The organism is Bacillus sp. BR3(2024) (assembly GCF_039134555.1).
Classification (GTDB): Bacteria; Bacillota; Bacilli; order Bacillales; family Bacillaceae_G; genus Bacillus_A; species Bacillus_A cereus.
On record NZ_CP152438.1, the window covers coordinates 57,672 to 115,342 of the forward strand.

Sequence of the window (57,671 nt, forward strand, 5' to 3'; positions counted from 1 at the left end):
GATGAGAATTATCTAAAAAATCATATTGTTCATTCATTTGTTATTGTAGGATATGAGCCCGAAGAAGACTGTTTAATTATTACCGATCCATATTTTATGGTTAAAAATGCACAACTTTCAACAGAACTTTTTCATAAGGGTTATCAAAAAGTAAGTACTTTAAAAGTTACTGAAGATGAGATCACAGACATACAATCGATTACAACCGATTTGTCAAATTGGATAAAACATATAAAAGATGAAAAACATATTTTTTCACAAATGCACCTTTTTGCTACGCAACTAATAAGTAAGTTTGATTTGAATAAAGAGACCGATGGATATTTAGACTTTAATGATGTTCCGTTATTCTCACATTTGGGTCAAGTTGTAGATGGCCGAGTAAAGTTTTCAAAAATGCTTTCGTTTCTTGGTGAGTATTATCACTCGGAATTCCAAACTATCGCTGAATCTATGAAGGCAGCAGCTGCCAATTGGGGAGTAATTCGTGGATCATTGATAAAAATGCACTTAACAAAATCAGTAACTAAAGAAGGAATAGTAAATATTTCAGATAAAATTCACCATGCTGCAGAATACGAGCAAAATTTAGCTGAACAAATAATAACATTTCTTATTTCTGTTATAGAAGGTAATACAAAGAATGTAATCATAGATTCTTCTCCATCGATAGAAGAGACTACTAATTATGTAAAACCGCTCGATAATATGGAAAGAAAGCTAGTTGAAATATGGAAAGAAGTTATAGGTAATCCTTGTATTGGTGTGGAAGATAATTTTTTTGCACTTGGTGGTCATTCCCTTCATGCTACTGTAATCAACGCTAAAATATGGAAAGAATTTAATGTGCAATTATCATTAGCAAATCTTTTTGAGTATCCAACAATAAGAACTTTAAGTCATTTTATTAAAAATTCAAAAGAAAATAGGTTGCAAGAGATAGAAATAGTACCGGAATCTGAGGTATACCCGGTTTCATCGACTCAAAAAAGAATGATGTTATTACAAGAGATGGATGGGGTACAGATGACATACAATGTACCAAGTTGTTTTATTCTTAAAGGAACGGTGGACCGGAAAAGGATAGAATTGGTCTTTGAAAAGCTTATTAAACGCCATGAAATACTCAGAACACAGTTTGAGTGGCAGGGGGATCAATTAGTACAAAGAGTATTAGAACAGGTAACATTTGAGCTAGAAATGATAAAGGGAGATTATAAAGAATGGTTGCAACCATTTAATCTTTCTAAGGTTCCGTTAATGCGGGCTGGACTAAAGGAGCTAAAAGATAATAGTTATTTACTTGTAATTGACCTTCATCACATCATAACAGATGGCGTGTCTTTAAGTATCCTTATGCATGATTTTAAGGCCCTATATGCTGGGGAAACATTGCCGGAAAATCGTTTGCAATATAAAGATTATGCTGTGTGGGAACAAAAATTATTATCTTCTAAAGAATTTGATATCCATAAGAAATACTGGGAGGAATTATTCTCAGGGGATATACCAGTTCTTGAATTACCATACGATCGAGGTCGACCACCAGTAAAGAGTTTTGAGGGTGAACAATACAATTTCCAAGTAAACAAGGAAATTACTCAAAAAATAAAAAAAATAGCACTAGAAACTGATACGACACCTTTTATGTTACTTATGGCTACTTTCACTATTTTTCTGTACAAGCATGGAGAACAAAAGGATGTCATTATAGGATCACCAGTTGCAGGTAGACCGCATGCTGATTTATTACCTCTAATGGGGCTGTTTGTAAATACAATTGCATTACGTTATCAAATAAATCCAGATCAATCTTTTATTAATCACTTGAAAAAAGTGAAAAACGATACGTTAGAAGCTTTCGAACATCAGATGTATCCATTTGATCAGTTAGTGGAAAAATTAGATCTTTCTAGAGACTTAAGCCGAAGTGCTTTATTTGATGTCATGTTTGTATTACAAAATTCGGATGAAAAACATACAGTTGTGGATGGATTAGAAATTAGCACGGAAACAAACACAGATACACTAACAAGTAAGTTTGATTTAACTCTTATTGCTGAAGAAAATAAAGATATATATGAATTCACTTTTGAATATGCTACATCTTTATTTGATAAATCAACAATAGTAGAATTTGGACGGCGATTTAACCTTCTATTAGAAGAAATAACAACTCATCCTAATGTTAGTCTAAAAGATATTCAAATGTTAACAAGTGAGGAAAAAGAACTTGTTTTATCTGCGACTCAGGAGAAAGAAAAAATAAAAATAGAGACCGATTTTAATTGGGATATTGGTTAATTGATTTCCCAGGTCTCAGAAGGAGTAATTACATGGATAATCATGAAAAAATACGTCAATACATTAAAAAAAATCTTATTATTTTTAATGCAGAGGAAACTATTGTTGCTAATGATGACAACATATTTGAAAAAGGTTATGTAAATTCGCTCTTTGCTATGCAAATGTTAAATTTCATAGAAACGGAGTTTGATATAGTAGTAGATAATGATGAACTTGATATTATTAACTTTTCTACTATTAATAATATGGTTGATCTAATTAACAAAAAGAAGAATGGGAATTTCACAGTATGAGTAATGCAGAAGAGATTCTGGGAGTAGTTGATGAGTTTGCGGAAAAGAAGCTTCGGCCTCGAGCAAGTGAGTTTGAAAGTAATGAAGAGCTTCCCTATGATGTGATACAAGAACTCTCAAGGTATGGTGTATTGGGTGCAACGATACCAAAAGAATATGGGGGACTTTCTCTTGATTCTTTAGATTATGGTCGTCTTACTGAAATCATTGGTAAAGCCTGTAATTCGGTTCGTGAATTACTTACAGTTCATGTATCTTTAGTAGGGGAGTCAATTAAAAGGTGGGGGACTGAAGAGCAAAAGAGAAAATGGTTACCTGAGATGGCAACGGGGAACCTATTATTTTCATTTGCCCTAACTGAGCCAGAGGTTGGTTCTGATGCAAAAGCCGTTGGAACTTCCTATAAACAAGTTGATGATCATTTTATTCTTAATGGGCACAAAAAATGGATTTCTTTTGCAGACATTGCAGATTGCTTTTTGGTTTTTGCGTCCAGTGAAGGAAAAGTTAGTGCCTTTATTGTTGAACGGTCAATGACGGGTGTTTCTACAAATAAAATGAGTAAACTGTTAGCAAGTAATTCTTCGCATATAGCTGAGATTCATTTGCAAGATGTAAAGGTACCAGCTGAAAATTTGTTAGGACCAATTGGGGGTGGATGGAGTTATGTAGTTAACACAGCTCTTGATCATGGTAGATATAGTATTGCATGGGCAGGAGTAGCCATTGCTCAAGAAGCACTAGAAGCAATGGTAGCTTATTCAAGAAGAAGAAAACAAGGAAATAAATATATATGTGAATATGAAGCAATTCAAACAATTTTAGCAGAAGCAAGTGTAAATATAAAAGCAGCTCGTTCGTTATGCCAAGAGGCTGGGAAAAAGCGTCAGGATAGACATACTGATGCTGTAATTGAAACAACCATTGCAAAATATTTTGCCTCAAAGATGGCTATGAAGGTAGCCACAGACGCTGTCCAAGTGTTTGGTGGAAACGGATTTTCTAGAGAATATCCTGTTGAGCGTTTATTTAGAGAAGCAAAGGTTTTAGAAATTATTGAAGGTACCTCGCAGGTACTTCAGCCAATTATTGCGCAGCATGCACTTCACACTTGTTCTCAAAAGGGAGGACTTTTAAGAATATGATTTATGAATTGGTAAAAGAAAAGGATGAATTCAAACAAATATCTCCACTTCTCGTTGATTATAAGAACCATCCAATACTTAATGGTATAGCTCATGGTTACAATAAGGGACATATTTATGTGGATAATCCTAATAACCCTAGATGTGCACTTGTATGGGCAGAACAAGAAATTTTTTATTTATTAGGTGATCCTACAAGTAATTTTGTTTCAAGTCTACCAACTTTTATTAAAGAAGTAATTGCACCTGAGGCTCAGCAGATAGGGGATGACTTTTTTCAGGTTGAATTATTACCCGAATCAAAATGGAAACAGGTTGTCGAGGAACAATTGCAAATGTTTATTCCTAAACCTTACACTCGAGTAACATTTACTTTTGATCCGGAGTCTTATAATAAGTTATCTAAACCTAATATGCCTGATGAGGTAACGGTGGAACGTATTACAATCGACATGCTATCAGATAAAAAGTTCGCAATGGTACGGGATGATATTGTTGATTTTTGGGAGTCAACTCAGGATTTCATCCGAAATGGATTTGGTTATGTAGTAATGGTACATGAACAAGTTGTAACTAGTTGCTTATCGGTTTTTGCAACAGATACTGATGTGGAAATTGGAATTAATACTTATGATTTATTCCAGCGAGGTAAAGGGTATGCTTGGTTGGCTGCAAGAGCATTCTTAGATGACTGTTTAAAACAAGGAAGAACACCACATTGGAAGACAGAGGATTTTCGTATTCCATCTATTAAACTAGCGGGAAAAGTTGGATTCACAAATCTTCAAACCTATACAGCTTATGTGTTTCCTTATAACGAATTAGATAATTTCGTTTTTACCGCGTACCATCAATTAAGATACTATTCAAATTTTAATAAAGCTAGTGAGTTTGTACAAAAAGCTCGTACTATAGGAGATTTAAATGCATGGCATCACTTTTTACTTTCATGTGGTTATTCATTAATTGATAGAATCGATCTTTCGTTAAAGCATATGAATCTGGCACTAGATCTAGGATGGAATGATGTATCAGATATTCGCTATGTAGTTGATTTAGTGAATTTAAGAAAAACTGAAGAGGGACGAGCTTTATTAGATAGAGTTGAAGATAGCTTAAGATGAAAATAAGGGAGATAAAAAGATGAATATTGTATTTATGTTTCCTGGCGTAGGATCCCATTATTCTGGAATGGGTAAGTACCTTTATGAAAACTTCCCTGTAGCACGTGAGATATTTGAAGAAGCAAGTGACACTCTAAAAATAGACATGGCTTCCCTTTGTATGGAGAAGATATACAAAGCTGACCTTGAAAAGTTACAAAATTCACAGACTGCTTTAGTAACAACTAGCATGGCAGCTTTTCGAGTTTTTGAACAGGAAATAGGCAATAAACCAGAGGCAATGATTGGATATTCTTTGGGAGAATATACAGCTCTATGTGCTTCTGGAGCAATTGCATTTTCAGATACCTTAAAATTAGTACAAGAACGTAGTACGATTTTGAGTAGCTATGCATTGACTATAGATGGAACTATGGCATGGGTTAACAATCTTGCTCCAGAAATTGTTGAAGGTATTTGTTCAGAATTGTTAACCAAGGGACAGGAAGTATATATATCGGCTTATGACACTCCAAATAAAACATCAATTTCTGGTACAAACTCTGCGGTTCAGTTAGCTTGTGAAATGGTAGTAGAGCATGGGGGAATTGCAATCCCCCTTAAATTAAGTGGGCCATTTCATTCTCCTATGATGCAACCTGCTGCTGAAAAATATAAGAGTGTACTAGAAAATATAGATATGAAACAGCCATTAGTACCTGTCATAGCGAATCATGATAGTTCAATGTATAAAGGTGTGGAAAATATAAGAGAAAACCTTTACTTACAATTAATAAAGCCTGTGAAATGGTTGGACATGATTCACTATCTAATGAATCAAGGGTCTATGAAAGCTATTGAAATGGGACCAAAGGAAGTCTTGAAGTATCTTCTGCAAGCTATTAACCCTGCTATATCGACATGTAATTATGAAAGGGAGAAAGATATCCTAAATACAAAAAATTCTTTTACATTACAAGAATCTGATTATGAAGAAGTTATATCAGGGTGTTTAACTGTAGTTGTAAGTACAAAAAATTATAATACAGATTTAAGTGATTATCAGAAAAAGGTAGTACTCCCATTTCAAAAGGTCCAAAGTCAATTGGAAGAAAAAATTAATTCGGGGTATTCAGTGGAGAAAAGTGATGTAGAAGAAGCAATCCAAATGATGAAAACAGCACTTACTGAAAAACAGATTAAAGAGAGAGAACAAAAACGTTACCTACAAAGAGTTCTTCAATGTAAAAGTTTTTAGATATAAATTATAAATATATTAAGGGAGCGATGATGGATAAATGTTCAAGAAAATTGGTATTGTAGGTGCTGGAACAATGGGGATCGGCATGGCAGTAGATTTAGTGCTGCATGGTCTAGAAACGGTATTAATTGATGTTACAGAAGAGCAGTTAGAAATAGCGGAAGAGAAAATATTAGAGACAGTTCGCTTTGCTCCTCTAATTAATAAAGCATTTCCTAGAATGCATAAGGAAGAAGTACTTTCGTTAATAAGTAGCACTACTAATCTTGATGAAGTGGCTGAATGTGATTATATAGTAGAAAATGTTCCGGAAAACTGGCAAATTAAAGAGCCGATCTATAGAAGATTAGATGAGATATGTAAAAAGGATACAATTTTTGGAGTCAATACGTCTTGTATCTCAATAACAAAAGTAGGAGGAGTAACAAAGCGTCCAGATAAAATAATAGGAATGCATTTTATGAATCCGGTATATATGAAACCATCTATAGAAGTTATTAGAGGGTATTTAACTTCAGATGAAACGGTCGAAAAAGCTCAATCTTTCCTCAAACAATTAGATAAAGATGCAATTGTTGTTAATGATCAGACTGGTTTTGTTTCTAACCGTATCTCCCACTTATTCATGAATGAATCAGCTTGGGTTGTAATGGATGGTGTAGCAACACCTAAACAGGTAGATGATATATTTAAAAAATGCTTTGGACACACAATGGGTCCATTAGAAACAGCAGATTTAATTGGGTTAGATACAGTATTACATTCATTAAATGTACTTTATGAGGAATATCAAGATCCAAAGTTTAGATGTTGTCCATTACTTAAAAAGATGGTGGATGCAGGTGAATGTGGTAGAAAGAGTGGTAAAGGTTTTTACGCTTATTAAAATTAAAAATTACAAATAGGGGTGTATAAAATGCAAGATAAAAATTTAGAACAAATTATTCATATGTATATTCAAGATCATGTAGGTATTGAATTTAATGATGATACTGAGATTTTTGAAGAAGGATTAGTTAATTCTTTATTTGCAATCCAATTGATGACTTTTCTTGAAAAAGAATTTGCCATAAAGGTAACTATGGATGACTTAGATATGGATAACTATAAGTCTGTAAATTCTATTGGTAATTTTATAAGAAATAAGCAAATGGTTCGGTAATGGACATGAAACAATACTTAGAGCCATCTCAATATAAAATGTATCAGAATTTTTCGGATTTTGTTTGTGAAAATATAGAACCTCACGCTAATAGTTGGGAGATTGAACAGGGCATTCCATCAGACATAATAAAGACTTGTGCTAAAAATGGTTATTTAGGTGGAACACTTCCAGCGGAGTATGGTGGATTAGAGTGGGATTATGTAACGTATGGGTTATTTACTGAAGCGATAGCAAGAGGTAGTGTCTCTCTTTCGGGATTATTTAATGTCCATACGATGGTAACAGAAACGATTTTAAAATGGGGAACAGAAAATCAAAAAAATCAGTGGTTACCATTACTTGCATCTGGTAATCAAATAGCTGCATTAGCTCTTACTGAACCTGGAGCAGGATCAGATTTAAATATGATTAAAACGAACTTCGATCAACACGGGGATAAATTAATACTTAATGGAGTGAAGAAGTGGATCACTTTTGGTGCAGCTGCTGATGTGTTTTTGGTATTTGGAAAACTAAATGGTGAACAACCAATTGCCTGTTTAGTACCAAAAGATAGTGTGGGTGTAAATGTTACTCATATAAGAGACATGCTTGGATTTAAAGCTGCATATTTGGCAGAAATTGAATTCAATAATGTAGAAATACCTTTAGAAAATATCATTGGTAGACCAGGATTTGCTTTTACTTACCTTGCACCGTATGCTTTAGAATTTGGACGTATTTCAATTGCCTTTGCTGCTCTTGGTGTATTACGTACTTGTTTAGAAATCTGTGGGAATCATGTATTACATAGAAGCGCATTTGGTAACTCTCTAATTGATCATGGCATGATTTCACATATGGTTACGGATATGGGAGTAGATTTAGAAGCTTCTATACTCCTTAGTTTAGAAGCTTGTAAGGCCAAAAATGAACATCGAGCTGATGCTACTGAAAAGATTATGATTGCAAAATATTTTGCATCGCGCTCAGGTACAAGGCATTCAACGAATGCTGTACAGATTATGGGAGCACTTGGTTGTAATGATAATTATTCAATATCAAGGTGCTTTAGAGATTCTAAAACAATGGAGATCGTTGAGGGGAGTAATCAGATTCATCAGTTATTACTTGGTAAGGGATTTGCTAAAAAAGCGAAACGTGCCATTGAAAAAATACCTGTAACTAAAGGAGTGATACAACCCGGATGAGTACATGTATACAAAAGCTGTTTGAAGAACAAGTAGTCCGTACGCCAGATGAGGTTGCTGTTATCTTTAAAAAAGAAACATTAACCTATAAGGAATTAAATGAAAAAAGTAACCAATTAGCTCGTCTTTTACGTGAAGGTGGAGTTGGTCCAGATACAGTTGTAGGTATTATGGTAGAGCGATCTATCGAAATGGTTGTCGGAATTTTCGGGATATTGAAAGCGGGCGGAGCATATCTTCCGCTTTCCCCGAATCATCCATCATCACGATTACAATTCATTATAGAAGATAGCGGTGCTAAATTAATACTTACGCAAAAGCAAATTCTACATCGTTTTCAAGATAGTTTGAAAGCTGATATGTTGGCTTTAGATTCGATTTCCTATGAAGGAAAGGGTGAAAATCTAGAGTGTATTAACAAACCCTCGGATCTTGTGTACGTAATATACACTTCCGGTTCAACCGGGAAACCTAAGGGTGTTATGATTGAGCATTCGGCCTTAATAAATCGAATTGAGTGGATGCAAGAGGCTTATCCAATTAGTTCAAAGGATACTATATTACAAAAGACCCCTTATACATTTGATGTATCCGTATGGGAGATGTTCTGGTGGGCCATAGTTGGAGCCAAAGTATGTATTCTTGCGCCGGGGATGGAGAAGTTTCCACAGGCTATTATTGAGACAACTGAAAGTAATGACGTGACAATTATGCATTTTGTACCATCTATGTTAAGTGCATTTTTACACTATCTTGATGTGACAGGTGAAACTAACCGAATAAAATCGTTGAAACAAGTATTTGTTAGTGGTGAGGCACTACTGTCTCAACATGTAAACCGTTTTAACAAGCTGCTAAATTTCTCTAATGGTACACTTCTTACTAATCTGTACGGGCCTACTGAAGCAACCATTGATGTGACTGCTTATGATTGTCCGACACATGAGATTACAGAAGGGAGCGTTCCAATAGGGCGACCAATTAAGAATATTGAGATGTTTGTTGTTGATAAATATGGTAATAAACTTCCGGAAGGCCATATAGGAGAATTATGTATCTCAGGTATAGGATTAGCACGTGGATATGTAAATAGGCCGCAATTAACGGCAGAAAAGTTTGTACAATATTCCCTTGATACCCGTATATATAAAACCGGTGACTTAGCTTTAATAAGATCGGATGGGAATATTGAGTTTCATGGAAGAATTGATTTTCAAGTTAAAGTTAATGGGCTTCGTATTGAGTTAGGGGAAATAGAATCGTGTTTGATGTCTTGTGAAGGAGTTTTACAATGTGCGGTAATTGTAAGACAAGAATCTGAGATGGTAGTTAAGTTAATAGCTTTCTATGAGTCAGAAAATGATATTGAGTTAGAGAGGTTAAAAAAATATCTACGCTTATTTTTACCAGATTATATGATACCTAACAGTTTTGTACGTGTAAATGAAATGCCATTAACGGATAGCGGAAAGATAGATAGAAAAGCACTTGCCTTATTAGGTTCCGATAAATATTCACACCATACCACACTTGTAGGAGGTTCTGTTAATGAGGAAAGCAGTAAAGATTCATAAAGAAGATATTGAAGATGTAATCGCCCTTACACCAGTGCAGGAAGGTATTCTTTATCATTATTTGAAAGAACCCGAAGGAAAGCTATATCATGAAGAACTTCGACTTTGTTTAACTGGAAAAATTAATATTCCAAAGTTTGAAGAGGCGTGGAATTATGTAACGCGGGAAAATGAAATGCTGCGTACAATTTTTCGATGGGAAAAAGTTAAACAACCTGTACAACTTATACTAAAAGAGCATACTCCGAACATTATATATAGTGATGGTAAAGTCTCTAATGATACAGAGAGCTTTGATTTACAAACAGTTCCCTTTTCTATCGAACTGTGCCACTTGAACGAAGGCGAATATGAAATGGTTTTACGTCATCATCATATTTTGTTTGATGGTTGGAGTAATAGTATTATTTTACAAGAGTTTATTAAGGTATATCGAGAGTTAATAAAGGGAGATGTACCATCATCTAAAAATAAAAAGAAATTTAAAGAATATATACTATGGCAACAAAAACAAGATAAATCAAAACAAAAGCTTTTTTGGGAACAATATTTAAATGAATTGACTGAACAAATAAATTTATCCAATAAAAATTCTAATCAACTAAAAAAAGCAAAAACATATGTAAAAGAGATAGATAAAGAGCGAAGTGATAGATTTCGAAGTTTTGCAAGTAATCAAGGTGTAACATTGGCTACATTATTCTATACAGCCTGGGGTCTATTACTACAAAGGTACAAAAATTCAGAGGACGTAATATTCGGTACAACAGTATCCGGGCGTTCAATTCCAATGCACGGTCTGAGTGACATGGTAGGTTTATTTATAAATACACCACCACTTCGTGTAAGTACTGATGGGAGAATGACTGTTTCAGATCTTTTACAAAGAATTCAAAGTGATGTCCAAAGAAGAACTGAATATGAAACGACTCCAATTGTTGATTTAAACGTGTCATTTGACACTATTATGGTAGTTGAGAATTATCCTCTTGATATAGAAAAGCTGAAAGAAATTGATGAAAGTGTAAGAATTTCAGGTTATGAAGTAAATGAAATGACCAACTATGATTTAACCGTCTCAATAGAGTGTTTCGATTCTATTAAACTTGCAATGATGTGGCCTGAAGATGTATTTGATGAATCCATTATTACCAGTATAACTAACCATTTTATACAGCTATTAGATTCAATGCTTTTAGATGAAGGACAACCAATACAAACTCTTAAAATGTTAGATGAGGCAGAAGAAAAGTTTTTGCTTCAAGGTGGTCAAAATCAAAGTGCTACATTCCCACACACAACACTTCATCAATTAATTGAGATGCAAGCTGAAAAGCATCCCGAGAGAGTAGCACTTACATTTGAGAATAGTGAGATGACTTATGGAGAGTTGAATGAGCGTGCGGATAAAGTGGCATTTGCTCTTCTAAAAGAAGGTGTAACTTTAGATTCTCCAGTAGCTGTAATGTTGGATTACTCATTTAATATGATTATCTCTCTACTTGGTATTTTAAAAGCAGGTGGGGCTTATGTTCCAATCGATCCTGATTATCCGCAGGAACGAATTGATTTTATTCTTCAAGATAGTGGTTCAAATGTAATAATAACCTCAAATTTATTTGAGGATAAAGTTAAATTTGATAGCACAATACTTTTTATTGAAGAACTTAATAAGACACCGATGCAAGATTTCGAGAGAGTAGATGTTGCTCCAAATAATTTAGCATATGTCATTTATACTTCTGGAACAACAGGACGTCCTAAAGGGGTTATGATTGAACATAGTAATGTAATACAACTTGTCATGCATCAACCAAATAGTTTTAAATTCTCTAGTAATGATGTGTGGTTACTATTTCATTCTTTCTGTTTTGATATGTCAGTTTGGGAGATATTTGGATCACTTACTTATGGTGGACGTCTTGTCCTTGCAACAAAAGAAACAATCCGTGATACGTATAAACTTGCTCAGTTGATTGCAGATGAGGGAGTAACGGTATTGAATCAAACTCCATCTGCATTCTATGTTTTTCAACAAGTAGTTGAAGAGATGCCTAAACTTGCTTTTAAAATTAGGTTAATTACATTTGGAGGGGAAATGTTGAAGCCAGGTTTACTGCAAAGTTGGTTTAAGCGTTCACCTAATACGGTCATAGTAAATATGTATGGAATAACTGAGACGACAGTACATGTTACTTATAAGGAAATTGGAGAAAAAGAAATGCACAGTAATCTTAGTGCTATAGGTGTGCCTCTTCCTACGTATTCGTGCTATGTATTTGACAAACATATGAATCCTACACCTAAGGGAATGCAAGGGGAACTTTATGTTGGAGGACATGGAGTTGCGCGGGGATATCTAAAGCGTCCTGAACTAAACAGTGAACGTTTTATACAGAATCCTTATAATCCAAGTGAAAGATTATATAGATCAGGAGATTTAGTTCGTATTCTTGAAAATGGTGAGATGGAGTATATAGGTCGTAGTGATCATCAAGTGAAGATACGTGGTTATCGAATCGAAACAGGAGAAATAGAACATCATTTACAACAGCATGCGGATGTGAAGGAAGCGGTAGTTTTATCTATTGCTTTTGGAGAGGAGCAAGAACTGTGTGCTTATATACTAACTGATCAAGATATATCTCCAAATGAATTACGTTATTATCTTACTGACAAAATACCTTCGTATATGATACCTATGTATTTTGTGCTTTTAAGTGAAATGCCATTAACTACGAATGGAAAAGTTAATCGTCGTGCTTTACCTAAGCCTACTAAGTTAGTACAACCAAATGATTTGCTAGATGAGCTTGAAACAACAGTAGCTGATGTTTGGAAGGAAGTTTTGGGGTTAGAAAAAGTAGGATTGTATGATAATTTCTTTGATGTTGGAGGGAACTCCTTAAAAATGGTTCGATTGTTCTCTCGTTTACGAAGCAAGTTTGAAAAAGAACTTACAATGCCTATGTTATTCCGATACCCAACGGTTCATGATCAAGCTTCCTACTTTAGAAGTGATAATGATATGGACCGCCAACCTGAAGAAGTTAAGAAAGAAAATCTTTTATCTATGAATAAAAATGATGTAGCAGTGGTTGGTATGGCGGTTCGTATGCCAGGCGCTTCTAATCTTAAGCAATTCTGGTCAAATTTAGAACAAGGGATAGAATCCATTCGAACATTTACAGATGAAGAGCTTAGTGAGATGGGCATACCAAAAGAAGTGATTCAAAAGCCTAATTATATAAAATCTAAAGGGTATTTAGAAGATGTAGATGCATTTGATAATGAATTTTTTGATTACAGTCTAAAAGAAGCTGAAATGATGGATCCACAACTGCGTATACTTCATGAATGCGCATGGGAAGCACTAGAACAAGCAGGTGAGGTTAATTCTTCTCATATGAATACAGGAGTTTATGTTGGAGGATCACCAAATTTCCACTGGCTTCGTTCTATTGCTAGTGAATCTTCTAATACATTAGAAGATTTCCAAGCAATGTTGTTAAACGAAAAAGATTTCTTTGCTACTCGATTGGCTTATAAATTAAATCTAAAAGGACCAGCGATTACAGTACAAACAGCTTGTTCTACTTCCTTAGTTGCTATTCAAAACGCATGGGCAGATCTTATTGATGGACGATGCGATATAGCCTTGGCCGGGGGAGTAAGTATAACTTATCCAACAAAAACAGGATATTTATATGAAGATGGTATGATTTTCTCACCAGATGGACATTGTCGAGCTTTTGATAAGGATGCTCAAGGAACAGTAGGTGGAAATGGTGCTGGTATTGTAGTACTGAAAAGGTTAGAGGACGCTCTTCGAGATGGGAATTTAATACATGGAGTTATTAAAGGAGCTGCAGTAAACAATGATGGGTCCAATAAGGCTGGATTTACAGCGCCAGGGGTGGATGGACAAGCTGCTGTTATAAAATCAGCTCATGAAATAGCTGGTGTTAAGCCTGAAGAAATCTCATATATAGAAACTCATGGTACTGGTACGCAACTAGGTGATCCTATAGAAGTAGAAGCATTGAAGTTAGCTTTTGGTAAGCAAGAACCAGGTAGAGTTTTAATTGGATCAGTGAAGACGAACATTGGACATTTAGATGCTGCAGCAGGAGTTGGAGGATTTATAAAGACGGTCTTAGCTTTGAAAAACAAGAAAATTCCGCCAAGCCTTCATTATAATAACCCAAATCCTAGCATTGATTTTGGGAAAAATCCGTTTCGAGTAAATACGGAACTTATCCCATGGAAAGAAGAGGTAAGAAGAGCGGGTGTTAGTTCGTTTGGGATGGGTGGAACTAATGCACATATAGTGTTAGAGTCTGTTCCTGACAATGCTAAGAATTTTGAAAAACAATCTTGGAACTTATTAACTGTTTCAGCAAAAACAGAGGAATCTTTAGATAAAGCTACTAACGATCTATTATTGCATTTGAAGGAGAATCCAGAGATATCACTATCTGATACAGCTTATACATTACAAAAAGGTCGTCGTGAATTTCCATATAGAACTGCAGTAGTTGCTAATGGAATAGAGGGTGCCATAGAAAAACTTGGTGATACGGGACTAGAGAAAACAAACGCAATGGAGAGTAGACCTTTAGCCTTTCTTTTTTCAGGGCAAGGATCACAGTATATCAATATGGGTAGAGATTTATATGAAAATGAACCTGTATTTCGTGAACACGTTGATCAAGGTTTAGCCTTACTTTCAAATTGGCTAGATATAGACATGAAAAATATTTTGTATCCTACAAAGGAGACAGAGGATAAAGCAACTGAACAGTTAAATAGAACTTCAATGACGCAACCTCTACTATTCACTATTGAATATGCATTAGCCAAGCTTCTAATGAATTGGGGAGTTTATCCAAGGGTCATGTTTGGCCATAGTATTGGTGAGTTTGTAGCAGCTTGTTTAGCAGAAGTAATGTCTTATGAAGATGCATTACATTTAGTAATGATTAGAGGGAAGTTAATGAATAGCGTATCAGAAGGCGCTATGCTAAGTGTAAATTTATCTGTTGAAGAATTACAAACCTATATAACAGATGATGTAGATATAGCAGCTGTAAATTCCTCTCAACATTCAGTAATTTCTGGTACTGTACTTTCAATCAATAAAATTGAGGAATTACTTTTAAATCATGGAGTAAAGACAACGCGTCTATTTACTTCGCATGCTTTTCATTCTCGAATGATGGATGAAGTTCTAGATTCATTTGAGCAAGCTGTAGGAAATATAAAATTATCAAGTCCTAAAATACCTTATATATCTAATGTTACAGGTGAAATGATTACAGCAAATCAAGCCACATCACCTTCTTATTGGGCACAGCATCTACGAAGTACTGTTCAATTTTCAAAGGGATTATCTGAAATTTTTCATTTGAAAAATGTAATTTGCCTTGAGATTGGCCCAGGTAATGCATTATCAACTTTTGTATTAAAACATTTAAATAGAAGTAAAGATCAATTGGCTTTAAACATGTTACGTCATCCTCTGGATAAATCAAATGACTTCGAGCATTTATGCAAGCAAATGGGACGGTTATGGATGCAAGGTGGAACTATAAATTGGAATACTTTTAATAACAGTGAGAATAAAAGTTTATTAGATTTACCAACGTATCCTTTCATGAAAAAACGATTTAAAGCTGATCCATTTTTTAATATTCAATCTCAGAGTTTAACTCAGGAAACAAGAGGCCATAATAAACAGGCTAATATTAAAGACTGGTTTTATTTGCCTTCTTGGGAACGAAAAACATTAAAATCTATACAAATAAAGAAAGAACAAAAATATAAATGGCTTATTTTCAATGATCATCTAAATCGATTCAATCGACTGATAGAAAAATTAAAAAGAGAAGGTCATGATGTAATTGAAGTTAAAACAGGTGGTGTTTTCTCTGAAAAGTCCGACGGTTTATATACGATATGTCCATCTCAAAAAATGCATTATGAAATGCTATTTTCAGAATTAGAACAAAAAGATTTATTACCAAATAAGATTATACATGCTTGGAGCTTTAATCCAGTTAATGAGGTTATTCTCGATCAAGAGAGAATTGAACGGTCAATGGATGAAGGATATTATTCGTTACTTTACATTGCACAAGCAATTGGGAAAATTAATTATGAAGGAGCATTACAGTTAAATATTTTTACTGACCGTATGTTTGAAGTTACAGGTACAGAGCTGAATTTAAAACCAGAGCAAGCTACAATTCTAGGCTTTTCAAAAATATGCAATCTTGAGTTTCAAAATATAAAATGTCGTACCATTGATATGGATACAGATTCTCAACAAATGTTTGAAGAAGCGGGTTTAATGGAGAGTTTTGTGGATTCTACTGATATAGTTGTAGCTTATCGAGGACGTCATCGATGGGCGCAAACGATTATTCAAAGTCCTTTTGAGGAAGAAGATGTAGAAATTGATAGATTACGAGAGAGTGGCGTCTATCTAATTACTGGTGGACTTGGTGGAATTGGATTTGAAATTGCAAAAGATTTAGCTAATAGAGTACCAAATGCCAAACTTATAATGATTGGTCGCTCAGAGTTCCCACCTCGTAATCAATGGGAACAGTACCTAGAAAATAAAGACGAGCGTGTAAGCCGAGTTATTTCTGATTTGTTGACAATGGAGTCTCAAGGTGCAGAATACATGATCCTAAGTGCTGATGTTTCCAATCAAGATGATATGAAACAGGCAATTGAAAAGGCTAAATCTCGTTTTGGTTCTATTAATGGCGTAATTCATGCAGCAGGTGTCGCTGATTATCTGGGTATTATGATGAATCGTGAAAAAGAATCTAATAATAAAATTTTAGCTCCGAAAATTAAAGGTACACTAGTGCTCGATGCTTTATTAAAAGATGAACCAATTGATTTCTTCGTACTATGTTCATCAATTGGTAATGTGGCGTATCATATGAAATTTGGTCAGAGTGGTTATAATGCAGCGAATGAATTTTTAGATGCATTTGCATTTTATAAGCGGGCTCATGATGGAGTGTTCACTGTAGCTATTAACTGGCCAGATTGGCAAGAGGTGGGTATGTCACTTAAGTCTGCTGAAATATGGGCAAAGCAATTTAATATGGATATGGAAAGTGTATTACATGATGGTGTAACTGTAGAAGAGGGCTTAAAAGTATTCCGTAGTATTATCAATAGAAATCAACAACAAGTTGTGGTTTCTCCAATAGATTTACATTGGAAACTTTTAAATGGTGCCAACTATTATAATGAACTATTGGAAAAAGGAAGTAAGAATAGATTAAAGCAGAATCGTTCAGATGTTTCAACAACATATAGACCACCAACTAATGAAATTGAACAACAATTATACGAATTATTAAAAGATATGTTTGGAATCGAAGAAATAGGAATTTACGATAATTTCTTCGATCTAGGAATGAGTTCTTTAGATCTTGTTCGTATTAATGTGAAATTAAAAGAGGCCTTTAAACGAGACTTACCTATAGTTGTTCTTTATGAGCATACGTCAATTAAATCTCTTGCTAAATATTTAAGTAATCAAGAAGTAAATAACAATTTAACAAATAAAAAAGAGTTATTGAAAGCGAAATCGGTTATGAAAAATACATTATCTGCTTTAAAAAGTAGAAAGTAGTAAAGGGAGGGGAACAACATGATTAATAAAGAAGTAGTTCCGTCAAAAGTTGAGTTTTGCTGGGGATTACCTGTTATTCCAACGCCACAAACAAAAGAACTTCTAGAGGAATATGTTAATCAAGCTAAAAGAGCTGAGAAGAATAACTTTGACTCGGTATTGGTTTCGATTGCACCAACTTCTGTTGATCCAATGATAGCAGCGTCTATGATTGGAATGAATACGGAGTTTGTAAAGATTTTGGTTGCGCAAAATACAAACCAGATGCTTCCTACCGTAACAGCAAAAGCATTGAATACTTTAAATAGTTTAATTGGTAATCGTGCAGATATTAACATTGTAACTGGTAGTGCCTCGCTTGTCCTTGCGCGTGATGGATTACCAGAATCGCACCATGTTCGATATGCTAGGACAAAAGAATATATTGAGCTGTTACAACAATTAAGACGAGGAGTAACTAGCTATAAAGGTGAGTTTTATCAAGTAGAAAATAGTGATATTTATCCAAAGGAAGATCTCTCTCGAAGTGCCCGCTACTTTGTAGCGGGGTCCTCCGAGGAGGCAATGAGAGTAGCTGCAGAATATGGTGATGCTTATATACTTTATGCAACAGACCGCAAAAGTCTTAGAGAACACTATCAAACAGTTAATAATTACGCTAAGCAATATGGGCGCGAGAAAATTCCAGGTGCTATTTTAGTAGACATCATTGCTCGTGAGACTTCGGAAGAAGCATATGAAGAAGCATATGAATTACTCGAGAGAACACCAGCAGCCTTAAAGAGGATGACTAAGCTATTTTTAGATAATGCAGATTCTGTTGGACTTCGCCGATACAAAGATTTAATTACAAAAGATAGTATGTGGATAGATGATCATCTTTGGGGAGGTCTAAGTTTAGTTAACCCATCTAATTCAATTTCTATAGTTGGTAGTTATGAGGAAGTCATCTCGACGTTAACTGATTTTTGGGAAATAGGGGCAAATTATTTTCTTATTACTTCTCAGATTAGTGAGCATGAAATTGAACGTATTGGTCAAAATGTTGTGCAACCATTTAAAAAGAAAATTGAAAAGTTAATCCAAGTTAACTAAAAGAGGGCTAAAAATATGAAGTTAAACATATGGTTGAAGTTTATCATTTTAATGACTTTAATAGTACTCCCTTATCGACAGGTGGAAGCACAGGAAACGGTACAGTTTAATGAGAAGAAAATACAGAAGCATATAGAAGAACAAATATCTCAAGCGGGTATTCCTGGACTTTCAGTAGTAATTGTAAAAGGAAATGAAACGATTTATAAGAAGAATTATGGCTATGCCGATACAGACAAAAAACGTCAAGTTACGAATGAGACGCTTTTCGAGCTAGGTTCTACTTCAAAAGCTTTTACGGCATTAGCTGTATTGCAGCTAGAAAAAGAAGGGAAAATTAAACTTAGTGATTCTTTAACTAAATATGTTTCATGGTTTGAAATGGAGTATAAAGGCAAACCTTATGAAATTACACTTTATGACTTATTACACCACACTAGTGGAATACCGGAAAAGGCCATTGGATATATTCCTATAACCAATGGCAAAGATTCTATTGAGAAAACGATTAGAAATGTTATGCCAATAGGACTAAACCGAGAGCCGGGTAGCAGTTTTGAATATTCTACGGTTAACTACGATCTATTAGGCTTAGTAATCGAGAAGGCAACTAATCAATCATTTGAAAGATATGTTCAAGATCATGTGCTATCAAAGTTGGATTTATTGAATACATACGCTGGACGTGAGATGGCCCCATTAGATAACATGGCCCAGGGTTACAAGCGTAATTTCTTACAATCATTACCCTATGACGCTCCTAATTATAGGGGGAATACACCGGCTGGATATTTTATTTCAAATATAAATGATATGGAAAGATGGTTAAAATTACAGCTTGGGGTTGAAAAGCCTAGGATGTTTCCGGAGGAATTGATTAACGATTCTCATAAAGCGAATAGAAAGGTTGCCCCAGATAGCAATGGAGCTTCATATGCAGCTGGATGGGAGGTCTATCAAAGTGGTGGAGGGGAAATTTCACATGGTGGAAGTAACCCAAATTATTCATCGTATATTGGTTTCCGTGATGAGGAACAGATAGGGGTCGTAGTATTAGCAAATCTGAATAGTAATTACACTTACTATATCGGTAGCAGTCTTTTAAATATGATGATAGATAAAGAAGTTAAACCGCTACTCTATGATGAATATAAGAAAACAGATCAAATAGGAACAGCCTTATTTGTGATCTCATCTTTGTGTTTACTAACGTTATTGGTCATGTTATTTCATTTAATCAGAGAGATTATTTTTAGAAAAAGAAAATTTATATTACCAACGGGAAAAACATGGTTACATATGGTATTAGTTGTTGCGATATATGGGCTAATGATTTATGCACTTTATCAACTACCAAATCTCTTGTTTGGAGGGCTTCCGTGGGCATTTATAAAAGTTTGGGCTCCTTCAACTGTTGTACTTGCAATATATGCAATTGCTGGGGTGGGTTTGGCCTATGTTATCCATACATTCTTAAATCTTAGTTTTCCAAGACAAAAGGGAAAGTCGCTTTTGACTTTAATTGTTTTGGGATTAATATCAGGATTTGGTAATGCCTTTCTCATTTTTGTGATTAATGAAACGTTTGTTAGATCAAATAATTTGGAAAATGGCTTGTTGTTTTACTTTGTACTTGGAATCGTTATGTATGTCTTTTCACAACGTATTATTAGAACTAGCATTGTATCGTATACAAACGAGCTAGTTTATGAAAAAAGGATGGAATTAACAGATAAGTTGTTACAGACTCCTTATTATAAATTGGAGTTGATTGAGAAGGGCCGAATAGAGGCGACATTAAATAACGATACGGAAGTTATCTCTCGTTCTCTCAATCTATTAGTTACTGCTGGAACAAGTTTATTAACGTTACTGTTTTGTTTTCTCTATCTTGGTGTAATGAATATGTATGCCTTTTTACTATCCTTGTGTATCATCTTTATTACTGCAGGGGTATATTCTCTGATCGGACGACAAGCAGATAAAGTTTGGAATGAAACAAGAGATATTCAGAATGTATATTTTCGTTTGATTGGTGATTTAAGGCATGGTTTCAAAGAGCTTAGGCTTCATACTGGAAAACGAAACGATTTTCGAGAAGTTATGAATGAAAGCTGTAATAACTATCGTGTTAAACGAACGATAGGAGATATTAAATTTGCAAATGTGTTTGTTCTGGGAGAACTATTATTCATTTTTGTTATTGGTATTGTAGTTTTCGTATTTCCAGAAATTTTTGTTAATATGCCAAAAGAGACGATAAGTAACTATGTAATTGTTTTTCTGTATATGACAGGTCCAGTTAATGAAATACTGGGCGGTATCCCTCAGCTCGTAAATGTACGTATTTCTTGGCAACGTATTCAACAAATGGTGAAGAGTGTAGATCATATAAAGGCAAATGAGCAAATCGCTACAACAAAAGAGTACTTAGATGTGCCAATTTGTTTGCAGCTACAAAATGTAAGTTATAAGTATAAGAATAAAGATGGAGATTTTACTGGTTTTGGTATTGGTCCAATAGACATGGAGTTTAATTCTGGAGAAATAGTCTTTATTGCTGGTGGTAATGGGAGTGGAAAATCTACTTTATCAAAACTGATTACTGGGTTATATGAACCTAATGAAGGTAACGTTTTATTAAATGGAAAAGAAATAGCTCCAGAGGAATTGAATCAATACTATTCAGCTATCCTTAGTGATTTTCATGTTTTTGATAGGCTATATGGAATTAATACAGAAGGAATGAAAGCAGAAATTGATCATTATTTAGAACTTCTCCAACTGAGTGACAAGGTTGGTATTGAGAATGGGCGTTTTACTACTACGCAACTATCAACTGGACAAAAGAAAAGGTTGGCATTGCTGGTTACGTATTTGGAAGATCGACCAATACTTTTATTTGATGAATGGGCAGCGGATCAAGATCCTGGTTATAGACGCTTCTTTTATGAAGAATTGTTACCTCAAATGCGAGCGAAGGGTAAATGTATTATTGCTATTACTCACGACGATCAATATTTTCATTTAGCAGATAAGCTTATAGTGATGGAGATGGGAACTGTGAAAATGAATAAAACAAAGGAGGCATTATCATGAGTAAGGAAATTAAATGTGTTGTTTGGGACTTAGATTGTACAATTTGGGATGGTGTTTTATTAGAGAGTGGCACAGTTACTTTAAAACCTGGAATTTATGAAATTATATGTGAATTAGATCGACGTGGAATACTGCAATCAGTTGCTAGTAAAAATAATTACGAAGATGCAATAGCTAAATTACGGGAATTTGGAATAGAAGAGTACTTTTTATATCCAGAGATTCATTGGAACTCTAAATCTAGTTCCATTGAGAAAATTAGTAAAAATTTAAACATAGGTATTGATACTTTTGCGTTCATTGATGACCAACCTTTTGAATTAGAGGAAGTACAGAGTGTTCACAATGATATCCTGTGTATACATGTAAATGAATATAAGTCGTTATTAGACTTGCCACAACTACAACCAAAAAGAATTACAGAAGACTCACGTCGTCGAAGACTGATGTATTTAGAAAATCTTAAGAGAACGAAGGATGAAGAAGAATATGAAGGCCCAAAAGAAGAATTTTTAGCTTCACTTGGGATGAATTTTGTGATTAGTGAGGCTCGTGAGGAAGATTTGCAGCGTGCAGAGGAGTTAACAGTACGTACGAATCAATTAAATTCGACTGGTATTACCTATGATTATGATGAATTAAACTATTATCGTAATCATCCAGATTATTTATTATTAGTTTGTGAGTTATCAGATAAATATGGCTCCTATGGGAAGATTGGTTTAACACTTGTAAAAAGGACGGAGGAAGCCGACTGCCTAAAACTTCTTCTCATGTCTTGTCGTGTAATGTCCCGTGGCGTTGGTACTATACTCCTCACATATCTAATGGAAAGAACAAAACAGGCAGGTAAACGCTTTTTGGCTGAGTTTCGACAGACTGACCGTAACCGTATGATGTTTGTTACGTACCGATTAGCTGGATTTAAGGAAACTAGCAACGAAAATGGAATATTAATTTTAGAACATAACCTTGAGAATATAAATCCTTATCCTCACTATATTAATATACAATTTCCGGAAACACCAACGGATGTGGATAGAGGGGAAGTGGAAATATGCAACAAACAATTGTAAAGCATTCTCTTACGCATCCACAAAAAAGAGTTTGGTATAATGAACAAATTTATCCAAACACATCTATGTATAACATCGGAGGGATGGTTCTTATTAATGGGGAAATTAATTTTACAATTTTAGAAAAAGCAATTCAATTATTCATTAAGAAAAATGATGGTTTACGTCTACGGATTTTTCAACAACATAGAGAACCCCACCAATATATATCACCATTTGAACCTACACCAATACGTTTAATTGATTTTTCTAATCACCATAATCCAAGTTTAGAAGCTAGAAAATGGGCCCAGGATGAATTTCAAAAACAAATTCCACTTGAAGGAGGCCCCCTGTTTGAATTTGTGCTCTTGAAAATAAGTGATGTAGAAAGCTCCTATTTTGTTAAGTTTCATCATATTATAGCTGATGGTTGGACAATCCAACTTATGACGAGTCAAATTATCGATTTCTACTCTAAGTTAAAGAATGATGAGCATATAAATGATACGGTTGAATCTACTTATCTGTCTTATTTACAAGCAGAGGAGAAATATCTGGGATCCCCTCGATACGTAAAAAATAAGAATTATTGGAATGAGAAATTTATGAATCTGCCAGATTTCTTTTTATCAAAAACATCTCATTCTCTAGAAGGGAAACGAAAGATATTTTTAATTGAAAAAGAAAAATCGGTTGCACTACAGTCTTTTATACAAAAACATAGAATATCTATGAATACATTATTTTCAACCTTTATGCTTATTTATATTCATAAAATGTATGATCAATCAGACATAATTATTGGATCTCCTGTACTAAATCGTTCCGGCGTACTAGAAAAGAAAATAGTGGGTATGTTTACTAGCACAATGCCGTTACGGTTAAATGTGGATGAAGGTGAGAGTGTTCTATCTTTCATTAAAAGAGTAAATCATGAAATAAAACAATGTCTATTTCACCAGCGTTATCCTTATAACTTATTGGTAAAAGACTTGCAATTGACTAGTAAAGGATACGATGGTTTATTTCAATATAGTGTGAATTACTATAATACAAAACTTAAAAATACTATTGATGGATTTTCTTTAGAAAACGTGGAGTTTTACAGTGGTTACCAAGCCTATTCATTGCAGTTAGTTATTAAGGAATGGGCAGATGAAGGTTTAGAAATTCAATATGATTATAAAGTGGCGGATTTTGAAGAAGATCAAATCAATTGTATGCATGAGAGGTTTTTAGCTTTAATAGAACAAGTTTTACGTAATGAAGATCAATCGGTAAAAGAATTATCTTTGTTATCGGATGATGAGCAAAAGTTTATGTTAGAGAAATTTAACAATACAGCTGTTGTGTATCCGAAAGAAAAAACTATTCAAGAATTATTTGAAGAACAAGTAAAACAGACACCAGAAAAAATAGCAATTCAACATGCTGATAGATCAATGACTTATCTTGAATTAAATAAGAAATCTAATCAGTTAGCAAGAAAGTTACGAGAAAAAGGAGTCAAAAATGGTCAAGTCGTGGGTATACTAGCTAAACATTCACTTGAGATAGTAATTGCAATTTGGGGAGTTATTAAGGCTGGAGGTACATATTTGCCTATAGATCCTTCCTACCCAGAGGACCGAATTCGTTATATTTTGAATGATAGCGGCACAACATTACTTTTAACTGACTATACAAATGAGGGTAATTTAGAATATTTAGGTGAGAAAATTAATATATGTGATCAGAAACTTTATGAAGGAGATAATGCCAATCTAAACCTAGTAAATGCACCAAATGATCCAATATATATAATTTATACCTCTGGAACCACGGGGAATCCTAAAGGAACTGTAATCACTCAATGTGGATTGGTTAACTATATTTCCTGGGCTAAAAAGAACTATATTAGTAGTGAAAATGATGTTTTTGCATTATATTCATCCGTTTCTTTTGATTTAACAGTAACTTCAATATTCACTCCTTTAATAAGTGGTTTATTGTTAGTAATATATCATGATAATGAAGATGAGTTTATTTTGTCAAAAATACTCAAGGAAAATGTAGTAACAGTGTTGAAAGTTACGCCTTCACATTTAGCATTGTTAAATAACTATTCACCCCCAAGAGTTTCATCTCTTCGCAGATTGATTGTGGGTGGAGAGGATTTGAAAACCTCAGTAGCCGAAAAGATATATGATCTTTTTAGCGGTAAAGTTGAAATAATTAATGAATATGGACCAACTGAAACTGTGGTTGGATGTATGATTCATCGTTATGATCCAGATCTAGATCGAAGAGCATCCGTACCAATTGGTACACCAGCTGATAATGTTCAAATATATTTATTGGATAAGAATCTTCAGCCGGTTCCTATTGGTGTAAAAGGAGAAATTTATATATCGGGTGATGGGGTAGCTAAAGGTTATTTAAATCGTCCGGATTTAACAGCGCAACGTTTTTTATCCAATCCATTTATTTCGAGTGAGAAGATGTATCGAAGTGGTGACTTAGCTGTCATGTTGCCAAATGGATTAATCGAGTATCAAGGACGGATGGATTCTCAAGTGAAAGTTAAAGGATATCGTATTGAAATAGGGGAAGTTGAGAATGCACTGTTACAACACAAGTCTGTTAAAGATGTAGTAGTGGTGAATTGGCAAGGTGAGGATAATTCAAACCATCTAGTTGCTTACATTGTTTTGAAAGACAGTGTTCAAAATATAGAAATACGCAGCTTTATTTCGCATATGCTACCAAGTTATATGATTCCTTCATTTTTTATCTATATGGATCAGCTACCGCTTACTATCAATGGAAAGGTAGATCGTCAAGCGTTGCCAGATCCGATGTTAAATAACGGTTCTAACCATACTCGTTTAGAAGAAGTAGATGAAGATGTTACTGGAATGGTTAGTGAAGTTCTCAAGGAAATATTACAGACTGATAGGATCGAATTGCATAGTAATTTTTATCATTTAGGTGGAGATTCTATTAAAGCGATCCAAGTGAGCGCTAGATTACAAGAACTGGGATGGAAAGTTAGAGTTAAAGATGTACTAAATTATCCAGTTGTAAGTGAATTGGCAGCAATGTTAGTTAAACAAAAAGATGTTACAGTCTCACAAACATTGGTAACAGGAAAGGTAGAGCCTACTCCTATTATGCGTTGGTTCCTTGATCAACAGTTTAAGAACCCGCATCATTGGAATCAATCGGTATTACTGTCTTTGAAGAAGCCGGTTAAAGAAGAATATGTTAATAAGATGTTAAATACGATCATGCATCATCATGATTTGTTACGGTTAAGGTATGAGGATAAGCAGGATTACTTCTATTATGACGAAGATATGTCCATTGTTGATTCTAAGGTTACCATGTTTGATTTGTCTGAAATTCCAATTGAAATGGCTTTGAATCAGGTTCATATAAAAGGTGAAGAGTTAAAAGGAAGTTTAAATTTGAATGTAGGACCATTATTTAAAGGGGCCTTATTCCAGCTTTCAAATGATCAACAGTTGTTGTTATTAACTGCACACCATCTTATTGTTGATGCTGTGTCCTGGCGTATTTTAATTGAAGATGCAAATCGATGTTTGAATAGCTTGTATTTAGGAGAAGTTCCATCGCTACCATTAAAAACTAACTCTTTCCAAGATTGGTCTGAAGTTTTAAATAGTCGAGGCGTTAATTTAGTACGTGCTGAATTAGATTATTGGGAATCCATAGATAACACGCTAGATAATAATTTTCAAATTAATAGAGAAAAAGAAAATAGTACTGTTGAAAGTTGTACTACTCTTACCTTTACATTGAATGCAGATGATACAAGAAAACTATTAACTACTGCAAATGTGCCTTACAATACACAGCCAATGGAGTTGTTACTTGCTGTGTTGACAGAAAATTTAGGTAAATATACAAACCAAGATCAAATTAAATTTGAGTTAGAAGGTCATGGTCGAGAGGAATTATTTGAGCATCTTGATATTTCACGTACAGTAGGGTGGTTTACGACGATGTATCCTATTGTATTACAAGTTTCGCATAATATTGCTAATCAAATAAAGAGTGTTAAAGAAGAAGTTCGTAAAAGACCTAATAAGGGAATTGGATATGGAATTCTTAAAGAGAGGTTTCCTTCTTGCAAAGATTTAACTCAAAATACAATTCGTTTTAACTATTTAGGGGAGATAGATAATTCTCTCGGAGATGGATGGTTTACTATTGTTGATTATCAAAGTGGCAGTGAACAATCAAAAGATAATCATATTACTGCATTATTAGATATTGTGGCCATGGTTAAGAATAAAAACTTAGAAATTCATGTGACATTTAGTACAAGTCATTTTCAAAAGAATTTTGTAGAAAATTTATTTTCAGATTATCTAGAACGACTACAGATATATATCCAATCCTGTTGTCAAATGCAAACAAAAGAATTTACTTCATCAGATTTTGAAACCTTAAACCTTAGTGATGAAGAAATTGATAATTTGTTTGACTAAACAACTATTTGATGAAAATTTTATTTAATAAAGGAGAAGTCACTTGAGAAAATTAATGAAAGATTTATCGCCAGGATTGAATAGTAACAAATATTTGGTTTGTGTTCCTTATGCTGGGGGCTATTCGAATTCTTTTTTACCTTTAAAGAATTATTTGCCGAAAGATCTAAAACTTATTTCATTTGATCCCCCAGGCCATGGTCCCAATCTTTCTCCACTAGTTGATAACATAGATGATCTTGTTAATTTATATTTAATGGAGATGCAACCAATTTTAGAGGGAGAAGTTACATTATTTGGCCATAGCATGGGAGGAATTATAGTTCACCGTATGGCTCAAATTTTAGAAAGTAAAGGTATAAATCCTAAAAATGTTATTATCTCAGCTATGAATCCACCGGAAATAAGAAGAAAAACAAATCATTTAGATGATAAAGACTTTATAGATTATATAAAGTCTTTGGGAGGATTACCGGATGAAGTATTACAACATCAGGAGCTTTTAAACTATATCCTTCCAGTCATTCGATCAGACTTTCGCGCCATTGAGAATTATATAAATGATGACACAACATTGTTGAAAGCGCCCCTATACATAATTAGTGGAACAACAGACTCCAATTATACAGTAAAAGGGGCTAAGAAGTGGGTAGAATGGGGCAATGAGGTTCATTTTCTAACAGTGAATGGTGGTCATATGTTTTTACTACATCAAGCTGACATCGTGGGCGAGTTAATTATGAAAATACTAGATAGGGTAAAATCTGTGAAGTAAAAAAATTAAGAGATGTATCTGAGTAAGAGAAAAGTGCATTTCTATGCTTTATGTTGAAACTTCTATCGCTAAAGTAGCAATCCAATTGGTCGTCATTGGGAGTTTTATTACCGAGGAAGAAAACTCCCAATGACGAGTATGATTGTGCCCCCTCATGATAAAACGGATGGGTCTATGGGGAACATAACCACTAAATATGTAGTATTTAGTATCAATATCATAGAGAATGGTGGGAAGAAAAAATGCTTGATAAATTTACCCAGCAGGTTTTATTATCTAGTGAAAAATTTAAAAAAGAAAAAGAATATTGGTTAGACAAGTTATCAGGTGATGTTGAGTTAAGTAGATTTCCCTGTGATTGTCTGTCTTTAAATAGTATTCAGGCTTCTAAAGAAAGTTATTATTGTCAATTCCCATCGGATATTGCGAAGAGAGCTGTAGCAATTAGCAATAATTCTGATATGTTACTGTACACTATTTTATTATCAGGTGTGAAATATCTCTTAAGTAGATATACCGATAGGGATGATGTAGTAATTGGAATGCCAGTTTTTAAGCAAGGTCAAGAAGAGACGATTTTTCAAAACAACTTTTTATTATTACGTACTCAAATAAATCAAGAAGATAATTTCAAAGAAATAATATATAAAATTAAAGAAACAATTTTAGAGTCAAATGAACATTGTCATTTTCCTTTTAATAAACTTACTCAATTATTAAGTCTAGGTGGAGAGAGTAATAATCTTCCCTTATTAAATACAATAGTAATGTTAGATGGTATTCATTGTTATGAGAGTACAGATAAAATAAACTCTGATATGGTTATTAGGTTTATGAAAAATGAAGAACAGCTAAAGGTTCAAGTGGATTACAATTCTACTTTATATAGTGAAGGATTAGTTAGTAGAATAGTTAATCATTTATATAATATTTTAGATATATTAATGAAAGATCCAAATAAATCTGCAATAGATCTAGATGTAATGTCTAAAACAGAAAAGAATCAAATATTATATGATTTCAATCATACGACTAGAGTTCATAAAACATTACTTTGTGAGACTGTAACAGCTCCTCAATTATTTGAAGAGCAGGTAAAACAGAATCCTAATCAAATAGCGATTGTATGTAATGAAAAAGAAATTACATATAAGCAATTAAATATAAAAGCTAATCAGTTGGCGAGAAGGTTATTAGACCAGGGAGTTAAAAGAGAATCCATTGTTGGTGTGATGATGGAACGCTCTATCGAGATGATTGTAGGCATATTAGGTATCTTAAAAGCGGGTGGGGCGTATTTACCGATTGATACCGATTTACCAAAACAAAGAGTGGAATACATGCTGACAGACAGTGGGTGTTCACATGTACTAACATATCAAAACTCTATTATAAAGGGAGTAGCATTCCAAGGTAGTGTAATAAATCTAATGGATATTCCTTTTGAAGAAGAACAAGTAGAAGATTTGCAGATAACGATGGAACCTCACAACTTGGCATATGTTATTTATACATCAGGTTCTACAGGCCAGCCCAAAGGGGTAATGATTGAACATCGTTCCTTAACTAATTTTTTGTGTGCAATGTATGAGGACTTCTCTCAAGATATAGGGATAACTGATAATGTTCTATTCTCAAGTAGTATCTCTTTTGATGTTACTATATTTGAAATATTTGTCCCATTGGTATATGGCGCAAGAATGACTATTTATCAAGGTGAGAAGTTTGATGTACCAAAACTTGTACAAGTCATTCTTGAGGAACAGGTCACTTTAGCATATATTCCACCTACTTTATTAAATGAAATATATGATTATTTTGTAAGGGCGAATCAGAAGATATTGTTAAATAAACTTTTCGTGGGAGTAGAACCAATTAAAACAAAATTACTCGCAAAATACGATCATCTATTTGAGGGGAACCTCCAAATATTAAATTTATACGGACCTACAGAGGCTACAGTCTGTTGTACATCTTATCAATATGAGACGAATAAAGAAATTACAACACAAAACGTACCGATAGGTTCGCCATTGTTAAATACTCAAATTTATATATTGGATTCATTTCATAGGATACAACCTATAGGTGTTCCAGGAGAAATATGTATTTCTGGCATAGGGTTATCTAGGGGATACATCAATCGAAAAGAATTAACAGCAGATAAATTTATTGATCATCCGTTTGAACCTGGTGAGAAATTATATAAAACAGGAGATATAGCGAGATGGCTACCTGATGGTAACATAGAATACTTGGGACGAGTTGATCATCAAGTGAAAATAAGGGGATATCGAATAGAACTAGGTGAGATAGAAGCAAGTTTGTTAAAATATGAGACAATCAAAACCGCCGTAGTAATACAGCGAGAAGATGAAAGTGGAGAAAAGTATTTATGCGCGTATGTAGTTACCGAAAAAGATATTCCTATTCCAGAGGTAAGAGCATATTTAGCAACAAAGTTACCATATTATATGATACCTCAACAGATCATACCCATTCAAAACATACCGTTAACACAAAACGGAAAAATAGATAGAAAAAAATTACCTCAACCTAATTATAATTTAAAATCTAGTCATATAGAGCCGACAAATTCTACAGAAAGAAAATTAGTTGAGATTTGGAAAGATGTTTTAGGAATTCAAAGGGTAGGAATACAGGATAACTTTTTTGAGATAGGTGGTCATTCGTTAAAGGCTGCTAAGTTAATTTCTATTGTTAATAAAGAATTTGATGTGCAATTATCTATTAAAACCCTATTTGAATTTCCTGTTTTGATTGATTTTTCAAAATGTATATTAGAAATGGAAAAAAGTAATTATATTTCCATAGAACCTATAAAACAACAAGAGTATTATTTAGCTTCTACGTCACAAAAGAGAATGTTTATAGTAGATCAATTCGAAGATGGTACAAATACAACTTATAATATGCCCACAATACTTAAAGTAGAAGGGGATATTTGTAAAGATAAGTTTGAAAATATATTTCAATCTTTAATACAAAGACATGAAATATTAAGAACTTCTTTTCAAATTTTAGATGGAGAATTAGTGCAGAAAATTGAACCTAATGTAGAATTCAATATTAAATACGTTCATGTAAATGAAAAAGATGCGGATTATTTAATACATGAGTTTATAAGTCCATTTGATTTATCAAAAGCGCCATTATTAAGAGTGTTGCTTTTAAGGATAGCAGAAGAAAGACATATCCTTGTAGTAGATATGCATCATATAATCTCTGATGGTTTATCAATGGGGATATTAATAAAAGAGTTTGTAGAATTGTATAAAGGAAATGAACTTCCAAAATTGAGAGTTCAGTACAAAGACTATGTGATGTGGCAAAATGGAACTTACTATAAGAATCTAATTAGTGAACAAAAGAATTATTGGTTAACAACTTTAAAAGGAGAACTCCCGGTTTTAAATTTCCCAACCGATTTTCAAAGACCGACTATACAAAGCTTTAAAGGTAAGGTTTGTTCCTTTAATTTGGGAACAGATTTAACTTTTAAAGTAAATAAGCTAGCAACTGAAACTGGTACCACGCCATATATGATTTTATTGGCCATTTATAACATACTTTTATCTAGATACACAGGTCAAGAAGACATTATTGTAGGTTCACCAATTGCTGGAAGGTCTCATTCTGATACTAATCATATGATTGGTATGTTTATTAATACTTTGGTAATGAGAAATTATCTAGAAAATGACGATGAGTTTATTGAGTTTTTGAGTAGATTAAAACTCAATACATTAGAAGCTTATGAAAATCAAGACTATCCTTTTGAAGAACTATTAGAAGATTTAGACTTGCATAGGGATACAAGTAGAAATCCATTATTTGATACCATGTTTGTTTTTCAAAATATGGATATGAATCCAATATCTATTGGTGAATTAAAATTTACACCGTATCAATTTAAACAGTCAGTTTCAAAATTTGATTTGTCATTAGTAGCAACGGAAATAGATAATAACATTCATTTAAAAGTAGAATATAGTACTAAGTTATTTAAAGCGGAGACAATAGAAAGGTTAATGGTACATTTTACAAATATAGTTCAGGAAGTAACTAATAACCCTAAAATACGATTGCGTAATATTAATATGTTATCTGTAGAAGAAGAACATTGTATAATGAATGAATTTAACAAAAAAGAGAATTCAAATTCTAATCATTTTTTAGTGCATAAAATGTTTGAAGAACAAGTGAAACGGAACCCTAATCAAATAGCCGTTGTATGTAATGAAAAAGGAATTACATATAATGAGTTAAATATAAAAGCTAATCGGTTGGCGAGAAGGTTATTAGACCAAGGGGTTAAAAGAGAATCCATTGTTGGCGTGATGATGGAACGCTCTATCGAGATGGTTATAGGTATATTAGGTGTCTTAAAAGCAGGTGGGGCGTATTTACCGATTGATACTGACTTACCAAAACAAAGAGTGGAGTATATGCTTATAGACAGTGGATGTTCACATGTATTAGTACATCAAAACTCTATTATAAAGGAGATAGAATTCCAAGGTAGTGTAATAGATCTAATGGATATGTCTTTTGAAGAAGAGCAAGGAGAAGACATGCATATGATGATAGAACCTCACAACTTAGCGTATGTTATTTATACATCAGGTTCTACAGGACAACCTAAAGGCGTAATGATTGAACATCGATCCTTAACGAATTTTGTGTGTGCAATGTATGAAGATTTCTCTCAAGATATAGGGATATCTGATAACGTTCTATTCTCTAGTAGCATCTCTTTTGATGTTACCATATTTGAAATATTTGTCCCATTGGTATATGGCGCAAGAATGACTATTTATCAAGGTGAGAAGTTTGATGTACCAAAACTTGTACAAGTCATTCTTGAGGAACAGGTCACTTTAGCATATATTCCACCTACTTTATTAAATGAAATATATGATTATTTTGTTAGAGATAACCAGAAGATAGTGTTAAATAAGCTACTTGTAGGAGTAGAACCAATTAAAACAGAATTACTCGCAAAATACGATCATCTATTTAGAGGGAACCTCCAAATATTAAATGGATACGGACCTACAGAGGCTACAGTCTGTTGTACATCTTATCAATATAAGACGGATAAAGAAATTACAACACAAAACGTACCGATAGGTTCGCCATTGTTAAATACTAAAATTTATATATTGGATTCATTTCACAGACTACAACCTATAGGTGTTCCAGGAGAAATATGTATTTCTGGCATAGGGTTAGCTAGAGGATACATCAATCGAAAAGAATTAACAGCAGATAAATTTATTGATCATCCATTTGAACCTGGTGAGAAACTATATAAAACAGGAGATATAGCAAGGTGGCTACCTGATGGTAACATTGAATACTTGGGCCGAGTGGATCATCAAGTAAAAATAAGGGGATATCGAATAGAACTAGGTGAGATAGAAGCGAGTTTGTTAAAATATGAGACAATCAAAACGGCCGTAGTAATAGATCAAGAAGATGAAGATGGAGAAAAGTATTTATGTGCATACGTAGTTACCGAAAAAGATATTAGTATTCCAGAGGTAAGAGCATATTTGGCAACAAAGTTACCACATTATATGATACCTCAACAACTCATAACAATTCACAATATACCATTAACACAAAATGGGAAAATAGATAGAAGCAAGTTACCAAAGCTAAATACAATGAGCAATAGTAATTATGTACCACCAAGAAATGAAATAGATAGTAGTTTAATTGATATTTGGAGTAGTATATTAGGCGTAAATAATATTGGTATAAATGATAATTTCTTTGAATTAGGTGGTCATTCTCTTAAGGGATTAAAGTTATTCGAAAATATCAAGAGAATGTTTAATGTGCAACTGCCATTAAGTTTATTATTTCAAAAGGCTACTATTGAACAATTAAGTGATGTAATAAGTAGGAATAAAGGAATAGACAGTGAGTGTTTAATTCCAATTCAAAATGGAACAAACAAGGATAGTCAATGGTTCATTGTTCATGGGCAAGGCGGGGGTATATTAAACTATTATGATTTGGCTAGAGAATTAGGAGAGGATAAGACTGTATATGGGTTACAATCTATAGGATATGATGATGGTAGATTTCCAAACTTATCTGTAGAGGAAATGGCGGTAAGATATATAGAAGAGATTAAACAAGTAAAAAAGGAAGGGCCATATACCTTATTAGGATGGTCTTTTGGAGGGATAGTTGCATTTGAAATGGCTAGAAAATTAGAAGAACTAGGTGATAAAGTTAGTTTTCTAGGTTTACTTGATGTTCATCCTATTGAACAAGGTAAGGAGATTCTTAGTTTAAATATTAGGAATGCATTTGAAGAATTGGAAAAATTCAATGATCAGTTAGGGATTGAGAAAAATAGTTTCGAGCAAATGAGTGAAGAACAATTAATAGAATCTTTACTGAAAAAATTTACATTGAATGAAAATAGTTGTCAGCAAAATTTTGAAGATCCAATGATGAATAAGTTAAAAGTAATGATAGCTAATAGATATGCATACCTAAAATATAATTGTAAACAAAAAATAAAAGCAGATATCTTTCTATTTAATGCATCTATTAATGACATTCACCCACAAGTAGATTATAACAGATGGAATGAATATACATCAGGGGAAGTATACGCTTTGCAAGTGCCAGGTTCCCATCTGAGTATGTTAGAGAAACCGCATATTCATGAATTGGTAAAGAGTATAAAAATGAATTTTAAACAAATGCTCTTATTAGCACATGTAAATAAGTGAAATATTATTTAAAATTGTACACTATTAGTTTTCTAAAAGTCTCATAAATTCGTGTATAACATATTATGAGACTTTTTTCTTTGAGCCCATTCAATAATAAATATAAAGGGATTGGAAAATAAGTGGAAAATATGAAATAGAATATTATCCTCTGAAAATGTTTTTTACTATCAAAAATAAATAGGAATTGTTCATTGAGAGTTTTTAAATTTATATAAGATGTTAGGTGGGAAGGAAATAATGAATATATATAAGGTACGTGTGCCAGGAAATATAGAACATCATATTATGCAGAAACTTATGCGTTTGGTCTCAAAAGAAAAGCAGATGAAAATACAGAAATATAAAAGAAAGCCCGATCAATATAGCGCCTTAATTGGAGATATTATAATAAGATATTTAATTACTACAAATTTCTCAAAAGAAAATAAAGATATTAAATATAAATACAATGAATACGGAAAGCCTTATGTTGATGAGTTAAATAATTTTCATTTTAATATATCACATTCCGAAAGTTGGGTTGTTGGAGCTATTCATGAGGAAGAAGTAGGAATAGATGTAGAAAAAGTCCGGCCCATAGATACTACAATGATTAAAAATATTTTTACTGAGGAAGAATTTAATTATTTAAATTCATTAAATGTAGAACAACAATTAGATGTGTTTTATGAATTATGGACTATAAAAGAAAGTTTTGTTAAATGGATAGGGAAAGGACTAACTATACCTTTAAACTCTTTTGTTATTAATAAAAATACAATATTTTATGGTGACATGCTATCTAATGAGGTTTATTATAAAAAGTTTACTATTGGTAAAGATTATAAGCTTTCTTGTTGTGCTTCTTTAGATAGTTTTCCAGAATCAATAATTGAAATTGATTTTGTTGATTTGTGTAATTACTTTATAGAAGATAAGCATTCTTACATAGTTTAAAATGATCGATATTTCCCTAAGGAAAGAAAATTTTCGGGAATTTAATTTTGAAAATTCTAAAAGTAAAGATCTGAATAAGTAATTAAACTTGCTGGATATGCAATCATTTTACGCTTAATAGATTACTTTGTGTATATATTAGTATGTCATTCATTGTTTGTTTACTTAGATCAATGGTTGAAATAACAATTGTTAACGTTGTAGTTGTAACAATTAAGAGATTATCATAACTACTAATAGCGAGCCAGTAGAAGGAGTATATCTCTTTTAAAGAGGGCTCTTTAATAACTGCAGCAGTAATTTGCATCTTAACTGACAATCTGGAAAACGATACTTTTGAATGGGTGGGTTTTTTAGAGATGGGGCTATAAAAGAAACGGCCAACATTGTATGTATATTATTAGTAAAAAAGAGAATACAAGTATGAATTGACAGAAAATTGATAAAAGAATTGAGAAAGCTGAAAATTCAGTATTTTGAGTATATTTTTGGCGTTGTAGTGTGTAATATATTCAGCAGAGCTATATCATAAAAAATAAGAATATAGACTAACAATAGAATTATATTTAAGTATGTATGAGTAAAAATAGCATTCGAGTTCATATAGGCTATATGTCAACTGCTATACATTAGTTTAAAAACAAATATAGAAAAGTGTGGTAATGGATCCACATGAATTATATTTGCAATCTATTATTTTTTACCTTAGCTGTTTTAATAGTTTTTATTTACATATATACGTAAATACATTTTTGTTACATGCACTTATTCAAAAGGGAGGTAATATGATAATGGCTATTCGAAAACATTTAATTACTCTTGAGGATCTTACTGATAGTGATATTAACCAAATTGTAACTCGTGGGGTAGAGTTTGCCACAGGTAAATCGCAACCTAATCAAATATTAGCTGGAAATATAATTGGGATTTACTTCCGTAAAACATCGACTAGAACTCGATCGGCATTTTCTGTTGCAGCATTAAAGATGGGTGCACAAATTGTATCGTATGGTCCAAATGATTTGCAAGAAAATACAGGGGAGTCTATAGAAGACACTACTCAAGTACTTTCGCGAATGCTGGATGGACTAGTAGCAAGAACTGCAGATAGTCAAAAGGAAATGGAAAAACTGGCATCTCAAAGTCGTATGGCAGTTATTAATGCAATGAGTGCGGAAGAACATCCAACACAAGCACTAACAGACCTAACAACAATGAAACAAAAATTTGGTGAAATAGCTGGATTACGGGTTTTATATATGGGAGAAGGTAATAACAGTGCAGCAGCTCTAGCTCTTTCTTTATCTCGTTTTCCAGGTACAGAGTTATATCTTTTTACACCTGCTGGTTATGGAGTGTCCCCAAGTGTACTTGAAAAATCAAAAGAATATGCACGATTTTCTGGTGCTAAAGTTATTGAATGTCATGATATAAAAATGTTACCTAGTGAAGTGGATGTTGTATATACAACAAGGTGGCAAACAACAGGGACAAGCAAAATAGATCCTTTATGGAAAGATGCATTTAATCCATTTGCAGTGACAGAGGAAATTTTGACTTTATATCCGGAAGCTACTTTTATGCATGACCTCCCAGCACACCGGGGTGAAGAAGTAGCAGCAACAGTTATTGATGGACCGAAAAGTATTGTATTTACCCAAGCCGAAAACAAGCTAAATAGTGCTATGGCAGTACTTGAATGGTGCTTAGCTTACCGATACTAAATAATCTAGCATTTATTGTCTTTCAGCTATAAGTTCTATTTGAGCTACATTCGAAAGGACATTTAAAGTAAACCTGAATATAAGTTATTTAAAAGTGATTTATATTTGAATTTGCAAATGTTTAATTAATTTTTTTAGATTTTAATCAAGAAAGGAAGCAAATTATGCTCAAGAAATTAGAGAGTTTAGAAAGGGTAATCGGCAACACACCTATGATTAAATTAGAGCATGAAAAGATTAATCTGTATGCAAAACTAGAATATTACAATTTAATGAATAGCGTTAAAGTACGTGCTGCTTACCATATTTTAAAATCAGCAATAAGTCGCGGTGAAGTGACTGAAAATTCTACGATTATCGAATCTTCATCTGGTAACTTTGCGGTTGCTCTTGCTACTCTTTGTAGGTATATTGGTCTAAAATTCATACCAGTTATTGATCCAAATATTAATGATAGTTATGAGAATTTTTTGAGAGCAACTTCCTATCAAGTAGCTAAAGTGGATGAACGAGATGAAACAGGTGGCTATTTGTTAACGCGTTTAAATAAGGTGAAAGAACTTTTAAATACTATTCCTAATGCATACTGGACAAATCAATATAATAATGCCGATAACTTTGAAGCTCATTATCAAGGAATTGGTGGAGAAATATCTAATGATTTTAATCAGCTAGATTATGCCTTCATTGGAGTGAGTACTGGAGGAACTATCGCTGGGGTATCTACACGATTAAAAGAAAAATTCCCTAATATTAAAATTATTGCGGTAGATAGTCAAGGATCCATTATTTTTGGTGATAAGCCTCGTAAACGATACATACCAGGAATTGGTGCCAGTATGATACCTGGTATGGTTAAGAAAGCATTGATTGATGATGTAATTATTGTACCGGAGGTTCATACTGTTGCAGGTTGTTATGAGCTATTTAATAAACATGCAATATTTGCTGGTGGATCATCAGGGACTTCATATTATGCAATCCAAAAGTATTTTGAAAATAGGGATGTTCAAAATACACCTAATGTTGTTTTCTTGTGTCCTGATAATGGACAAGCTTACACATCAACTATTTACAACGTAGAATGGGTAGAATGGCTTAATACACAAAAATCAGTAGAAGACCAATTAGTTTCTTTATAAAAATGATATAGAAATGAGGAAGCAATTATGATGTATTTAAATACTAAACATATCAATGAAATGGGTGTTAATTGGGAAGATACAATAAATGTCATTTCAAAGGCAGTACAAAGTCTTGATGCAGAAGATTTTTCTCAGCCAATTAAGCCATACTTACGTTTTGATGATCCGGCTAATAGAATTATTGCTATGCCAGCTTATATTGGAGGAGAATTTAAGGTTTCAGGAATCAAATGGATAGCTAGTTTTCCAAAGAATATTGAGAAAGGTATTCAACGTGCTCATTCAGTTACTATATTAAATGATGCTATGACTGGGAAACCATTTGCGACACTTAATACAGCAATGGTTAGTGTAATACGAACAGCTTCTGTTACAGGATTAATGATTCGAGAGTTTGCCAAGTTAAGAGATTTAAATCATATTAAAGTTGGAATTATTGGATTTGGACCAATTGGTCAGATGCATTTAAAAATGGTAACTGCCCTATTAGGCGATAAAATCGAAAGTGTTTACTTATATGATATTAATGGAATTAAAGACGAATTAATTCCTGAGGAAATTTATTCTAAAACTCAAAAGGTTAATGCATATGAAGAAGCCTATATTGATGCTGATATTTTTATTACTTGTACTGTTTCTGCAGAAGGTTATATTGATAAGAAACCTAAAGATGGGGCGCTACTACTAAATGTTTCTCTTCGTGATTTTAAGCCTGATATCTTAGAATATACAAAATCCCTAGTTGTTGATAATTGGGAAGAAGTCTGTCGTGAAAAAACTGATGTTGAAAGAATGCACCTTGAAAGAGGTTTACAAAAAGAAGATACAATATCAATTGCTGACGTTGTAATCCGAGGAGCACTGCAAAATTTCCCTTATGACAAAGCAATATTATTTAATCCAATGGGTATGGCAATATTTGATGTAGCCATTGCTGCTTATTACTATCAAAGGGCTAGGGAAAATGAAATTGGTGTTTTATTAGAAGACTAGTAAAATTAATAAACGTAGTTTGAAATAATTGTCTAATAGCTGCTAAATATCGGTATATACGACTAATCATTATAGAAAATTAGTTATTTGATAAGCTTAGAATTTATGTAATTATTTGAGGAGCTGTTTTTATGAGTGAAATTATTTCGGCCTTAGATCTCTTACATCCCAAGCAAATTCGCTTTCATGAATCATATGAACACAAAAGATTGGAACAAATTTGTCGTGTAATGGAAAGCGAAGGTGTTTTACGGAATCCTCCCTTAGTATCTGAGCTTAGTGATGGTAATTATCTGTTACTTGATGGTGCCCATCGTATGAAGGCTATGATGGCATTAGGTTGTAAACGCGTTGCTGTACAGGTAGTACCTGATGAAAAAATAAAAATTCGTGCTTGGAATCATTTATTACCAATGGGGGAATGGGTAAATAATTTAAAGAAAGAACCTACAATAATTTGGTCAGGTAAGAGTATTGCTAATAAACGTTTGCTTGCAAAAATTACAGAAGCAAATAAACAAGAACATTTTTTATATGCAAGGGATTTACATAGCGATTTATTTACCCATTTAGAGATATGGCATCGTATTGTCGGCTTATATCAACATGAGTATACGGTACGCCGTCATTCAAATGATACTGAGGTCTGGCCTCATTCAAATGAAATATTGATGAGTTATCCAGAATACTCGTTGATGGAACTGAAAAAGGTAATTGAAGCAAAGTTTTTAATGCCAGCGGGAGTTACTCGTACGACGCTTAGTGGTCGGTTATTGAATTTACGTATACCACTTCATATATTGCGTACGGAAGTATATCCTGCTGGTGAATGGGAAGCGTTATGTGGAAATTGGTCAAAATGTTTACGCCTTTATGACGAGCCGATATATGTTTATGATGCTTAATAAATTGTTTAGTGATTATGATGTATATTTTTTATTTATTTGTAAAAATTTCATTATATGATTTATATTAATTCCAAAATATTTTTATTATGTTATAAAAACTTTTTGAATTAGTATTTAAGACTAATCTAAGAGAGGTTTGTTATTGGATGGGGTAAATATTACCAAAAAGGATAAAGTGGAGATCTCTAAAAAATTAAAAACTTTCTTGGGTGATCAATATTCACTTGAATTAGGAGAGTACATAAGCTTTGAGATACTTGAATTTATAATAAAAGAATTAAATCCACATTTTAATCTAGCTACAAAAAATAGGTTGGAAATTCTCTTGAAAAATATAGAGAAAGAGATATATAGTGAATTAGTTTCACATGATAATAACAAAGTATAGGCAATATCACATGTATTTAAATGTAGAATAATATAAACCTATACCTACATAATGTGTTGCTATTAATTTGGTAGAATAGCGAGGATCAAGAGACTTGATGATATACAATTTTTAAAAGAGGTGGAATTGTGGAGTGAATATATTTGCAATTTCATCTTTTTATTTTTAACACGCTTTTTGCAATTCAAGATTGATACTAGATCCTTACAGAGGCTTTAAGGCAGCGTAATTCTGTAAAAGAATTTAAATATATTAAAGTTATTTCATGATTAAAATTTTCTGGCGAAGCATTATACAATTAAAAAAAGAGTCATTTATTCCTTTTTGTGGTAAAATCTCCTTAAGGTATATCTTCTATAAATCTAATCTTTTTCACAAGCTTAATTACAATTCTTAATCGTTATTCAGATATTAGAAGAATAATTTAAATATATAATAAGTAAGTTCATTTTTATTATATTGATATAGTTAAATATCCTATTATTTTATTTTTTATAAAACACATCTTTTTTTCATTAACATTTAATGGTATATTGTTTATAGACAATGTTGTGGTAAATTATTGAATTTATAACATCATTTTCAAAAAAATAAGAAGGTAGGTATTAAAATGGAGAATGAAAAATATTTACAAGTCGTAGAAGATGAAGAGCTTGAACAATTAGTTGGTGGTATTGGACCTGGTTGGGTTGAAACTATAACTAAAGATTGTCCTTGGAAGATGCCTGTAGCATGCGTCACAATTATGGGACAAACAATTTGTAAAAAATGCCGCTAATAGTTAAAGAGAGTAAGGCGAAAGGCCTTACTCTCTTTAATAATAATAAATTTCTAACTGTTTCTCCTACCTATAAAAAGAAGAGGTTATTATGAAAAATAATTCACATGGAATTTTGAATACAATAGATAATGGGTCTTCTTTAGTAACAAAAGAAGGCCTAGAAAAAAATTTTGGTATCTTTTTAGAGGATTTTTCATGTAATGATATCATTAAGAATGACGAAAACTATAACTTTCAAAAAATAATACAAACATATGTAGTATTCTTTAAAAATATGATTAAAAATAAAATCGATTTTTTTGGAAATGTTGAGAGGGTTTCTGAATCAATAATGTTTGATTTAGAAAGAAGACTATACCAAGTTTTAAGACCATCCTTAATTGTATACATAAATAAACTTAGAGTAGAAAACGTTTTGATAGGAATGGATAGCAGTGAAGAATATAAGTATTTTACAAAGAACTTCTTTCATTTTAAAAGGTTCTATATAAAATTTTTTGAGATATTACCTTTATTAAATGAAAAAATTTTTACAATCATTGAAAATGAAATAAATTATATGATTTGGTTACAAGGAGCTCTTGAAAAAGATCAAAAAGAAATTCATAAAATGTCAGCTTTTAATATTATGCATGTAGAAAAAGTTACTAACCTAGGTGACTATCATAATAATGGAAAGAGAACAATACTTTTAGAAGATAAATTTAATAATAAGGTAATCTTAAAACCAGTTGATTTAAAAAATTCTATCTTATATCATAGTTTAATTAATCAACTGAATAAGGATTTAAATACTAATATCTTTATTCCGCAAGTAGTTAATAAAAGAAATTATGGATATATGGAATATATTAATCATGAATCATGTGAATCTACTGAGCAAATTAAAGATTATTATTATAATTTAGGTGTAGTGCTTTCTGTAATGTATTTGATTAATGGAAGTGACATACATAATGAAAATATCATAGCTAAACAATCCTCACCAGTCATAATTGATTTTGAGACATTAGGAAGTACATTAAATCCAAGTACTACTGAAGAAACCAGTAGTTTTATATTATCTAATTCAGTATTAAATTCTAGAATGTTACCTATAAAGTTTAGTGGAGGTAGAGAGGTAATAAGAGATTACAGTGCCATTGGGAGACTAATGAAGAATTTGGTAAAAACAATTAAAATAAAAAATGAATTTACATCGAATCCTATTGAAATAAAAGAAGAGAAAATAGTAGAAGATACAGTTCAGAATTTACCGTTTTTTAACGGTGATATATACGAGTATGATAATTATATAAAAGATATTATTAAAGGTTTTGAGGATGCATATAATACAGTCTTAAAAAATAAGAAGGAATATGTGTATATATTGAAAAATAGTGTTTCTAAATGGAATTATCGAAAAGTATATCGAAATACAAAAATTTATTCTCTTTTATTAGATAGACTAAATGTTCCAGATCTATTAGAGAATAAATCAAAGACTATAAAGTATTTAAAAAATATACTTGAGAAAAATATCTACTTGGCTACTAGGAAAGATATTATTCAAAAAGAGATAGAGGCACTATTATCTTATGATGTTCCATATTTCTTTAATAAGTATGAATGGGGGGCTTACGAGAGTTTATCAAGTAATGAAATAGATTTAGAAATGAAATTCAAAAAAATTTCATATGCTGACTTTTTATTACAAAGAAAAATCATAGAAATGTCTCTTTCTAATCAAAATGATAATCTATATAAGCTGAATACAGTAAAGGAAAGCATTAATTTTCAGACTAATTTACCTACAAATAAAATAAGGGAGGTAATTACAGAGAAAATTCTTGATGGTTGTTATATATCAAAAGACGGTGATGTAGATTTTATTGGATTAAAAACAAATTGGCAAGGGGAGCTCGAGATAAACCATTTGAATAATGGAATATATGATGGGGTATTGGGAATAAGTACATTATTGAGAAATAACGCTGACCCTAATCACATTGAAATTATAAATAAACTCGAACAAAAAGCATTGCAAGAAATACTAAACAGAAATAAAAATAATTATGGTTTTGTAAATGGTGTTAATGCTATCATTTCTTATTATTTAACAAATTTTCCGGATACAACATATATTGATGAAAAGGTAGTATTGCAAATATTTATGGATATCAACTCTGATATTGAAAAAGGTCGATATAACGATAAACATTTTGACATATTAGGGGGTTCAGCTGGTTTAATTTTAACTGCAGTTAAGTTCTATCAAGTTAATCCTAAGTATAAAATATTACTTGAAGTGGCTGAAAATCTCGGTGACTACATTGTCAATAATATGCAAACACATAATGAATTTGTATATTGGAAAGCTCACGATACTCTAAATTTAGAGGATTCATTAAAGGGGTTTGTTCATGGATTATCAGGACAACTTCTTGCATTTTATAAGTTAAAAGACATATTAAAAACAAATAAGTACGATAGAGTAATACATGGTATACATAAAAGTGAGAAAATGAGTATGAGTAAATATGAGTATACAGATAGCTGGTGTAAAGGGTTTAGTGGAATGGGAATATCGAGAATTAAAATTTTAGAATCGTATCAAAATGAAGATATACAATCAGATTTAATCTTTTTTAAAAAACAAATCTTAAGTACATTACATGAAAATAGTGATTATTGTTTATGTCATGGTTTAATGGGGAAACTAGACTTTTTATTGGAGTTAGAAAATAGAGGTATGCTAGAGCGCAATGAAAAACAAATTGTTATGAAAGTAACAAATAACTTTTTGAATAATTTTGATATAGAAGATTTTAATCCTCATAAAATCGCATTATTTACAGGTCTAGGAAGTATTTTGTATTTTTTACAAAGGTTAGAGGATAATAAACTAAATAGCATTTTATACTTTAATGCCTAGAATAGGTGATAAATATGTTAAGAAAGAAAATTAAATTTATACCGCAAATGACATCTTTTGATTGTGGGCCTAGTTGTCTAGCGATGATTATGCATTATTATGGTTCAGCAGTACAAGCTTCGGAAATTAGAAATAGTAAAATTATCAATAAAAAATCGGCATGGAGTTTGTTGGATATTAAAAAAGTTAGTAAATCGTATGGACTTTCTGCAACTGCATATAGGATAGAAAATATAACTGATTTACAAAGGATACAAAAGCCGATGATAGCATTTTGGGGCTTTAATCACTTTGTAATTATTGAAAGGGTTAAAGCAAATAAATTTTATATTGTAGATCCTAAGGCAGGGCCGATGATAATTGATATAAGAAGTTTTGAGGAAATGTTCTGTGACTATATCCTAGTAATAGAAAACAAAAAAGATATACAGCCAAATACTAAAAGGCGTGAAAAACATATATTACTTAGATATATTGATCATTTTGTATCTCCTAGCCAGATTGTTTTATTAGCACTATTAGCATTGTTAGCACAAATCTCAATTCTTGCTTTTCCCTTTATTTTGAAAAAGTTTATGGATATTTTGAATGCTTCAAAGGAAGTGGATGTAAGATACCTTTTAATTATTTTGGGAAGTTTAATCGTTGTTATAGGGATAAAATCTATAACTTCTATTATAAAAGTAAACTTTCAGAAAGAAATTGATAGAAAAAGTACAACAAAAGTTTTTGAGCATATGTTTAATACCCCCATAGAAAAGATTACTACACGTCATGCAGGGGATTTAAATGTAAGAATCATGAGCTTAGAATCAATAAGAGGATATATTTTAGAGGATCTAATTGAAATGATTATATCAATAGTAGTTATCATTCCATTATTGATGTATCTATTATATACTGAGACTTTTTATACTTTAATATTGATGTTTTTTATTGCTAGTTCCCTATTTATCAATATTTCCTTAGGGAAATTCATATATAATGCTAATTTAGTCGAAACGTATTACCTAGGAGAACATAGAGGGAAAATTAATGAATCATTAAAAGCGATGTATTATGTAAAGGCTACAGGGATTTTTTCTAGAATTAAATCTGTATGGCAAAAAGATTATAATAAATACCTAGATACGGTACATAAACGAGCGCTAAAACAAAATGCTTTAGAATCATTTAATAGTTCCCTATCAACAATATTTATTATCATAATGCTTGCTGTAGGATTTTATAATTTTAGTAAAGGAGAAGGGGATTTAAGTAATATTTTCTTCTTTATTGCTATATCTAGTATTATATTTTCTCCTGTTTCAATAATTATAGGATCAATTTTAAATTGGAATTCAGTTAAACCACTTTTATTAAGAACTTTAGATATCTTGGAAGAGGAACTAGAAAAAGATGGATCAGATACTAAAGTAAACATTCTTAGAGGATCGATTCAATTTAATAATATTTCGTTTAGTTTTGATGACAAAAAAATAATAGAAAACTTAAGTTTGAACATTAAAAATAACGAAAGTATTGCTATTGTTGGAGAAAGTGGCAGTGGTAAGTCCACTTTAGCTAACTTATTATTAAAATTGCATACTCCCGATAAGGGGAATATATTAATAGACGATAGAGATATTAAAGATTGGAACAGTGAGGAACTAAGAAAAAATGTAGGACTAATGACTCAGGATGGAGTTTTATTTAGAGGAAGTTTATCTGAGAATTTATCTTACTTTGATATAAATTATGATCCTTCAAAAATCCAGGAGTCTATTGATAAATTGAATCTAAGTAATTATATTCAATTTCAAAGTATAAATGATATTTTAATCTCAGAGGGAGGAACAAATTTCTCCGGTGGCCAAAGACAAAGGTTGGCTATGTTACGATTGTTCATGAAAGAATATCCGATTCTTATTTTGGATGAACCAACTAACCATTTAGATAGGGAAACGGCAAATGCTGTTATTGAAAATATATTTGCCATGCCATCCACTAAGATTATTATCACTCATGATGAAAATATTTTAGAGCGTGTAGATAGAGTTTATGAACTTACTGATAAAAAATTAAAACAACGAGAAATATTTTCTAAATCTAAATTGCAAACATTAGTTAAAGGGTAAATAGAATATCTAATAGATCAAGAATTTAATAGATACTTACTTTTATTTGAGAATAAGAAAGTGAGGAACAAAATGAAATTAGCAATCCAAACTAAAAATCTAACAAAGTCTTTTGACAATCAATCCATTGTAAGGGATTTAAACTTATCTGTTCCTGAAGGAAGTTTATATGCTTTTATTGGACCAAATGGTGCAGGAAAAACAACAACAATGCGAATGCTATTAGGGTTAATTCCATTAGATAATGGAACGATATTATTTAATAATAAAGATATCAAAGAATGGAAAGAAGAATTATTTGAAAATGTGGGTTGTTTTATTGATTCACCTACCTACTATCCTAATTTGACAGCATATGAAAATTTAGCCTATGTACAAAAAATGATTAATAAGCCTTTAGATGAAATAGACAGAGTATTAAAAATTACGGGAATATATAAAGCAAAAGATAAAAAAGTGAAAGATTTTTCTTTAGGAATGAAACAAAGGCTAGGTATTTCCTTTGCTATTCTTAATGATCCTAAAATACTAATTCTTGATGAGCCGACAAATGGATTAGACCCAGAGGGAGTACACGAGATAAGGCGCTTATTACTTCATTTAGTAAAAAATGAGGGAAAGACAATATTTATTTCTAGTCATAATTTAGCTGAAATTGAAATGATAGCAGATCACATAGCATTACTACATAAGGGTAACTTACTCTATGAAGGGAATTTAAACAGTATTATTACTTCTAGAGAATATATTGTTCATGTTAATGACACTACTGCCACAGAAAGGATTTTAAATACAAAGGATATACCTTATAGCATAGAAAAAGAAGGGGTATTCAAACTAATGATAGATCAAAATAGTGTTCCTAATTTAACCAGAATATTAATTAAAAATGATATAGATATTTTTGAAGTTAGCCCTAAAAAGCTAACATTAGAGGAAGTATTTTTATCTTTAACTAAACAAAAGGAGTTACTATCATAATGCAATTTATCTTTAAAAGTGTGAATAGTGAGATGAGGAAAATTGGTGGGAGAAAATTATTGTTATTTTCTTTGTTTTTTTCATTATTATCAAGCTTTTTGTGTATAAGTTATTTTATTTTTAACAAGAATAATCCCGATATGTTTCAATCTACGAATCTTATAGCAATTACAGTAAACTTTAATACACTAACATTAAGCATTTTTTCTGCTTGTATGTGGTATTTTATCATTTCTTCTGAAAATAAATATGGCACTTGGGCCATTATCTATACAAAGCCAATTTCAAAGTTTAAATTATTGGTAGCTAAAAATTTATTGTTTATACTGTTTTATTTAATCTTTAATATTTTAAATTTTTCAGTTATGGGTATCTATATTTTTATAAATGGATATGAAATATCTATACTTTATTTTTTGAAAATGTTGATGCTTTGTACAATTCTATCTTTAGCAATACCATATTCTCAATTACTTTTTCATTTGATTATAAAAAAGGGAATTCTTGCGGCGTCCTTGTCAGTTATTTGGATTTTTTTTAGCGTAACTTATGGATTATTTCCTGTAGTATTCACAAAGACATTTCCAATATTTTATGCATTGAATATAGTAAGTGATGTAATGATGAAAGAAACAACTATTTTAATATATCTTGCAAGTTCTTCAATCTATATTTTAGGAATTATGTTATTAGCTGTGAGTTTTAAATATTATACATATGAATAATAAAGGGTGAAATAAGTGGGTATATTAGGTGAATATAAAAAAAGTCTTCATAATGGATTGTATATCCTGTTACTAGTATTTCTGTTGATACCAATTAGTTTTCAAATCTTTCTAACTGTATCATCTCAATCAAAAGATGGCGTTTTCATGCATATAGCGATTCTAAGCCTTTTTTGTAGATTATTTTTACCTATTGCAATAGGTCTATTAGTGTCATTTTCTTTTGTAAACGAGTTCAGAAGAAAAGGATATATGTCTGCTATTTATCACGGAATCACTTTAAAAACTATATTAAGTAATAAGTTTTTGTTTTGCTTAATAATTACTTTTGGTTATTTAATATGTGCTTTAGTCATAACTAGTATACCTATAGTATTAACGGTTGATAATCTTGGGACTGTTTATCAAAGATTAATTTTTTCTATACTTTTTATGGTGATTAGCTCTTTAACTATTGTGAATTTACATTTTTTAATAAATATAATATTTTATAAAATCCCGTTACTTTCATTATTAGTAGGGGTTATAGGCGGGTTGGGTAGCTTTTTTATCTCTCATACAAACTATTGGATACTGTTTCCTTGGTCATATCCAATTATGAGTCTTTATATCGATAGCATTGAACCAAAACAGTTGTATATTATTCTTATTGTATATCTATTATCATTACTAAGTTGTATATTTATTATTAAAAAATCGATGCAATGGAATTAAAGTTAAAATAAGAAGAGTAGTATTATTAATAATAAAGCGTGTTGTAGTTGCTATAAGCTGAATCTCGATACGTTAAGTGGAGGAATAAGACAAGCTGATTAAGTACTATTGAATTCAAAGAAGTTAAAATATGAAGAATATAACTTATGGCTGATAGAATATCTATTAAAAATTCACCATATGAAAAAGGTAGCTGTACAAAAGTACAGCTACCTTTTTCACAAAATCATTCGTATACAAGAACAATTTTAGCGTAAACTTGCGCTTAATGGCACTTGAGAATAAACTGTGAAACTGTTACCATAAGTACCGTGTTTAGAAAATGAGGAAGAAATTGAACCGTTCCAACTTTTGTAGTTAGCTCCAGATGTATCTGTTCTTAGAAGTACGTTTGAAAAACTAGCTTGGCTAAAAGAATTACGTCCAGTATCTTCAACGCCCTGAACCATTTTTACTGGTTCGTATTGAGAAAATGAGCCATATACAGGCTGATTTGCATATCTAGGAATTCCATTTACATACATAGTAACCGTACCATTTCCGTTATTAATTATTTTAAGGTTTACTCGATCACCATCTTTAATTGATGTATCATATTGTGTGTTCCAATACTTACTGTTTTGACCTGATTCATTATATCCTGAATTAAGAAATACTTTATATCCACTAGGTGTTTTTGAAATACCACCTTCAACTTTAGATGCTCCAATACCTAAATACCAATTCACATATCCATCTTTGACAACAACTGATTTTGGTAGATTTATGTCAGCTGCAATCCCGGTATAGCTACTATTTGTAACACTTTTTACAGCACCTTCTGTAGCTGCAAAACTTGTAGTTGAAAACATTGATAGAGAAATTAGAAGTGAACCGACTAGATACATCATTTTTTTCTTACTTTTACTTAATACTTGATTCATTTTAAACCCCCCTTATTTTTAATTATTAAAGTGTATTGAAAGCTGGCCAACTAACTACGACTTACAAATCAAAGATACATTAGGTTTAATTTAATGTATATATTTTCCTGTCATAAGTCATTGAAATGTCAAATATATTGGATATTTCATATTTATCAATATAAGAGGAGTTGACAGAATAAAGTGTTATATCTATTTAAAATTAAGTAGGTTTTGTTAAAAATACGATTAAAGCTTATAAATGTGTTGGGTATAATATGTATTACGATTTATTTAGGAGAGATAAATATGGAAGGAATACAGGGGATTTTTCAAAAGATATATATCAAATTCTGAGAAATAAAATACAAACAAATGAAATAAATGGATTGTTTGTGTTAAAGAATTTATTGCAATAGTTCGTAGGTAAAGGGAAATATATGATTTAAAAGGCGTGGAATTCTTATATAAAAAGAAGAAAGGGGGTCCAGCTATGGAAAAGACAAGATCAAAGTTAAATAATGCAACTATTGAAGGGGTTATAGAGACATTAAAAGATGAAAATGAATGTTTACGTATGGAAATCGATTATTTAAAAAAGTTAAAGGCCTTACTTCAAAAAGAGAAGAAATTACAGAACAAGACTAAGTGGAAGTTCTAGTCTACCATTCTACGTACAATTATAGTAACGAGAATAGTCCGAAACAAATCTGTTTCGGACTAGGGGTTCAATATTTTATCCATTGTATTCTACATTTTTTATAAAAAGTTGAATTTTCTGATTTTTAACCTAAGAAAAATGTATTACGTTAATCAATAGATACTTCTGCAGAGACACTAGGTATTGTTGGTGATGGTGTATCTCCACCATTAGAAGAAGATTGTTGAGGTGAAAGTAAACTATTCATGCCACATGCTAATGCACTTATTACTACCATACTTAGTACAATCTTTTTTATTTTTTTCATCACTTTAACGCTCCTTTTTTCAAATGTTTCTTACCAGCATTACTGCTAATGTAGAAATATTTGCTCGCCTTAACATGGTTATCTGCCTCATAAAATTGAAGTGCTAAAACCTCTGCATATTCTTTTACACAATCCCACATTTCTTCTTTTTCAAAATAAGAAATTGCATCATTGACTACTTTTTCTAGTTTAATTCTAGGTAATTCTGTGAGTAGTTCATTTAAAACTGCGAAACGGTGCTTATATTCCTCATTTCCTGCTTCATTCGTATAGTTTATTCCTTGTTTGATATATGCTTTAGCTGTTTCAATGCCTTCTAATTTATAATATGCTCTTGCTAAGACAAATAATGCTTTAAAATGATTCGGTATTTTATTTATAATTTCAGAACTCTGTCGGATCGCCAATGGATATAAATCTTGAATATTATATAACCAGCCTAAATTGTAACGTGCTCTTAATAATAAATGTTCCTCATCATGCTTATTAAAAACATCAATAACCGTATTGAGACATTCTTCCGCTTTTTCAAATTCTCTTAGATCTATACAGGCTAAACCATATACATTGTCGCATAAAGCAGTATTAATTTCATATCCTACATGGTTCAAATATATTTTTTTGGCTTTTACTACATGTTGAATCGCTTCAAATGGTTGATAAGATTGATAACAGTAAGTTGAAAATCTATACTCAAACTCGGCCTTTTCTACTTCATCAGGTATATCAATTAAAAGCTCTTCCGCCTTTTCATAGTGTGTTTTCGCTTCAGTATAATTTGCTATAATTGTAAAGTGGATTGCCTTAAAGAAATGATAATAATAAGCTAAAAATAAAAAATCCTCTTCGATATTAGGGAATTTTTCTATATTCTTAAAGGAATCTTTTGTAATACTCACTCCATCTACCAAGACTTTATATCTAAAATCTAGTAGTGAGTAATAAAATGATAAATATGGATCAGTTTCTATTACTTTTAAGCTTTCCTTTACTTGTAGATATGTTTGTTTTGCTTCTTTTACATGATATAAACGAATTTTTTCATACCATTCATCTAATAATTCCATCAATTGCTTATTACTTTTTTCTTGAACAGTCATAATATCCCCCTTTTCTCTGTAAAGGCTTAATCTGATAATAACAGGAAATGGATAGTTTATATTTAACTATGTTTTTTTTCATGAATAATAAGAATATTCTGAATAATTAAGGTGTCCTTATTCTATTGATATAGTCAATTTGTTTTAAAACAGACCGTCTGTAATAGGCGGTCTGTTGTTTGTTATGGTCGGCGACTGCTATTCTTTTACTCATCTCATATTATATTTAGTTTAAGAATTGAGAATAGAAGAATAGGATTAGAAAAATTAATGTTTTGCCAAATAATTTATTGAATAGACTTAAAGGGATAAACAGCTCTCCTATGGTAAGGCTTTTGAGTTTATTCCTGTTTGGGTTTTTTAACAACTCTTTAAATGTTCGAAAGTTTATTTTATTAACGAAAGACCAATTTGGCATAGCTTTTGTATCTGAATCTATTTTGAAAATGATATGAATACTATGTGGGTGAAAGCCGCCTATACTTAAAATAAGCATAAATCCTAAAATAATGAACCAAGTCATTTTCTAGCGCCTCCTTGCAGTATTTAATATTAAGATATTATTAACGTTGAGGAAGTGTGCTATTGTCCATGAAAAATATTGAGAAATTGTTGAGGGAACGTTGAGAATGTTGCAATGCAATTGATCGTAGCATAGTTAACTATGCTTGTCCTGTTATTTTTGTAAAAAAAGGAAAAGAGAACAGTTGCGTAGACTGTTCTCTTAAGGAGCGGAAGCGCTGAACATTTTTCAATGACAATGATTCAAGCCTTCCAATTATAGTGTGTGCAAATAGTTACAATTCATACATTAAAATTACTTTATTATAGAGTGAGTGTATTACAAAGTACAAAGAGCACTTTTCAAAAGTGCTCTTTGTACGGCGTACATTAGGACTTGAAAGAGGCATCATTGCAATTCGAAAGGAGATATCTATATACAACATATGAAGATGATTTGAAAAGGTGATGATAAAAACAAAAAGAACAGTAAGGATGTACCAATTGCTCAGATTAAAGGGAATTGGAGAGGGAGGATTTATCATTTTAGCCAAGAAGACTCCTTCCTCAAGGAGCGCGAAGGGTCACAGCCCAGTGAGTAGGTGGGAGATGAATTGGCTTCGAACAAGGGATGGCAGGAAGCCATCTTAATTGTTCGACATACAGAAAGTGTTACTCCACTACCTATCGAATGTACGTTTGGTGTATAATAGTCATATACCAAAATGGAGGTGAATCAAATAATGATGAATAAAGCCTATAAGTTTCGTATCTATCCAAATCAAGCACAAGCAATTCTAATCAAAAAAACGATTGGGTGTTCTCGTTTTGTATTCAATCATTTCCTATCCTTATGGGATAACGCATACAAAGAGACAGGAAAAGGCTTGACCTATGGTACATGCTCTGCCAAACTACCTGCCATGAAGAAAGAACTTGTTTGGCTAAAAGAAGTGGATAGTATTGCGATGCAGTCGTCTGTTCGCAACCTTGCAGATGCTTATACGCGCTTTTTCAAAAAACAAAACAGCGCACCGCGCTTTAAATCTAAGAAGAACAACGTACAATCTTATACCACAAAACAAACAAATGAAAACATTGCCGTTGTAGGGAACAAAATAAAGTTGCCGAAACTAGGCCTTGTTCGATTTGCCAAAAGTCGAGAAGTAGAGGGGCGTATTGTAAATGCTACAGTTAGACGGAACCCTTCTGGTAGATATTTTGTGTCACTATTAGTTGAAATAGAAGTACAAGAACTTCCGAAAACACATTCTTATATTGGAATAGATGTAGGACTAAAAGATTTCGCTATTTTGTCAGATGGAACACACTATGAAAATCCGAAGTTTTTCCGATCATTAGAAGATAAGTTGGCGAAAGCACAGCGTGTTCTTTCTAGAAGAATGAAAGGATCTTCTCGCTGGAATAAACAACGAGTAAAGGTAGCTAGAATTCATGAATACATATCAAATACTAGAAAAGATTACTTGGACAAAATTTCAACTGAAATCATCAAAAACCACGATGTTATCGGTATAGAGGATTTGCAAGTATCGAATATGTTAAAGAATCATAAGTTAGCAAAAGCAATTAGTGAAGTATCATGGTCACAGTTTCGAGCCATGTTAGAATACAAAGCAAAATGGTACGGAAAACAAGTCATTGTTGTATCGAAAACATTTGCTTCCAGCCAATTATGTTCTTGTTGTGGATATCAAAATAAAGACGTTAAAAATCTAAACCTACGTGAATGGGACTGTCCTTCTTGTCGTACACACCATGATAGGGATATTAACGCAAGTATCAATCTAAAGCATGAAGCGATAAGGCTTCTAACCGCAAGGACTGCGGGGTTAGCCTAATCAATTAGAGTTCGATAGAACTCTTTACTTAGGAATCCCTCACTTCTAAACAAGTGAAAGTGGGGGTAGTTCAAATTGTTAGGGAGATTTTTGAATGCTATCCCATTATAATATTGATACACTATTGAGGTGATTAATAAGAGTGACGTCGAAGCGTTTAAGAGAATAGTTTTCTCATCTCGTGCTTTTTGCCAAGCCTGTGAACACGTTCCTATTTTATTTTTACGTCTGGGAATGTCACGGTCAAAGTTAAAGTGCTTCCGCCGAAAGAACAAATTAGACTATTGGAAAAAGTGGTTCTGATTATATTAAACTCATTAATACACTGGTATCTGAAATGGTTGAAGTGAAAAAAAGCACGAAGAAAAACACAAAGGATATTGAAGTCAACCTTCCAAGTGCAGTTAAAAATCAAGCGATTAAAGATGCAAAAAGTGTGTTTTCTACAAAAGTGAAAAAGAGTAAATATAAAATTATTTTGATTCTAAAAAGACCTGTTTGTGTGTGGAATAACCAAAACTACTCATTTGACTTCACACACATTTTAATCCCCTTTATTGGTGAAGAGGGGAGAAATCTCTCTTCTTTTTTGTTCCATGTAAAGTTCGAAGGTGACTTAAGGGGGGGAAAAGGTGGATATGTATTAACAAAAACATGTTTGTTCACTTTCGGTAATTTCTAGAGATATTTTTTTAGGAATAGAATATTATAAGTTCGTAGAAATTGACTATATTACAGGAGCATTCACGCTGGGATATAACGGAGAATTAGAGAGTAAAGTAGGATTTGAAAGTATTGTAAAAAAGTTGAAAAAACACTATTCCTTCCTTTAATTTGCAAGAAAGAATAGCGTATTTATTTTGATAAGATTAACAATATAATATAAAGTTTGAAGATTTTTGGAATTAATCCAGAAATCTTTTTCTTACTTCTGGTGACGGTAACATACAATGTTCTTGTTTACCAAACCATCGGTATCTATTTTTTGCGAATTTTTCATAGCAAAAGTTTCGAATCGGCCTTGGAATTAATATAAAAATAGTGAAAATCTTCCATATACCTTTCAAATTTCTACAAATGTTTAGTATGGCATCTGATTTAATATAACTATTATTTTTATCTATTAATACTATGCTGTCTATTGTTTCGTCTATTTCATACTTTTTTAATAATGTTTTACCTAATGCACTTTGAAGTGATGCAAATTGAAAATATCCTTTAGGATCCCTCTTAATAATGAATTGAATACTCTGATTACAGAAATTACAATCACCATCAAATAATACAATGCTCTTCATAATTTTCTCCTTCCTATAATTATTGGCATTTTATTTAATTATTACCAATATATATTATTTTAGTTTAAAAATTAAGAATAAACAAACTAAAAGGTAAAAAATAGCTTAATATTATGAAAGGAACTTAAAAATTCTAAATATGGGTTTATATGTAATTTTTAATTACAGTTGTAATGTGTTTTGTGAAAAACATATTACCTTAGTACAAAGGGGAGAGTATTAAAATTATTCAATAAATTTGTAGTGATAACAATAATTTAACATAAATATACAAAAAAGAAAAATTAATCTAATCATTCTAGTGAATATTTTTTGCCTACTTCAACCTTTTTAAAATTTCTTGAAAGGATATATTATAGTTAATAGTTATAAAATTTAAATTTAGATATTATTAAACATGAAAGTATTTTGTTTACTGGAAAAAGTGGTAGTGGGGAATCGCCTTTAGTTGATTTGCTATTAAAAATACGTGATCCTGATAATGGTGATATTTTAATAGATAGGCAAAATGTTAAACAATAGAAGAGTGATGAATATAGAAAGAAGATCGGGTTAATGCTCCAAGATGAAGTGCTTTTCAGAATAGATTTTTGATAATTTAGATTATTTTGATATTAGATATTATATATAATCATTTAAAAACACAAAATTCTATTCAATTTCAAAGAATAAATGATGTTGTTATATCCGAAGATTGAATGAATTTATCGGGTGGACAAAGATTAGTTATATTACGTCTATTATTGAAAAATATCCCATTTTAATTTTAGATGAACCTACTAATTATTTAGATAGGGAAACAGCAGATTATGTAATTGATTTCATATTCCTTAAACCAAAATTATTAATACTCATAATGAAAAGATTTTGTAACATGTTGATAAGATTGATGAACTTACTGAAGGACATTTGGAGCAAAAAGATATAGATTTAAAATATAAAATGATATGAATAAGACATATATATAGCAGCACTATTTTGTTGGTCAATACCAACAACTTTAAAATAGCTAAAGAGAAAATAACCATCTTATTAATATGTAATTAGTATTTTTACTTCAGATAATAAAGAATATAATAACATGTTCTCAATCAGTTCTTTTATCGGCCGAGTTAATTTGTTTTCCTCCTTAATGTTTTCACATATGCCGTCAAACTGTGTTGTTAATACTGCAAAAGGAGTTCATTTTACCATATTATCAAGCTGAGAATCCTAGCTATATCAATGTCTTTATCATTTTACATATATATAGTTTCTCATAGTGAGTTTAGGTGTCAAAAAATAAGATATAAAAAAGACCTGATATAATAATATCAGATCTGTTTTATATCTTACTTTACACCAATTGCATCATAAGCCTTCGTTACTGCCTGTACTTCTTTCGAGTTCTCACCATATAAATCTTTTGCTGATTGAATTGCAGCTTGACGCATCATGCTAAAGTTCGAATTTGCTGTTAAATATTTTGTAAGTGCACGATAATAAATTTTCTCCGTTGCTTCGCGGCCAACGCCTTTTACTGATACTCCATAATGTGTTCCGCCTTCAGCAATTAAATATGCCGCTTTATTGTTTATACTACTGTTAATATGAACACCACCGTAATCCAACTCACCAGTGTAAAGCTTGCTGTAATGATCTGGGTAATGATCTGGAAAATCATGCATTGGACTTGGTGGAATTGAAATTGATGTTGGGTCACTTAAAG

The 57,671-nt window shown here is 32.0% G+C and carries 38 protein-coding genes and 2 pseudogenes (2 of these 40 cut by a window edge); 33 read left to right on the forward strand and 7 right to left on the reverse strand.

Going from position 1 to position 57,671, the window contains the following annotated elements; all coding sequences use genetic code 11:
- From V7S45_RS27845 to V7S45_RS27980, 28 genes are all read left to right on the forward strand, one after another.
- Positions 1-2,304 carry the 3' portion of a condensation domain-containing protein gene (locus tag V7S45_RS27845; protein ID WP_342762099.1) on the forward strand. Its footprint begins 351 nt before the window's first position, so only the last 2,304 of its 2,655 coding nucleotides appear in the window; its start codon lies off the left edge, out of view; it ends in the stop codon at positions 2,302-2,304.
- Positions 2,305-2,336: 32 nt separating this feature from the next.
- Positions 2,337-2,600 carry a phosphopantetheine-binding protein gene (locus V7S45_RS27850; RefSeq protein ID WP_000368639.1) on the forward strand — a complete coding sequence of 88 codons (264 nt, stop codon included), beginning with the start codon at positions 2,337-2,339 and terminating at the stop codon, positions 2,598-2,600.
- Positions 2,597-3,745: an acyl-CoA dehydrogenase family protein gene (locus tag V7S45_RS27855; protein WP_098299379.1), complete on the forward strand. Its 1,149-nt coding sequence runs from the start codon at positions 2,597-2,599 to the stop codon at positions 3,743-3,745. The genes V7S45_RS27850 and V7S45_RS27855 overlap by 4 nt, the downstream gene beginning before the upstream one ends.
- Positions 3,742-4,869, forward strand: coding sequence for a GNAT family N-acetyltransferase (locus V7S45_RS27860; RefSeq protein WP_088346294.1), 1,128 nt, complete (start codon positions 3,742-3,744; stop codon positions 4,867-4,869). The genes V7S45_RS27855 and V7S45_RS27860 overlap by 4 nt, the downstream gene beginning before the upstream one ends.
- Positions 4,870-4,888: 19 nt before the next feature.
- Positions 4,889-6,106 (forward strand): ACP S-malonyltransferase, encoded by a 1,218-nt coding sequence (locus V7S45_RS27865; protein ID WP_061884892.1) that lies wholly within the window; start codon positions 4,889-4,891, stop codon positions 6,104-6,106.
- A 40-nt stretch (positions 6,107-6,146) separates the two neighbouring features.
- Entirely contained in the window at positions 6,147-6,995 is an 849-nt protein-coding gene (locus tag V7S45_RS27870; protein ID WP_088346292.1) for a 3-hydroxyacyl-CoA dehydrogenase family protein, read from the forward strand.
- Between the two features lie 30 nt (positions 6,996-7,025).
- Entirely contained in the window at positions 7,026-7,271 is a 246-nt protein-coding gene (locus V7S45_RS27875) for a phosphopantetheine-binding protein (protein WP_001152970.1), read from the forward strand.
- Positions 7,271-8,464: an acyl-CoA dehydrogenase family protein gene (locus V7S45_RS27880; RefSeq protein WP_342762100.1), complete on the forward strand. Its 1,194-nt coding sequence runs from the start codon at positions 7,271-7,273 to the stop codon at positions 8,462-8,464. The genes V7S45_RS27875 and V7S45_RS27880 overlap by 1 nt, the downstream gene beginning before the upstream one ends.
- Complete coding sequence (gene zmaJ, locus V7S45_RS27885) at positions 8,461-10,038, forward strand: zwittermicin A synthase ZmaJ (RefSeq protein WP_025686627.1); 1,578 nt, start codon at positions 8,461-8,463, stop codon at positions 10,036-10,038. The genes V7S45_RS27880 and zmaJ overlap by 4 nt, the downstream gene beginning before the upstream one ends.
- Positions 10,013-17,701, forward strand: coding sequence for an amino acid adenylation domain-containing protein (locus V7S45_RS27890; protein ID WP_342762101.1), 7,689 nt, complete (start codon positions 10,013-10,015; stop codon positions 17,699-17,701). Before zmaJ ends, V7S45_RS27890 begins: the two co-directional genes overlap by 26 nt.
- A gap of 18 nt (positions 17,702-17,719) precedes the next feature.
- A complete protein-coding gene (locus V7S45_RS27895) occupies positions 17,720-18,796 on the forward strand; it encodes an LLM class flavin-dependent oxidoreductase (RefSeq protein ID WP_088346287.1) in 1,077 nt (358 codons plus the stop codon).
- A 15-nt stretch (positions 18,797-18,811) separates the two neighbouring features.
- Positions 18,812-21,895: a cyclic peptide export ABC transporter gene (locus tag V7S45_RS27900; protein WP_342762102.1), complete on the forward strand. Its 3,084-nt coding sequence runs from the start codon at positions 18,812-18,814 to the stop codon at positions 21,893-21,895.
- Positions 21,892-22,971, forward strand: coding sequence for an HAD-IIIC family phosphatase (locus tag V7S45_RS27905; RefSeq protein ID WP_342762103.1), 1,080 nt, complete (start codon positions 21,892-21,894; stop codon positions 22,969-22,971). Before V7S45_RS27900 ends, V7S45_RS27905 begins: the two co-directional genes overlap by 4 nt.
- Entirely contained in the window at positions 22,953-27,449 is a 4,497-nt protein-coding gene (locus V7S45_RS27910; RefSeq protein WP_342762104.1) for an amino acid adenylation domain-containing protein, read from the forward strand. The genes V7S45_RS27905 and V7S45_RS27910 overlap by 19 nt, the downstream gene beginning before the upstream one ends.
- Before the next feature lie 43 nt (positions 27,450-27,492).
- Entirely contained in the window at positions 27,493-28,224 is a 732-nt protein-coding gene (locus V7S45_RS27915; RefSeq protein ID WP_232732766.1) for an alpha/beta fold hydrolase, read from the forward strand.
- Positions 28,225-28,466: 242 nt separating this feature from the next.
- A complete protein-coding gene (locus tag V7S45_RS27920; protein WP_342762105.1) occupies positions 28,467-35,003 on the forward strand; it encodes an amino acid adenylation domain-containing protein in 6,537 nt (2,178 codons plus the stop codon).
- Between the two features lie 240 nt (positions 35,004-35,243).
- Positions 35,244-35,942, forward strand: coding sequence for a 4'-phosphopantetheinyl transferase superfamily protein (locus tag V7S45_RS27925; protein WP_088346279.1), 699 nt, complete (start codon positions 35,244-35,246; stop codon positions 35,940-35,942).
- 791 nt (positions 35,943-36,733) lie between these two features.
- The gene (locus tag V7S45_RS27930) at positions 36,734-37,666 is read left to right on the forward strand and encodes an ornithine carbamoyltransferase (RefSeq protein WP_001007707.1); all 933 of its coding nucleotides are present in this window, start codon (positions 36,734-36,736) and stop codon (positions 37,664-37,666) included.
- 164 nt (positions 37,667-37,830) lie between these two features.
- A complete protein-coding gene (gene sbnA, locus V7S45_RS27935) occupies positions 37,831-38,808 on the forward strand; it encodes a 2,3-diaminopropionate biosynthesis protein SbnA (protein WP_089607883.1) in 978 nt (325 codons plus the stop codon).
- Between the two features lie 27 nt (positions 38,809-38,835).
- Positions 38,836-39,804, forward strand: a complete 969-nt coding sequence (gene sbnB, locus V7S45_RS27940) for a 2,3-diaminopropionate biosynthesis protein SbnB (RefSeq protein WP_342762106.1) — start codon at positions 38,836-38,838, stop codon at positions 39,802-39,804.
- Between the two features lie 131 nt (positions 39,805-39,935).
- Complete coding sequence (locus tag V7S45_RS27945) at positions 39,936-40,709, forward strand: ParB N-terminal domain-containing protein (RefSeq protein WP_326265666.1); 774 nt, start codon at positions 39,936-39,938, stop codon at positions 40,707-40,709.
- Between the two features lie 139 nt (positions 40,710-40,848).
- Positions 40,849-41,100, forward strand: a complete 252-nt coding sequence (locus V7S45_RS27950; RefSeq protein WP_000923221.1) for a DUF2164 family protein — start codon at positions 40,849-40,851, stop codon at positions 41,098-41,100.
- Between the two features lie 610 nt (positions 41,101-41,710).
- Entirely contained in the window at positions 41,711-41,878 is a 168-nt protein-coding gene (locus V7S45_RS27955) for a type A2 lanthipeptide (protein ID WP_000426725.1), read from the forward strand.
- 91 nt (positions 41,879-41,969) lie between these two features.
- On the forward strand, positions 41,970-44,795 hold the full coding sequence (gene lanM / locus V7S45_RS27960) for a type 2 lanthipeptide synthetase LanM (protein WP_342762107.1): 2,826 nt from the start codon (positions 41,970-41,972) through the stop codon (positions 44,793-44,795).
- A gap of 14 nt (positions 44,796-44,809) precedes the next feature.
- Positions 44,810-46,912, forward strand: a complete 2,103-nt coding sequence (locus tag V7S45_RS27965) for an ATP-binding cassette domain-containing protein (protein ID WP_342762108.1) — start codon at positions 44,810-44,812, stop codon at positions 46,910-46,912.
- Positions 46,913-46,984: 72 nt separating this feature from the next.
- On the forward strand, positions 46,985-47,893 hold the full coding sequence (locus tag V7S45_RS27970) for an ABC transporter ATP-binding protein (protein WP_025689503.1): 909 nt from the start codon (positions 46,985-46,987) through the stop codon (positions 47,891-47,893).
- A complete protein-coding gene (locus V7S45_RS27975; protein WP_021728630.1) occupies positions 47,893-48,618 on the forward strand; it encodes an ABC transporter permease in 726 nt (241 codons plus the stop codon). The genes V7S45_RS27970 and V7S45_RS27975 overlap by 1 nt, the downstream gene beginning before the upstream one ends.
- A gap of 15 nt (positions 48,619-48,633) precedes the next feature.
- Entirely contained in the window at positions 48,634-49,332 is a 699-nt protein-coding gene (locus V7S45_RS27980; RefSeq protein ID WP_021728631.1) for a hypothetical protein, read from the forward strand.
- A 248-nt stretch (positions 49,333-49,580) separates the two neighbouring features.
- Here V7S45_RS27980 and V7S45_RS27985 read toward each other — a convergent pair whose 3' ends face one another.
- Complete coding sequence (locus V7S45_RS27985; protein ID WP_089607878.1) at positions 49,581-50,255, reverse strand: hypothetical protein; 675 nt, start codon at positions 50,253-50,255, stop codon at positions 49,581-49,583.
- A gap of 472 nt (positions 50,256-50,727) precedes the next feature.
- On the opposite strand from V7S45_RS27985, the gene V7S45_RS27990 reads away from it, so the two are divergent.
- Positions 50,728-50,895: a hypothetical protein gene (locus V7S45_RS27990; protein ID WP_025688691.1), complete on the forward strand. Its 168-nt coding sequence runs from the start codon at positions 50,728-50,730 to the stop codon at positions 50,893-50,895.
- A 148-nt stretch (positions 50,896-51,043) separates the two neighbouring features.
- Here V7S45_RS27990 and V7S45_RS27995 read toward each other — a convergent pair whose 3' ends face one another.
- The 3 genes from V7S45_RS27995 to V7S45_RS28005 all read right to left on the reverse strand — a co-directional run bounded on the left by V7S45_RS27995 (position 51,044) and on the right by V7S45_RS28005 (position 52,825).
- A complete protein-coding gene (locus V7S45_RS27995) occupies positions 51,044-51,202 on the reverse strand; it encodes a Phr family secreted Rap phosphatase inhibitor (RefSeq protein ID WP_000721350.1) in 159 nt (52 codons plus the stop codon).
- The gene (locus tag V7S45_RS28000; protein WP_088346265.1) at positions 51,202-52,302 is read right to left on the reverse strand and encodes a hypothetical protein; all 1,101 of its coding nucleotides are present in this window, start codon (positions 52,300-52,302) and stop codon (positions 51,202-51,204) included. Before V7S45_RS28000 ends, V7S45_RS27995 begins: the two co-directional genes overlap by 1 nt.
- 226 nt (positions 52,303-52,528) lie before the next feature.
- Positions 52,529-52,825 (reverse strand): hypothetical protein, encoded by a 297-nt coding sequence (locus tag V7S45_RS28005; protein WP_088346263.1) that lies wholly within the window; start codon positions 52,823-52,825, stop codon positions 52,529-52,531.
- Between the two features lie 721 nt (positions 52,826-53,546).
- On the opposite strand from V7S45_RS28005, the gene tnpB reads away from it, so the two are divergent.
- The 3 genes and pseudogenes from tnpB to V7S45_RS28020 all read left to right on the forward strand — a co-directional run bounded on the left by tnpB (position 53,547) and on the right by V7S45_RS28020 (position 55,498).
- Positions 53,547-54,665 carry an IS200/IS605 family element RNA-guided endonuclease TnpB gene (tnpB, locus tag V7S45_RS28010; RefSeq protein ID WP_342762109.1) on the forward strand — a complete coding sequence of 373 codons (1,119 nt, stop codon included), beginning with the start codon at positions 53,547-53,549 and terminating at the stop codon, positions 54,663-54,665.
- Between the two features lie 254 nt (positions 54,666-54,919).
- Positions 54,920-55,224, forward strand: a pseudogene (locus tag V7S45_RS28015) (RNA-guided endonuclease TnpB family protein); the annotation flags it as partial.
- Positions 55,225-55,414: 190 nt separating this feature from the next.
- Positions 55,415-55,498: a hypothetical protein gene (locus V7S45_RS28020; protein ID WP_342762164.1), complete on the forward strand. Its 84-nt coding sequence runs from the start codon at positions 55,415-55,417 to the stop codon at positions 55,496-55,498.
- Between the two features lie 72 nt (positions 55,499-55,570).
- Here the strand turns inward: V7S45_RS28020 and V7S45_RS28025 are convergent, their stop codons facing one another.
- Positions 55,571-55,963 carry a thiol-disulfide oxidoreductase DCC family protein gene (locus V7S45_RS28025; RefSeq protein ID WP_088346261.1) on the reverse strand — a complete coding sequence of 131 codons (393 nt, stop codon included), beginning with the start codon at positions 55,961-55,963 and terminating at the stop codon, positions 55,571-55,573.
- 408 nt (positions 55,964-56,371) lie between these two features.
- Here V7S45_RS28025 and V7S45_RS28030 point away from each other — a divergent pair, with 408 nt between their 5' ends.
- Positions 56,372-56,485, forward strand: a complete 114-nt coding sequence (locus tag V7S45_RS28030) for an ATP-binding cassette domain-containing protein (protein WP_232732765.1) — start codon at positions 56,372-56,374, stop codon at positions 56,483-56,485.
- Between the two features lie 408 nt (positions 56,486-56,893).
- Here V7S45_RS28030 and V7S45_RS28035 read toward each other — a convergent pair.
- Positions 56,894-57,109, reverse strand: a pseudogene (locus tag V7S45_RS28035) (hypothetical protein).
- Between the two features lie 185 nt (positions 57,110-57,294).
- Positions 57,295-57,671, reverse strand: the 3' end of a protein-coding gene (locus V7S45_RS28040) for a M4 family metallopeptidase (protein ID WP_025687308.1). It continues 1,282 nt past the right edge of the window; only the last 377 of its 1,659 coding nucleotides appear in the window; its start codon lies off the right edge, out of view; its stop codon occupies positions 57,295-57,297.

Excerpts from the sequence above, each read along its gene's own strand:
- V7S45_RS27850 (WP_000368639.1), top strand. The coding sequence starts at position 2,337 with ATGGATAATCATGAAAAAATACGTCAATACATTAAAAAAAATCTTATT.
- V7S45_RS27855 (WP_098299379.1), top strand. The coding sequence starts at position 2,597 with ATGAGTAATGCAGAAGAGATTCTGGGAGTAGTTGATGAGTTTGCGGAA.
- V7S45_RS27860 (WP_088346294.1), top strand. The coding sequence starts at position 3,742 with ATGATTTATGAATTGGTAAAAGAAAAGGATGAATTCAAACAAATATCT.
- V7S45_RS27865 (WP_061884892.1), top strand. The coding sequence starts at position 4,889 with ATGAATATTGTATTTATGTTTCCTGGCGTAGGATCCCATTATTCTGGA.
- V7S45_RS27870 (WP_088346292.1), top strand. The coding sequence starts at position 6,147 with ATGTTCAAGAAAATTGGTATTGTAGGTGCTGGAACAATGGGGATCGGC.
- V7S45_RS27875 (WP_001152970.1), top strand. The coding sequence starts at position 7,026 with ATGCAAGATAAAAATTTAGAACAAATTATTCATATGTATATTCAAGAT.
- V7S45_RS27880 (WP_342762100.1), top strand. The coding sequence starts at position 7,271 with ATGGACATGAAACAATACTTAGAGCCATCTCAATATAAAATGTATCAG.
- zmaJ (WP_025686627.1), top strand. The coding sequence starts at position 8,461 with ATGAGTACATGTATACAAAAGCTGTTTGAAGAACAAGTAGTCCGTACG.
- V7S45_RS27890 (WP_342762101.1), top strand. The coding sequence starts at position 10,013 with ATGAGGAAAGCAGTAAAGATTCATAAAGAAGATATTGAAGATGTAATC.
- V7S45_RS27895 (WP_088346287.1), top strand. The coding sequence starts at position 17,720 with ATGATTAATAAAGAAGTAGTTCCGTCAAAAGTTGAGTTTTGCTGGGGA.
- V7S45_RS27900 (WP_342762102.1), top strand. The coding sequence starts at position 18,812 with ATGAAGTTAAACATATGGTTGAAGTTTATCATTTTAATGACTTTAATA.
- V7S45_RS27905 (WP_342762103.1), top strand. The coding sequence starts at position 21,892 with ATGAGTAAGGAAATTAAATGTGTTGTTTGGGACTTAGATTGTACAATT.
- V7S45_RS27910 (WP_342762104.1), top strand. The coding sequence starts at position 22,953 with ATGCAACAAACAATTGTAAAGCATTCTCTTACGCATCCACAAAAAAGA.
- V7S45_RS27920 (WP_342762105.1), top strand. The coding sequence starts at position 28,467 with ATGCTTGATAAATTTACCCAGCAGGTTTTATTATCTAGTGAAAAATTT.
- V7S45_RS27925 (WP_088346279.1), top strand. The coding sequence starts at position 35,244 with ATGAATATATATAAGGTACGTGTGCCAGGAAATATAGAACATCATATT.
- V7S45_RS27930 (WP_001007707.1), top strand. The coding sequence starts at position 36,734 with ATGGCTATTCGAAAACATTTAATTACTCTTGAGGATCTTACTGATAGT.
- sbnA (WP_089607883.1), top strand. The coding sequence starts at position 37,831 with ATGCTCAAGAAATTAGAGAGTTTAGAAAGGGTAATCGGCAACACACCT.
- sbnB (WP_342762106.1), top strand. The coding sequence starts at position 38,836 with ATGATGTATTTAAATACTAAACATATCAATGAAATGGGTGTTAATTGG.
- V7S45_RS27945 (WP_326265666.1), top strand. The coding sequence starts at position 39,936 with ATGAGTGAAATTATTTCGGCCTTAGATCTCTTACATCCCAAGCAAATT.
- V7S45_RS27955 (WP_000426725.1), top strand. The coding sequence starts at position 41,711 with ATGGAGAATGAAAAATATTTACAAGTCGTAGAAGATGAAGAGCTTGAA.
- lanM (WP_342762107.1), top strand. The coding sequence starts at position 41,970 with ATGAAAAATAATTCACATGGAATTTTGAATACAATAGATAATGGGTCT.
- V7S45_RS27965 (WP_342762108.1), top strand. The coding sequence starts at position 44,810 with ATGTTAAGAAAGAAAATTAAATTTATACCGCAAATGACATCTTTTGAT.
- V7S45_RS27970 (WP_025689503.1), top strand. The coding sequence starts at position 46,985 with ATGAAATTAGCAATCCAAACTAAAAATCTAACAAAGTCTTTTGACAAT.
- V7S45_RS27975 (WP_021728630.1), top strand. The coding sequence starts at position 47,893 with ATGCAATTTATCTTTAAAAGTGTGAATAGTGAGATGAGGAAAATTGGT.
- V7S45_RS27985 (WP_089607878.1), bottom strand. The coding sequence starts at position 50,255 with ATGAATCAAGTATTAAGTAAAAGTAAGAAAAAAATGATGTATCTAGTC.
- V7S45_RS27990 (WP_025688691.1), top strand. The coding sequence starts at position 50,728 with ATGGAAAAGACAAGATCAAAGTTAAATAATGCAACTATTGAAGGGGTT.
- V7S45_RS27995 (WP_000721350.1), bottom strand. The coding sequence starts at position 51,202 with ATGAAAAAAATAAAAAAGATTGTACTAAGTATGGTAGTAATAAGTGCA.
- V7S45_RS28000 (WP_088346265.1), bottom strand. The coding sequence starts at position 52,302 with ATGACTGTTCAAGAAAAAAGTAATAAGCAATTGATGGAATTATTAGAT.
- V7S45_RS28005 (WP_088346263.1), bottom strand. The coding sequence starts at position 52,825 with ATGACTTGGTTCATTATTTTAGGATTTATGCTTATTTTAAGTATAGGC.
- tnpB (WP_342762109.1), top strand. The coding sequence starts at position 53,547 with ATGATGAATAAAGCCTATAAGTTTCGTATCTATCCAAATCAAGCACAA.
- V7S45_RS28025 (WP_088346261.1), bottom strand. The coding sequence starts at position 55,963 with ATGAAGAGCATTGTATTATTTGATGGTGATTGTAATTTCTGTAATCAG.